Consider the following 56,405-nt stretch of genomic DNA (forward strand, 5'->3'; position numbering starts at 1 on the left):
TTTGGGAGCAGAGGGTCGAGAGTTCGAATCTCTCTTCACCGACCAAATTACATTGTTGGGGTGTAGCCAAGTTGGTTTAAGGCAATAGACTTTGATTCTATGAACGGGGGTTCAAGTCCCTCCACCTCAGCCAGAACAAAAAAAGTGTAGAGGTAGCTCAGTTGGTAGAGCATCGGATTCCAAACCCGCTGGTCGGGGGTTCAACTCCCTCCCTCTATGCCACACTCGGTGAATAGCGCAGCCTGGTAGCGCATCTGCTTTGGGAGCAGAGGGTCGAGAGTTCGAATCTCTCTTCACCGACCAAATTACATTGTTGGGGTGTAGCCAAGTTGGTTCAAGGCAATAGACTTTGATTCTATGATCGGGGGTTCGAGTCCCTCCACCTCAGCCATATTCCTTTCTGATTCTAAGAGGTTTTTATGTCATATAATAATTATTGTCTAATCATGAAATGCTTAGATATCATTGAGACAGAACTAAACAATATTGCTGAACATGTTGGGCATCCAACATTCGATGAATTCATCAAAGGAAAGTCCTATGAATGAAGATAAAATGGTAAGTGACATTGAAAGGATGCTGTTTTTAGTAAAAACACTAGACACACTAATAAGAAGAAAACTAGGATAATTGTTATTCCCCAGATATACATATCTGGGGTTATTTATTTAGCTATTGCAATAGGAATATATCTTCAATTTGCTTCCAATCTTCAATAACTGGATAAGTAGATTTTTCCCCAGCTTTTCGATTACTAAAAAGATAAGACTCAATCCCTAAATCTACAGCCTCTTGAACATATTTTTCGTTACTATCTATCAATCCAGCAATTTTATTGCCTGGAATATCCATCAATAGTTCCAATACATCTTTTTTAGTTTCAGATCTACCAACAAAATGATAACCACTAAAAATATCACCAAAAAGTTCTTCTAGATTTTTTTCTCTTAACTGCATTTCATGCTCTGAACGTCCACAAGACATAACAAGCGAAATGTCATATCTGTAAGATAGCTCAATCAGAACTCGTTTAACACCTTGTGAATGCAGTTCTAATGACCCAATATACTCAGAATCACAGTATTCAGAATATAGTGATAACGCATCTTCAAGAGAATTCGAACCGAATAAATCAACGATCCTTAGTGGATTAGATGTTTCTCTGGATTCCAAGTGTTTTGTACAGATTCCTTTATCGTCAAGAAACTTTTTTATGCCGCTTATAGGATTCAGAATTATTCCCTCGGCATCAAGTATCAAGATATCTTTCTTTTTCTTCATTTTATTTCTCATGTTTATTTGGTTTTGCAATAAAATAGCAATAAAAAAGCGCCATTGCAATTGTGGCGCTTTCAAGTATGGGGATTGATAAACTAAAGCTATTTTTTGGTTATTAACTTAACCCCTGAGACAAAAAATAGTGCTAAAAATGTAATGCCAACAAGGTTAGCTGACTCTGGTGTTTTAATCGCTGTTTGTAACAAGTTGGTTCCTAGAACCAAGATTGTAGTTAGCAATAGAAGCATTGCGCCTATTACATCACTGAACTTTTTAAATTTTAACATACTAGTTTCTCCCCAAACTCTATATTAAGAATCTTATATTATTCGATACATAAAATCAATAATAGTTCAATGAAAATATAGTTATTTTTTAGAGGTTTATCCAATTAACTGCCTTTTGACCGTTATCCAAAAGGAATTGATTGCACTTATAAAAACATTTTGACCCAAGAAAAGGGACAAAGTCTACCCCTTGCTTATTTGATCCAAGCGGACTTGGATGAGATGTCTTTATTACGCAATGATGAGTACCCTCAGCCAACTTGGTTATCTTATGCGCATCCCTGCCCCATGATAAAAATACAAGAGGTTTTTCTCTTTTAATCAGCGCTTGAATTACATTATTTGTAAATGCATTCCAGCCCATCTTCTTATGAGAATTTGAGCTACCCTTTCTAACCGTTAAGGTTACATTAAGCAACAGCACATCATCTGTCCAATTAGACAAGTCGCCAGAATCACTAGATTGAAATTCAGGGTAGCAATTTTTCAGTTCCTTATAGATATTATTCAAACTTCTTGGTGGCTTGACCCCATTAGGTACTGAAAATGACATCCCCATTGCTTGAGGAATCCACTCTCCATCCACAAATTCATGATTTATATATGGATCTTGACCAATTATTACACACCTGACATTTTCAAGAGACGTTCTTTTGAACGCATTAAAGACCATTCCCTCAGGGGGATAAACAACAAACTCAGTTTTTTCTTTTTCTAATTTATCACTAATGGAAGACAAAAGATCAAAATTTGACTTAATCAAATCATCCCATCCATTTAGTAATTTTAACTCATCTATAATTGTCATATAACACTCACTAACATATATAAACAAAACATTTATTGTGCTTTCTATCACAAAAACCTTTACATACACGTTGTTTTATTTAAGAATATTATTTAAGAACATTACTAAAAGAAAAACAACAAATAATAAAAAACGAGGCCAGTATGTTAAGAATAAAAAAATCAGTTCTTACGATTTCTGTGGTCGCTAGTTTATCAGCTTTTAGCATGAATTCACATGCTGAAGAGGCAAACACAGCTCCAGTAACAGCAAATCTAAGGATTCCAATCGCTAACTTAGTTAAGTCTAATGCACTTCCATCAGAATTTACACCTTGGAAGGAATTCACTCCACATCGTGATCACACACCTTGGGAACCATCTACTCCAAGCATTATGGCTTCCACACAAGGTCATCGCGGAGTAATCTTTAAAGATTCAGATGCCGATGTTAATGTCCCTGATTATTCTCAAAGCAGAACATTTACGGTAGATGAGTTCCGTATGGAACAAAAGAAAATCGAAGATGGTCGTGGTGAGGTTGCAAATGATGGTGATCCAATTCGACATGAAAGAACCATCAATAAACAAGAAAGCCGTGTAGTCACTGTTGACAATACAGCTTGGGAAGATACAAGCGAAGTATCATGCACTGAGTGGAACTCTGTTGGTTCAGCAAGTAGATACCTTACTCCGTACACTCAAGATGCCGAAGGTCAAGAGAGAACATGTTCTGTTGAACAAAAGCGCTCAATTACACTTAACGATCCAGACGGTACAGTTTCATACGATCAGATGAGAACATACCGTTATATTGAGACATCGACACAGCGTGGTTTGATGGATAACAGAAGCTGTAAAACTCTTCTGGATTTCTATAATGCAAACAAGTCTGAAATCGCATCTGCACAACCAGGCTGGAATCCAAACGGATGGAAACGTTTAGATGTTACCCCTAGTAATGCATACGTTACTTACTGCAACAACGGTTGGACAATGGTAGCAGCACAGCGCGAGAATAGCCCTGTTGCATGGACTGGTGGTAACTACCAATACGATCTAGAATCTATCTACAATAGAGGTGTTGGTTTTGCGATCCCGAACGAAGTATTACCTATCCACACTCGTTGGGGCGTTGGTCAGAATGGAAGTGTAACTGTCGGTTTCGATAGTGGCAGATACAGTACAGGAAACATGCACGCTACCTTATATTCAGGTGGTAGAGCTTACATTGTTCATCGTTCTACAGGGAATCACTTTAGATGGCATAACCCGCGCTCAGATTTAATGTCTGAAGGTCAGTACAACAACACACTGACAGTAGAAGACTTTACTGGTCGTTACGGTAGTTACTACAGATGGGCTTTCTCTCCTTGGCACTCAGCAGCTTGTTCGAGAGGATACGCTCTGAATGGCGCGAAGTATGGCTATGTCACAGGTCAAGCTTGGACTGTATTCGTTTACTAACGAATGTAAAACAAAAAAAGGATGAGTTTAAAAACTCATCCTTTTTTACGTCTCGCGTATTACAGACGGGATTCAAAAGCAGTTTGAACTTCATTCTTGAAATTGTCAGAAGGGGAGAAAGTAACAACACGTCTTTCAGAGATCATTACCTCATCACCTGTTTTTGGATTGCGACCTGGACGGCTTCTTTTATGATTAATATTGAAGTTACCAAAATTAGATAGCTTTAAAGGCTCACCGCTAGCAATTGTTTCTTTAATTTCATTAAAGAAAGTTTCTACAAGTGCAGTCGCATCTTTAGTCGTGAAGTTATGCTGATCAACTAAACGTTGAACTATATCTTTCTTGGTAAGGTTTTTTTCTAAAGTTGTATCGGTCATGATCTTTTCCTTATTTATTTAAAATTAAATATTTGTTCTTTAAGGTAATATTTTAATTTATCTCAATCATAATTTTATGAATCAAAGAGCTAACAGTCAACGAATTTTTGATTTAAATTGCTTTAAATCAATAAAATATTCAATAGCTTCTATCTTATATCCCTTGATTTTGGTCTCAATGATAGAATTTGATTAATAAAGGAGATAAAAAATGAATTACATGACTTATAACCCTGTTGATTTTATCAATGGTGAAGGCACTAGATGCTCTATCTTCGTTTCAGGCTGCGAACATCATTGTCACAAATGCTTCAACGCAAAAAGCTTTCCATTCGATGCTGGCAGTGAATTTAATAGCGAAATAGAGAAGACTATTATCAATGACCTAACAGACACAAGAATAAAGAGAAATGGATTAAGCATACTTGGTGGAGAACCTCTCCATCCCAAAAATCTAAATTCAGTATTAAAGCTTGTTAAGCGTGTTAGAAGTGAGTCACCACAATCAGATATATGGTTATGGACTGGATATCGACTTGAAGAGTTAGAAAAAGAACAACTTGAAGTTGTTAATTACTTAGATGTATTGATAGATGGTAGGTTTGACCACAAATTAGCCGATCCATCCCTTAAATGGAGAGGAAGCAGTAATCAACGCGTAATTTATCTTAAATAAAAAAAGCCATGCTGAGCATGGCTTTTTAATAGCTATTCTAGACTTCAGAGAGCATAAAATGTGTTTCTACAGTCAACACATGTGACAACAAGTCAATTTGTTCCATACTCAACAAATCTTTTACCAAAGGTTCACGTTCAGTTGATTGCTCATCCTCAAAACCAGCAATCATAGCAACCATTGTAAGCGATTCAAGCTCTCTGACTCCTTCTGCTAATAAATCAAAGAAATCAAAAGGTACAAAGAAATCTTCATAGCCTGGCTTTGAAACAGATAGAACATTCACTTCAATACCATAGAAATTATGAGAAAAAATCGTAAACACTATATCATTAAGGGTGATGACGATATTCTCATTTGAAGTATCAAAATTAAGATGATCAAGATCCTCACCTTTAATCTTATCAATCATGTTTAACACTAGTTGATAATTTTCATCAACCATTTCCAAGTAGCCAACATCTAAAATATCTTTAGACATGAGTTTACCTACAAGTTCTGGAAGGTGTCTTCTACTATCAAACATTTCATTTTTTTCAGATATTTCAATAGCTATTTTTGCTAATGAAGACTTATTAGGCAACAACGTAAAAATTTCATTTTTATCACCAGGTCTTGTTAAAACGAGACCATTTTCGAGCACCCTGTTCGCTACATTAATCTTGAAATCATCCGTTAGACCGCTTTCACCTTTCATATGCTTATTGAAATTGAAACAGCCCGATTCTCCATCAAGTAAATGAATCATAGTCAAAGCAGGGACTGAAAGAAGCATTGTTGGCAAATTATTAATGTTATTCATAATTTATACCCTACTTTTGTGCTTGATGATGAAATCATTTACTAATGGAGCTTGAGTGTATCCATATAAACCTTCAACAACGACCTCAAGATGCACTTCACTTGGAAAACTAAATCTATCTAGCAGTAAACTCTTCACAGAAGATCTGACATCACGACCTAAATTCTTTGAGTCAATTACTACATTAACCAACTCTAAAAGAGAGATCGAAGATTGTTCGTTTGTTGCCAAAATTGTGTCTCTTGCTTTCTGTAAAACATCTTCACTTAATTGAGGATTCAACAAATATTTATCTTCCTCAATGCATGGAGTGAACATCATTTTGCTGCGTTTTAGTTCATCAACAAAGTCAGGATTCCGAGTAGAACTTCTATTTTTTGATTTAGTTTTAGCCTTTTCAATCAAATCAAGAAGCAATTCAGCAGAAGCGAAAAAGTCATTAATTACGATTTCTTGTTTGAACGCTCCAAAGACATTCGCATTAAAATCATAAAGCATGATCTCTTTAGTGTGACTTTCTAAATCCAATTTCAACTTGAATGAGCCAAAATCCTGATGACCTTTCCCTAAATATTTTGGAGCAATATGACCATCAGCATCAATAAACCCATTTTCTTCTAAAGCTAGCATAATCAGTTGAAGTAGTTGACGGTCTTCATCAAGATAAGTTGAGTTTAGATGGTACGCTGAGATAGCTTTAAAATAAGCCAAGGTAGATGGATTTCTAATCTCAATTTTAATGTTTGATTTTACATCACCAGAGTTAAGATCTGTTACATAGTAACCATAATCACCATGCACAGCGACAGCATAATCTTTACTCTGATCATCATTGAACACTACAAGAGCAACGGCAGACCAACACATGACTTCTGAAACATCAAATGACGAACTTTGAGAGAGGGTTTCAAATAGTTTTTTCACTTCTTCTCTTGTGTGAATTCGAATAATTGTATTCGCATTTTCCGTGTAAATGTTTGACATGTAACCACCTAAACCATGAAGAAAATTTTATTAACAAGAGCAACTAACTGATCATATGGATACTCATAAGTGTTTCCAGTATCCTTCAGCTTCTTGTTGATCATATCTTTAACATCTTCGAAATTAGAAAAATTAGATTTCGAGAACTTAGCCTTAAGTTCAAACACAATATCTTCAATTTCTCTTTCAGTAAGAGGTTCATGCTTTGTGGATGTACAAACAGATTTTACTGGTCGATTTGATGTCAAGCATGTTTGCTCGTCAGCAAACACTGGAATCGATAACCCATATGCCAAGCCAGAGAAAACTCTGGTTACGTATTCAGTATTCAGTTGGTATTTAAAATAATCAATCTCAAGCTTCTCTACAACAAATTGAGGTGACTCTTCAACAATAATTAAGGACAACTGACCAAGATGGTCGTTTAGACTCATAACTTCAAATGGCTCGATTCTAAAGCCTTCAGGTGCCTTCTCTCCCATACTGTTTACGATATGAGTTAACTGATCTTGGTCAAGATTTAAATATCCTGGATTCTTACCATAGATTTCAGTCAGCATCGTGTACAGGGCATTCTCATTCCGAGGAACTATCTTCAAGAGCTTTTTGTCATGCTCATAGACTAAAAAAACTGTTCCATCAAAACAGTCTCCTAGATAAACATTTCCATTTTTATTCATAATATTAATTCTTTAATAGTGATTAGTTTTTACGCAACTGCCTGATCGCGTATATGTTTTGTTTTAGTTTAGTTGATAAGAATACATTAGAAGAACTAGAAAGTAAATAAAATTGATTATTGAAAATACAAAGTATTTTCTTACTAATCATAGTTATAAATATATACTTAATAGTAATTATATATAAATAATATTAATTGATCACAAACCAATTCGTGTCAACTTTTTTTTAAAAAAGATCATCAGAAAAAAGTCTTGATCTTCCAGAATGACGATCTATAATCCGATCCGCCTGATTGATACTGATGTGTTTGATTTTTGAACGTTATCTTGAGATAACCGCGACAAGCGCGGAAAATCAATTCACTGTTTTGTTTACGTTTTTTTGTTGATAATTAATTAAAATAGAATGAATTTCATTGTGAAAGCTGCTGATAGCAAGCTTTTTGTGTTTTTGTCATACGCCCTAAGCCCGATAGCCATAACTAGCACTTACGTGCTTTTTGTTTTGCTTGGAGCAGGTGTATGGGCTATTCCACCAGCGATAATCTGCATAGGTTTAGCGATCTTTGCTAACTACTGGATCGTTTCGAATGGCTTTGAATGGGAGAGAAAGTCAGCAATCGCATGGCGTTTTCTTCCTCTGACTCCTATTAAAGAATCAGAAATCAGAGAAAACATCAAAAGAGAATCGAGAGAATTTTCCGATGAGTGGGCTTTTGAAATTGGCAGTGATGAATGCGATAAAATCATAAATGATCTCAAAAAAAGAATAGAATTTTTGATGAATACCTTTGGCTTGTTGAATGAAATCTCACTTCTTATTGAGCTAAACAAAGCGCATGAGATCGCTTATTCGTCATATTTAAAGAAGATCCAAATGGAAGACGATAAAGAATACGTCGAGTTTATTAGAAAATGGGGATGGCAAGACTAAACCAAATTAGAAACAAAGGGGGTTTCCCCCCTTTTGTTATGCTGCTAATTGTTTTTTAGTTGCTTTCTTTACGTACTTAAAAAGAGAAGCGAAAAGAATTAGCGGCGTAATTGCCAAACCAGCAGCTTCAATGATAGAGAAGTTTACTAGAAGGCTTTTCGGTAGCATTGATGTAATGCCTAGAGAGAACATGAACGCTCCCAAACCCAACATTGACCATTTATCTTTGTAACCGATGAATTTTACAACATCGTCAGCGACAATGATTAAAGATACAAAACCTAAACTTTTCAGGTATACAACATTTGTTGTGTAAGTAGGGTTTAGAGATAAGACAACCGAATATACAATAAGAAATACTGTTAAAACGGTTGCGCAATAGATGATGGTCGAAGACATGACCGCCATTGCTAATCGTGTGTTCATCATAAAAGTTTCCTCTTTAGTTATGTCTTTCCCCAAAGACGAAACAATTATGCATCTATGCGATTCAATTGTCAATAAAATAACAAAAGATATTGTCTATTTTTTATAATATATAAAAAAGAGGCTATTGCCTCTTTTTTGTTCACTCAAATCTTAAGCAGTTTTCAAAAAACTCAGATGATGTCATCTTAGCTCTATAGTGAGGGATATTAGTCTGACTCAATACATCAAAAGCATCACTAGGCTCAACATAAATGATCTTAGCATTGTAGGCTTTATGACAACCCCTTATTGGTTCTTCCATATACGGGAATTGAAGTGATGTTCCAATCACAAATACGTGACTGACAGGCTCTCTCAAGAAATCTTCTAGTTGATAGATCTTTTCCATATCAAGCATACCATTGAACGGTACGATGTTTGGTCTCAAATCCGACTTGCAAAATGAACAAGCTGGAGCATTCCTTTTCGTCTTAACATTCAAGTCTATGTCACTTATTGGAATGTAGCCATGTTTGATTCCTCGAACATTAATGCAGTTTTTGCAATACACAACAGATAAGTTTCCGTGAATGTCAATGACATTTTCCGACCCTGCTTTCTGGTGGAGGTTGTCTACTTGCTGAGTGAATACACACGAGTCTTTGACTAGCTTTTGAATCTGCGCAATCTGTGTGTGAGCTATGTTAGGCTTGTAGCTTTCGTAACCCTTAAGTAGAGGCGAGATTACATCCCAAATCACTCCTGGTCTTTTATCCATGTTGAAGGCTGACAATAAATGCTCAATCTTTCCCTTCTGGTTTGTATAAAGACCTCCCTCACCTCTATAGGTAGGTAATCCACTTGCTACACTTATTCCCGCACCTGTAATGAACAAAACTCTATCTGAGTTTGAAATCTCAATCTCATTGTCATTTAGGCTTATTACTGCTTTTTTCATAAATTATCCTATTGCTTATTTATGCTATCTATACACCATCTGAACCTCACAATCAATACTTGACCCTGCCTCAACTTTATGTATAATTGTGATAGTTATCTAGGGGTGTTTTATGTCATTCGAAATCTACAAAACTAAGTATCAATACTGCATTTCATCAAAAAACCTACTTCATATCACAAAGCAGAATTTTGGGTATGTTCCTGGTTATGACGAATTTATGCGAAGTGAAGCTGAAACACTAATTCAGACAAATGACATTCTTGGTTATAAAACAGACGCAGAAGAGAATTACTGGATCAACAATGGTTGCCCTACAATCTTTGTTGAGGATAAAGATCTAATCAATGACCTGTTTATCGCCAAGTACAAGACTGGTTTGAACGCAATGCTAGCGGCTCCCTTCCCCATTTTCTCTTTTTCGTTTCCGAGTAAGACTGTAATTAATGGAGTTGAGTTGCCACCTTGCTTAGTATGCTTATCAGGTGAAGCTGACATTTACGAAAACATGACTACTCCTTATGACGCAAAATACTTAGGGGCTGAGTTTACTCCAAAGCCTTTAACTAATAGGACATTCCTATCCATTAGTTATAGGACAAAGGATGGGTATTTAATGAATAAGTCTGTGATTATTGAAGAGGTCATGGACATCATTAATGACATGAATGAAATGGGTGATGCTAAGTGCTTCCTATACGATCAATCTTTGAATGAGCTTGAATCAAAGATGATTCTAACCCTTACAAAGATTGTTGCAGGATTGCTCATCTATCATTCAGCAACGGAAGGTAAAGGGCTTAGAAAGGGATTCCCATCAAAAACGATTAAACTTCCAAAACAGACAACCAGAGTAAACTATATTGGTATGTCACTATCAAACTGCAATGAATACACTCCAAAGCAAAAAGGAAGCAGTAATTCGGGTGGATATAAAATCCTATCTAGAGAATCTTTCTTTAGAAACTTGCAGGCTGATCGCTATTATCAAGGAAAATTCCAAAATGAGCCTAAAGGAAGTCGCTGGGTTTACGTTAGTGGAATTAACCGCGATGTAGATGAGTACACTCAAGGAAAAGCATAGGCTCACCACTTCTTTTAAGATTGGACATTCAATGCTAAAATTATATTTAAAAATAAATATAAGGTGCATTAAATGTCCAAATTTACTTATGTAACATCATGTGTTGGGGCTGATGGTGACGATATCAATGAAATGAAAGATTCCCCACTATCAATCGAAATTGATAAATCCGATTTCTTCAGAACTATTGGCTCAGGTATAAAAGACCAAATCGTTGATATATTTGAATTGAATAACATTCAAGAATTTATAGATGACTGGTACACCAGTTCCTACACTTCTTGTTATCAAGGAATTCCTTGCTTGTTCGTACAGCATAGCGGTATTGAACATGTTTTCGTTGACTCCAATCGAGTTCGAGAACTTAGACACGGTGAAGAGATTGAAGAGCGCCGTGATGCAATTTCCGATATAGAGGACTTGTTAGATGAGTATCAACCTTGGCAGGATGCACAAGGAAAAACCGAATGGTTTAAAGCTCTCTCAAGCTTTGTAAAAGAGAATAAGGCTCAGTTCGATGCGCACAACATCTTGCTCAGTTCCATTTACACCAGCGGATACCCATACAGCGAAGTTATAGCTGAAATCGATAAAAAACTACTTATAGAACCCAGATCCAAGGAAAGAGAGTCTGGACTAAATCTTTAATAAAAAGCCCATCATGATGGGCTTTTTTCTTATGATGGACATAAGGCTTGTTCTCTTCTTAAAATTTTCTTCTGTTCTAGAGCTGCCCTTGCATCTTTAATTAAAGACGAATCGACATCCCAATCGAATACTCGCAATACTATAGCTTCCTTACACATGTATTCCCACGCTGGATCCTCTGAAGCTTCACCAGACCAGTACTTCAGTGCTGCTTCCTTAACAACATCACTTTCAACACAGAAGCCTGAATCCATTAACTCAGTCACCTTTGTGCTCCAATACATATCGTGTTTCGTAACATCTCCTTTCGGCACGACCAAAAAAGTGTATTCCTCACCGCCACCTGCGTATTCAAGATCTTCAAGCTCTTTCACTAAAAACACACTATCTTTATGTGCAGTGAACTTATTAGGTCTATGGTATTCCAACCCCCTATAAAATCCAGCAGCTCCCCACTTTCCTTCATAATCTACACAATTTCTTAGTTTTGTTCCTGGTGGAAGGTAATCATCTGAACCATGATAAAATATTTTAGACATATAAATTAATACGAATATAAGATTTGTTATTTATTAAATAATATCACCATTAAGGATAGATATCTTTCCAAAAAAAGAAAAAGGAAGATCTTTTTTGATCAAGCTCCGCATTGCATTGTATAATATGAGAAAAACGGCTGTTAAAAATATATTTAATAAAATATTCAGCTAAAACAAATAATTAATAAATAAATGAATGAGTGAATTTATGATAAAAGAAGAATACAAACAATGCTGTGATGATGGTCTTGAATCAGAATTATTATTCAAAATGGTGGCAGAGAAAAGAGGCTTTACTGTTGTAAAATCCCCAGATCATCAAGACATGAATGATCATATTGACTGGTTTATAGAAAAAAATGGAAAACGATATTCTGTAGATGTAAAAGGATTAAAAAGAGCAAGTAGAAAAGATAAAGAAAAAGATGAAGATGTGATTTGGGTTGAGTTTAGAAATGTTGAAGGAAAACCTGGCTCTTTATTTGGTAAACAGGACTTCTTTGCATATGAGCAGAATGACAGCTTTATTTTAGTTAGAAGAAAGGATTTATTAGATTTATCATTTGACTGCCTAAATTCTTTCACTAAAATAGTGCATAAATCAGATTATGCGCTTTACAACCTGTATACCAGATATGGAAAAAAGGATTTGGTAACACGATTGAAAAAAAACAATCTTTTAGAAATAGAACATAAGGTATGGCCTAAAAATTATGAACTCAATTGATTCTCAAAAATTGATTTACGATTTAAATTCAAGCTTTTGCACAAATGAATCAGAAATTCTTGAATGGTACGATGGACCACTTTTCGTAAAAAGCAAGATTGAAGGCAAGGATTTCTATTACCACATTTTAAATATTTCTAAGGGATACTTTGCAGCATTTCATCTAAAGCCAGGCATTGATGCTATTGAGGGTGAAACTTTAGACCCTGCTTTATCAAATGTATTTCTGAATGAGTTATTTCACGGCAATAATGCTTATGAGCATCTATATCTTTACGATTCTGTCTCTGGTAAAAATCAAGCTTTAGATTCAACGAACATAAAAGAATTCATTACCCCTTGGAAAGAACGGGTGTATGAAAGAGCTATTTATCAGTTCTTAGTTAAAGGTGTTTCTGAGTTTTACGCTTCAATAGACAACAAGTCGGATTCACTGCCTCATTCAACCAAAATTGATATTGACACTAGCTATGATGAAGTACTTGTTGAATTTGTAAATGTCGCTCGGCTTTACGGCTGTAGTGATACTTTACCTAAAACACAACAAGTATGCTTAATGGTAAAGTCAGGTGAACAATTTAATGGCTGTTTCAACTATCGAATCACACAACAAAAGTCTGTAAGATTTGACTTCTCGATTGATAATGAAGTTATTAAACTGAACCTACATCTTGTTCCAGCGGAAGATGATGATTAATAATATGTTAATTGAATAATGCCTCGCCATCTAGTTATGGTTGATAAAAATTGTGGGTGCAGGGCTTGTGTTCTGCACTCATTTTTCTTCTAAATAACAGATAAATAGGAAAGAGAGCAAAGATGGAAAATCATAGAAATGTTGTTGGTTTAACAATATAAGCTTCTTATAAAGTCCAATATTGAGCACATTACCCCCCAAACCGCGTCATAAGTGCCTATCCAGGCACCTTATACCACCTGCCATTATCGCTTTTGTCCTTTCACGCAAGAAAGGGCGGGGTCATGCCTAATGCTCGTGGGAAGAATGCCATGTGCCTTCAAAAGTAATCAAGGGCAAAGATTTTTTTGAAATTTCAGCAATGAACTGATTTACAGAGATAAAAATATATATTTCTACGTTTATCATAGCGAATGGCAAGCATGTATTGCTAATTTAAAACGAAGAATGGGCGCTACACCTGACGGTATAGCACCCACAACTTTTATCAGCCCACCATCTAGTAGTGGTGGTTTTGCTAGGAAATAGCTTTGAAAACCCTTGCTGTATAGATAGCATCACTGATAGCCCTATGCTCCTTTAGCTCGGACTCTAGACCTAAGTTCTGCACAGCTCTTTTAAGTCCCATCGTATCTCGACCATGAATTTTTGCGTAGATTGATTGGAGATCTAAAAAGCTATGGTTCAGTTCGGGCTGACTAATTCTTCTTAACTCTCTATTAAACGCTTTTTGCTCGATACCACCCCAGTGGACAAAAATACATTTTTGTTGCTCATCGAGAAAGCTTTTCAGGTTTTCAAGATAGAAATTTTCGAAGTTTGGCATACCCTGGAGCATTTCAGTGCTAATGCCTGTTTTTTCTTCGCAGTATCTACCCATTTTCATCTCTGGGAATGGTAGAATCAAAGAATCTAATTCAAACGCCGCTTCTAGGTTATCCGACCTTACCGCAACAAGACCAAAATCAACAATAGATTCTGTAAACTTGTCTGATCCGCCTAGCCTATATTGGTTGTACTCAAAATCGAGAAATAATAGCCACTCAAAGTTTTCTCTTACTAGGTTAAGATGGTTTTTGGCATCTTCTGCACTTCTATGAGGCTGGGATTCGGAGTTAGCGGGAAGCCCTTGAATAAGCTCACCTAAAAAACGCTCTAGATTAAGCACATCATTGCCAACAAATTCGGTCATTGTCGGAAGCTTGTGGTAAAAATCATCTAATGTGATTTTACTTGAGAAATAGTCAGGATTGGTCTGACTAAGTAAATTACATGCAGATGAAATGCTTTTTTTTAGGCTTTTAACTTGAGATTTTCGATGCAAACCCTTTTCAGTTGACTTGTATTGATCGAGGTTGCTAAGCCATTCCAGCAATTTACTTACGTCATTCATTTCAAATACCTTAATTTTATCCAGAATTTTCTCTTTTACACCATTCTAAGAATTCTTGAGCTGATTGTATGTCTGAAGGAATTTCTACAGTCCCATGCTTTAGCATCAGAGCATAATCCAAAGAAATAGCATCTCTTTGCTCTTCACTAAAGTGCTGAATTTGATTATTCAATATAGCGTCCTCAGTTAACAAGTTCGTCTTTGATGTAAGGCAACAAGAGTTCTAGAATTGTTATACATCATTACAACCCTTAAGTAAATAATAGCCAGATCGAAAACTATTCTTGAATCCATCTTTTTAGTTTCAGGAGACATTAAGGGCAATGCATGTATCGTTTCAAGAGATGAATCTGAAAGATACTCATAAAGAGGGATAACAACTTCATCTCGGTATGTTCTGTATGAGCACAACTTTATTGATGCTGATATGCGATTTATAAATCTGAGTAAATCAGAAGACTTTACACCTGACTTAGACAATGACTCAGTAACTTTATACAAGTCTTTATATTTTGATTTTTTATTTATTAAATTAACGAGTCGCAGGGCATCTTTACCTATGGTTAGATTATACAAAACTCGCTCCTTACTTAAGCGTTTTCACTTTCTATTTCCGTTTCACCATCTACTTCCTTCCAGCCATTCTCCCACTGAAGGAAAGCGTCACTTGGATTGTCCACGTATGTGTTTCTAAAAGGGTTTGCATGGATACTCATGCCAGAAGCCCTACAGGTTTTACCATTTTCATACGGGGTTTGATTATTGAGATTGTTCATATTATACACCGTTGCAATTATTGTTATTTAAAGATATATTGCCATTTGTTCTTACTTCTATCAAATGTTTTGCATACATTTAGTTAAAAAAGTGATAAAAATGAAAGAATTTTATTATGAAATAAAATGTCAGAAGCAGGACTCATTAGGTAGTTGGGCTTTCCCTCCTATGTATTCAGGACTATTGATAGCTAAAGACAAAAAAGCAGCTCGAAAAGCCCTTGAAGATGAGTTCGACGTTGAATTACCTTGCCGTGTTCTCAAAAAAGATTTTGAAAAAAGCCCATATTTGCTCAAATTAAGAGAGCATGACGGAACTGATGAATATCTAAATCGTTTATTTGAAAACAGGAAATGCAAGGAGTGCAGCAATTCCTTTAGGCGAATTGACCTTTACAATGACCACAACGAGCAATACAAGGGGATAGAGTTTTGCTCTAGAGAGTGTCAGCAGAAATACGGAAAGAAACACATTGCGTTCAATGCTTCCTGTATCGATAAGACACATGGAAATGCGCCTGTCATCTATAAGATCACTAATACGGCTGAAAATAAGCACTATATAGGCAAAACCTTGCAGGTTTTCACGTTACGCTGGTATCAGCATTTTTTTCAGGGTGGTGATTGCAAATTTCATAAAGCAATCAGAAACACCAAACTAACAGATTGGGAGTTTAGTGTTTTAGAGATTATTGGAGAATCACCAGAAGGTATGCCTATAGAGGAATACGTTCTCTCTAGAGAAACCCATTGGATGAAAAAGTACGATTCAATCGATAACGGCTACAATAGTCAAGTTTCTAGCATTACTGTACACGGGCATCTGGAAGAAGGTTGAGGTAAACGATGTTCACTATATATATTAGAAAAGACCTTGGAATGACTAGAGGTAAGATGTTATCCCAAGTCTCACATGCAGCTATGAAATACACGCTGTCGCTATTTGAGCAAAATGGTGGAGTTTTAACTACTAGTTTGAGTACTATCGAAAAACTAAACCATGTATTGACCCACATAGACAAAGTTCTGAATATCCAATTTGTAAAAAGTGAAGAAGAACTTATCAATGTAAGCAATGCTAGTTCGAATCACTCAGTAAGTATTCTTGATAATGGACTGACGCAATTTAATGGCGTTAAAACACTAACTTGTGCTTTGGTTAATACCGACCTTAGTCTTCCAACTATCAGAACCCCTGAATATGGTAAGAAAGAGAGTGATCATAAACAAGTACTCGTGTTTTATAGTAATGAGAGACTAAACAAGACAATCCAGATCAGATCAGCCATTAAAATGGCAATAGCAACTATCCTTGCTCATCTCTCTCATTGCAGTATTGAACTTGATTCAGAGAAAAATAGAGATCTACAAATCTGGCTCGATGATTGCTTTAAGAAGGTTACATTAAAAACTAAAAGTATTGATGTATTGATGAATCTAAAAGAGCAGTCAGAATCAAGAGGTTTATTATGCGTAGAGGATGTTGACGCATACTCAACAATTTCACTCGCGATAGGACCAGGTAGCAACAGAATGTATCATGAGTTAACTGACAAGTTAACACTGTATTAATTGAAATTGCAGCCTATAGGCTGCTCTTCATAATTATCTACTAATAATGGTACTTTTCATACCAGATATACTTAAGCCAATCTAGACAGATTGGCTTTGATTTTACTTTTTAAGTTGTTGAATAGCTTTTTTAAAACTGCCGTATTCAGTTTGACCTGAAAAAATTGAATGGTCAAACCTACTCAATATGGCATCCATTTTTATTTTTAGAAAATTCTCGTGTGATATAAAGAAACTACCATTTTCAAGGGCATGGATGAAACTCACTCTTGATGAATATTCAGGAATTACTAAATCTAAAAGCCAGCTTATATAAATTGAGCTTCGTATTTCTTTGTACAGTTTTGCATCTTTTGAAATCAGGATATATGCCTTTCTAATTATGTCGAATGCATTTCTATCATAATCAATGTAGTAGACAAACTGATCTTTAAATTCGAATGCATCCAGCGTTATAAAATCAATACCAAGATCTTCTGGGATTTCGTTTATGAATTCATTTAGATTATTTAGAAGAGCCTTCTTCTCATCATTATCTACACCCGACTCGAACGAAACATCAATTTCCTCAATAACTTGCAAGCAATCTTTCAAAGCTGAAATTATATTTACTGATAGGGATATTTTAAACTTTGAAGGAAGTTTATTTATGTGATCGATTACTAATTTATCTTTCGTTCTTTTCGAGATTTGGTATTTTGATATATTATTTAAACTTGAGTATTCAGAAGTTATTTGCTCAATTTCTAAAGTTAGTTCTTTTTGTACATTAGTTTTCTTATCAGTAATTACCTTTTCGAACTCAATTCCATTCACATCTTTAAGATTTGCGAAAAATCTTGATTTAACTATCTCTTTCTTCTTTGAGTCAATGACAACAAACGTTATCGAATCCATTAATGGGTTGTTCTGTCTAATGTAAATTCTATCTATTTTCAAAATTGTGTTTTTAGGAAGGGATATTGAGTTCGAAACATTTACTGCTTCAGATCCAAGGTAGGACTTAAGGAAGTTTTCATTTCTTCTTTCATTGATAACATTAAATGTAGTTTGGGATGCTAGCTTGATAGCATCCCCGATAGTTGGTATATAAAAAATCATCTTTAATCTCCATTTTTAGAAATTATATCAATGATTATCTAATTTATATACTAGCAATATCTCAATGAATTAAATATTTTTTGAGCGTTGATCTCTCCAACACCTTTTAGCTTTTTCAAATCCAATAAAGACATTTTACTAAGTTCTACAATAGATATTCCTTCTCTTAAAAGGTGTGTAGCAGTCGTATGAGATATTCCTGGTATGTTCAAAAGCATCTTATAAAGATGATAGTTACTTGATTCACGCGATTCAATATTGCAACGTGAAGGCACTACTTTGTAGTAGAGTTCTTGTTCAAGAAACCCCTGAGCTAACTTTGCAACCAAATACGCCGTATGATGCTTATTATAAGCCTGCAAGATGTGTTGATTATGGATCGCCGTTATGTAGTTAACCACACCATCTGTTTGCTTCGTTTCAGGGAAGGCATTATAAAGGCTTCTTTTCCCTTCTTGTTCCGATTCAATTATCCAGACAATTTTTGTCTCTTTATCACCGCGAGCGAACCTGAAATCAGATAACCTTTCAACTTGATCGTGAAAGTGCTTGGATACGGTGCTATTGTAAAGATCAGTAACTGTCTTCCTCTCTATAACCATTAATCTTTCATTTAGGTGTGAACCTATATGGATGTCACCAATACTAAGAACTGTTTGCTCGATTTGATTTATGGAAATTCTTTCGACCAGATCTCTTAACTCTTTAGGCTCTCTTGTGTCTATAAGCAAGTATGAATTCATTTTAGTGCTCTTTTTAAATGGAGCACTTTCGATATTCCACTTATAGGTTTGACTGCCTAGTTCAAAAGGCTCTCTGGTATCAATTAGAGTACTTATAATGCTTGAGATATCTCTACCTTTAGATTTTAGCTTTTCGTGAGATGTCTGCTTCTTAATCACTTGCAGACCCCTACTTTCAAGCTCATTCGCTAAGGCTTCAAGATCTCTATACTTTGAAAGTTTGATTGGATTGCTTTCATATGAAGTATCTGTAATGCCTTTAAGATACACATAATCACCATCAAGGACTATCTTGAACTTAACTCCGTCTTTATCAACTTCAATCTCGCCTCGTTCCAACTTAATCACACCTAAACAGATAAATGTCGAAATTATAGTTTAACAAATTGAATTTAAAAATGAAAAATAAAAAGCCGAATCGCGAGATTCGGCTTAGCAGCTAAACTGAAAATGGATACTCAATTGGGTCGTAATGCTCGTAACCTTCAACTACAAAGTCATCCACTGTTACCCATGTTTCTAGATCCTTCAGTGTTTTAATATCAGGATTAATGATTAACTTAGGTTGCTCCAAAGGTTCTCTTTTTAACTGCACATCTTTCATCAGATCAAATTGATTTTCGTAAATATGACAGTTAACTAGCTTATGGAACCCCTTACCTGGTTTGTGACCCGTAATTTGAGCCATGATAGCCAGAAACACATAGACCTGCTGCATGTTTGCTACCAGTCCCAGAGGCACATCTACCGACCTTGACGTACTGTTCAGGAACAACTCTCCATCCAATAATGAGAATTGATGCGAATGCATACAAGGTCTCAAACACCCCATATGGAATTCACCTGGGTTGTAATAGGTGATGATCTCGCCTCTATCGTCAATTCCATTTGTTAGGTTATCAATAACTTTTTTTAGCTGATCGATTCTTTTGCCATCAGGAGATTTCCAGCCACGAGATTGCACTCCATAGATTCTTCCGCAATCGTCGGTGCCTTTTCTATGAGGGTTCTTTAGCCAAGCCTCATTTTCATTAGCGTTTGCATCCCAAGAGCGTGTTCCCAACTTTCTAAAGTCAGCAGCATTACTGTATCCACGAATATAACCAAGCAGTTCCGCTATAGCTAATTTTATCGGACTTTTTCTTGTTGTTACTAATGGGTATTTTCCTTCATCAACATCATAAGTGAAGTCAGCGTTAATAACCGTTAGGCATCTTTCTCCTGTTCGATCATTTACTACCCATTTTCCTTGGTCAACAATTCGTTGACATAAATCCAAGTATTGTTTCATGAATCTTTCTCATATTGTAATTTATTTATTGATTTAATAAGTTCATTTTTAAGTTCTTTTCTACGAATACCGCCAACATGCAAAAATTCGCTTTTATCCTTATCAACTAGCAAAAGAGCAATGGCTTCAGGCTGTACCACAAGTGATTCCGATTCTATCAAATCAGCAATCTCTCTTAGCCACCAGCATATTTGGCTTTTGCCTCGGATGTTTTGAGGTTTTGTAGGGAATTTTAGAACAGACATATGATCTCAAATCCAAGTATTTATTTCAATAATAAAAAGGCGACATCTCTGTCGCCTTCAGCATTTTCAATCTTGCTTTGCTAGAAACCTGCATCGGCTTCAATACGCTCATTAGCTTCCTTGGCATCAAAACCAATTGTACCAGTAAGAAGAGCTACGATACTTGTAATGGAGAGCAGACCCACACCAACAAGTAAACTAACTAAGCCGTTTTTAGCATGTCCTTGGTTTGGCTGCTTATTGTCCTTGTAGAACAAGAACAAACCAACACCAACTAGAACTAGACCTACCAAGTAGAAAAAGCTCATAATCATGCTTTTAATTGCTTGAATGTTACCTTCGATGTTTTTTGCTGCTTCACCAGCATCTTTTACACTCGCGAACGCTACGTCTGGAGCTAGCAGTGAAAAACCTGCCAATAAGCCCAAGCCAAGGTACATTCCATGCTTTCTTGTTAATTTCATGATATTTTCCTTTTTTATTATTTATTAATTTCTTTTGTTATTGATATGTATAGTCTTACTATACTTTGGACATTATATTTAATGATCTTTATTCGATCAACCATTATGTTAATTATTAAAATTTAATGTGATTAATAATTACCCTGATGATAAATAAAGGCATTTCAAATGATTCCACACTAACAACTGGTTTTGTCAAAGAAAATTTTGATTGTTTCTACAGCACTCCCAACTTAATGACCAGATATTTTTAATAATATATTTAAATATACCTCTTGTCCTTCAGTGTAACATTGTGTATTATAGTAAACATTCAGGCGAGCTATCAGCTCGCCTTATCTAATTACAATAATTGTCATAATCATTTAGGTGTGTATATGGTTTGCGTAGAACAAAAAGGCAATAAAATAATCGACATTCAGCAAACTTTAGCAAAAGACTACACTAGAGAGACAAGTATTGAGCTTTTATTCCCAAAGAATTTTGAGATTGATGATGATAGTCGATTTGTAAATGGTTTCGATAGCTTTATTACTCAAAGCCGTAGATTCCATAAGGGTAACAGCATCAGTACTATGCTGCTTTACGTGAAACAGCTAGAAAAGAAAGATCTACCATTTGAAAAATTCAGTATTTCCATTAGCTTGTTCGCGTTTCTATTTAATGGTCAGCTAAAGAGCAGTTCGATTAATGAAACTGAAGAGGATTCATTAGAGAATTTCGACAATAGTATCGATTCTCTTAAAACTTTATTGAACTCATTTAGGGATTTCCCTATTGAGGATGAAACTAAGTTTGAAAAATTTAGAAGCGTAGATTTTGTTCTATCTTTCAAGTTTGAACAATTTCTACTAAAAAACCTACTTACATTGCAGTCAATTAAAGATTCACAGGATCTTCGTGCAAAAGTTAACAATCTATGTCTTGAAGAGCAAAAACATCGAAAGGACAAGATGTATCACGAGAAAGTGGGTTCTATGGATCTTAAAACTGAAGATGTTGATAAGATCACTCGTCTCACAAATAAAATGGAAATGCAGGAGAGGATTACTGAACTACCTCTTAAGCTAAACACGACCACGACCAATGTAGGTACAAAGGAAAAGTATTTAGCTATTGCGCTATCCACTGGCATTATTATGATCCTGTTCGGATTTATAATGCTCCAGTTACGACTTATGGGGTTTGATACTGGCTTACAATTTGTTTTAGGTTTTGCATTTCTTTATGTTATCCGCGATGTATTTAAAGAAAGCATCAAATCACGGATTTATAAAAAAATCATGGAGCATAAACCAAGACAAAAGGCGATTCTTCATTATCCTGGTCAAACCAAGCCCATTGGCTATAGCCAGACATGGTGGTCTGAAGGTTTGTATCGCTCAGATAAAAAGCAGCGAGGTGATAATTCGATAACAATTAAAGAGCGCACAACTTTAAAGGATTTCGATTATCATGGGTTTAAGAAAATAAAAACAGACTTACAAATTGATTTGGCTGAAATCATGAAAACCATTCCAAGTGATGGCAGGGAGATTTATTTGTACACAGCCAATGATAAACCAAGTAAAACAAGAGTTCCGCGCAGAATCAGAGTTGAACTCAAGATTAACGAAAAGAAAACATATAAAGGTCATGAAGAGACGGTTACATCAAGATTCCGAATTTTGATTGATAGAAATAAGATTATTCGTATAGAACCTATAAACTATTAAGCCAAAGCCTAGCAATCGCTAGGCTTTCTTTTTTAAGTTAAAAAGGTTTGACTTAATCAGTTTTGAACATATAATTTACACAAATTAACAAATAAAAATGGAACTGTAATGAAAGAACTACTTAAAACTATATTCACAAAAGACAACGCTAAATCATTTATCCATCGTTTCAACGACAATCTGGATAAGGTTATTGCTTTTCGCGATTCCGTAGGAAAGAAGGCTTTAGTAGGTTTTCTTGTTGTTGCTTCGGGGATTGCTCTTAATCACTATGATATTTTGGGTGGTTTGGCGATTTTTGTTTCAGTTATTGCTGGGATCTATACCTTTTTCACTTTCGGTGTGTACATGGCATTCCATATTCTTGAGTTCTATGTAACAAGCAAAATCAACGCTGCTGTAGGTTCGGTTGTTAGAGTTGGGATAGTTGCTGATGAGCTTACTGACTATACCGTTGAAAAGTTCAGAGAGCAAAGAACACAAAACAACGCAAAATCAGAAGCATAAAAAAGCCCTTAGGCTTTTGCTAAATGCTGAAGAAATTGAAAAAAAGAATGGTAGCGTTATCAAAAGTGCGTTTTGATTGATACTTCTAGTTATGCCACTTTTAGCTTTCTCTGTAATGTCTAGTGTCACGCTTTGTGGGGGTTTCCCATCTGAGATGTGCAACTGCTAACCCAAAAACAAAAAGAGGACTAAACAAGTCCTCTTCTTCTGAGCACCATGAAACCGCAATGCCGTGCGATCAGGGGCTATTTTCAATTATCATAACTCTTCTCTGTACATCTTCATTTCTTCTTCCGTTAATCCGAAAGCATCAATGAGGGTGTTAGCAAAGTTACCTTTTGGCAACCATTTACTAGGCTTGTATCTTTGCTCAAGAAATCCCTTTACGTTACCTAGAGCTTCTTCATAGCTGTCAGTAGACGGGTCGTGAGATGTTTTCTTAGGGTCTTTCCCGCGAATAACTGCATACAAAATGTACATTTCGAACATATGAGAGCTTTCTCTTTCACTTTCCTTAGCATTTACAAAGGCTTTAAATTTTGACACGATTTCAAAAAATCTGTTTTTTTCTTGTGTTTTCATAGTGTTATTCTCTTCAATATTTTTAGTAGTTTCAGTAATCATTTTATTATTCCTTAATTAAATTCTTTAGATTTGATAGCAGTTATATAAATCAGTTCTTTTTCTTCTTTCGTGAGACCAAAAGCCTCATCAAGAACGTAAGGTATTCTTCCCTCGAATGAATATTGAGATCGGTACTCTTTTCCATTCAAATAGTCATAAATATGTTTTTCGGCGGTTTTGTACTTCAAAGAGCTGACGTTGTGAGTAGTCTTTGCAACCGACCTGCCTCGAATCAGTGCGTTAAGAACGTATAACTCCATGCTAGATTCGCACTTATGACTCTTTGCTTTCTTTGCTATAGTTTTAAAGCTATCAACAATTTCTAGATATCTTTCTTTTGTAAATTTAGTTTTTAGTTCGGCTTTAAATACATTTGGGTTGATGTTTCTCATAATATTTCTCTCAATTATTTTATTAGCTTTAGTTTTCCAAGGACGCGTTTAACCTGGCGTTTGGTACATGGACCTACGCCGAGAGCTGTGACTATTGGACTTCCATCGAAGAATGGAAGATGCACATGTTGAGAATCAACAACTAATGCGCAAGGTACACCTAGCTTCTGGATTTCGTGATGGATTTTGTGGATATGTATTTCGTCGTTAGCCCAAAGACATACTTTTGAACCACCAAATTCAGGGTTCTCGTAATCGTCTACAAGTGAGTTGCAGATTTCTTTGTTTCTAACACTATAATGAAAGGCGTGACCAATTTGAGAGCAAAGCTTTCCAGCATTCATCTCTAGGTCTTGTCTTGCTATTGCGTAGACATAAAGGTGCTCTTGATGAGCGGTTTTTGGAGCGTCCTCAGAGTTAGACTGAGTGCTTTTTTGAAGAGTTTCTGAACTTAGTTCAGTGCGGTCTGTCCGTGCGCAAGAGCTATCTGAATGGCATTGTCATGATTGTTTACCTACATATATAAAATTAAAAGGTGGTCTACAGAAGAATCGAGCTTCTTGAGAGCTTCGGTGATGCGAACCTCTCACTCCGAGATAGACCATTGGTGGCTTGCAGGGGTGTCGAACCCCTCTTCTAGATGGCTAGCGCACCCTCCAGAAATTCCCACGATCCAAGCCTTGGTGACTCGCAGGGGTGTCGAACCCCTCTTCTAGATGGCTAGCGCACCCTCCAGAAATTCCCACGATCCAAGTCAGTTGCCGCAGCGTTAGAAACCAAAATAAAGTTCTCGCATTTCACCTCAAAGAATAAGATTGGCTTTCCTTCGCTGCGAAAACAATATTATGAAATATAAAAAAGACTGTCAATGGGTATTTCGAATATTTTTATACATCATAATAATTATTTGTCTTTTATTATACCTTGATTTGGTGTAAGGTAATGATTCAATTAATCAAATAAAAGATTTCCAAAATGACACTTGAGCTTAACAAGACCATGATTATTATTGATGGTAATTCATTTTATCATCGTGCTTTCCACGCAGTCCCTGCTTTGAGCAACAAAGAAGGCTTCCCAACAAATGCCATTACTGGCTTCTGTAACATGGTGAACCGAGCAATTAATTCAATTTCTCCAGACAAAACGATTGTTGCATTCGATCATAGCGGAAAAACTTTCCGACACGATATGTATTCTGAGTACAAAGCGAATCGTGATAAGACCGACCCTGTCTTAAAGCAACAGGTTCAACCAATTAAAGATATTGTTGAGGCTTGGGGTCTACCTATTTTGTCCATCCCTGGTTATGAGGCCGATGACACTATCACAACTATGGCGGTTAAAGCATCGAAACTAGGTTACATGGTTTACATTCTGACATCTGATAAAGATATGTACCAAGGGATCAATGAACGAATCAACATCATTGATACGCAGCAGACCGAAAGAAGCACAAAGCTACTCGATGCCGCAATTGACAGAGAAGGTACATTTAAGAAGTTCGGTGTATACCCTGAGCAGATTATCGACTTCTTAGCGCTTCAAGGAGATAAATCAGATAACATCCCAGGCATTGATGGTTGCGGAGATAAGACCGCAGCAAAATGGATCGCAAAATACGGTAGTCTTGAAGGTGTTTTGGCTAATGCAGGAGAAATTGGTGGCAAGTCAGAAGAAAAAATCGAAGCCGCTAAGTCACACCTATCACTAAGCAAAGCCCTAGTTACTATTAACAGTAATGTCGATTTAGGAAAAGACGTAGAAGAATTTGTTGGTTGTCGTGACGAAGTCCGACTTTATGAGCTAACAACAAAGTACGGTCTTATGAATCTAAAGAAAGCCCTTGGACTTAAAAACCCAAATGCTGAAAGCATTGTTACTCAGTACACTACTGATGAAACGAAAATCCGCGAAATGCTGTTCAATAAGTCTAATTCGTCAATGCTAAATAAGCCTATCCAGATCGACTTCTTCAAGTGTGAAGAAGGTGTGCAAGATTTATTTAGTACACAAGGTAACAAGCACTTAGTATTTAAAATTAATGATGAGTATTTAGTGGTTGATGTTGATCAGTACACAAATGAATTAGCCACATTAGCGAAAACGCTAATTGACAGCCATGACTTTGTGATTGTCAGCCGAAACGCTAAAGATGTACTAAAAACATTGGGGAGTTGTTATGACTCAATTGATGTGTTCCGATTAAAAGCACATGATGTCAATGTGTTACATTATGTCGCTGTCGGTGGTCAATCCAAGAAGCCATCTATAGAGTTTTTGAATAGCACATACTCTCATTTCAATCTCAATCCATTAAGAGAGAAGTACAAACTAAATACTACTAAAGCTGATTGGAACAAAGTACCATTCGAAGATGCAGCTTTGATTGTACTTGAGGAAATGCAGGTTAGCGCGAAAGTGTACGAAGAGTTGACCGAGCACTTAATGACTAAAGAGTATACTGTTGACTCTAAGATCACACCTATTTTGGCATATATGGAGTTCATTGGGGCTAAAGTTAACCTAACGAACCTTAGAGCAATTGGTTCTGAGCTTAAGAGTCGCTTAACTACGTTAGAAGAGAAAATTTATAAAGAAGCTGGTAAGGAATTCAATATCAATTCACCAAAACAGGTGCAGGCTGTTCTATTTGAAGATTTAGAAATTCCATCAAAGAAAAAATCTACTGCTGAATCTGTACTTACTGATTTAATCGATAAGCATCCTATTATCCCAATGATACTTGAGCATCGTAGTGTATCTAAATTGTTGTCAACGTATGTTACAGGTATTGAGAAACGAGCTACCGAGAAAGGTAGAGTTCATACAACATATAATCAGGATGTTACATTAACTGGTCGATTGTCTTCTGAAGATCCAAACCTTCAGAATATCCCTATCAGATCAGAAGATGGGAAGCGCATTCGCTCAAGCTTTGACGCGAATACGGGGAATAAAATTCTGTCTATCGACTTTTCTCAAATTGAATTGCGCATTCTTGCTCATCGAGCAAATGAATCTTTGTTTATCGATGTGTTCAATGAAGGTGGTGATATTCATGAAGCTACAGCGAAACAAATTGTTGAAACTGATGAAGTGGATGAATCGCAGAGACGAAGAGCAAAAACAGTCAATTTCGGTTTGATCTATGATATTTCAGCTAAAGGGTTAGCTAAACAACTTGGTATCGAGAAAAAAGCTGCTGAACAGTTTATGGCTAAGTATTTCGAAAAATACGTATCTATCAAACCATACTTTGAAGGTGAACTAGATTTTGCTAAAAGTAATGGATATGTAGAAACACTTGGTGGTCGAAAGATCAATGCAGGAGACTTAAACTCTCCAAACTCAATGGTTCGTTCACATGCCGAGAAATCAATCAAAAACGCAGGTATCCAAGCAACAGCATCGGAAGTAATTAAAGCGGCGATGATTGAAGTCTTCGACTATATCCTGAATGAAAGAAATGACATTAAACTCCTGATGCAAGTCCATGACGAACTAGTTTTTGAAGTTTCAGAAGCTAGACTCGAAGAAACTAAAGAAACACTGAAAAAGCTGATGGAAGAAGCATACAGTAAGGTTTACGAGATCACCCTAAAGGTTCCGCTGGTGGCAGATGCCAACTCTGGTGAAAACTGGAACGAAGCGCACTAAAATCTAAACGATAACTCACCAATTCTAACCCGATTGGTGAGTTTTTTTGTAAATGGTCACATGGTATAATTAATTAAATAATCTTCTTCTGGATAATAATAATGAACAGAGTTAACGCGTTACATGTGATAGTAGACGGGGTTTCAGCAAACTCATGTGTTATAAATGACATATATGCTGGCAATAACACTCCTATATCACCTTTGGGAATATTTGATTTTCACACTCAAGAAATTGATGAATTTTCTTTTCAGGACTATGAAAGTAAAATTTATGAAAAGGAAGTTCATAGAATAAATGCAATTGACCTAGATTCTATTGAAACTTCATTTTTAAATTCTGTATATTACAAAACTGATATGGCAATCAGTGAAAAAAATATACTGGCTGGCTACAAATCTGGATTTATTGACATCATAAAAGATACGATACATCTAGAGTCAGATGGATGGTATAACAAAGATAATCAAAAGATTTGTGACGCAAATGTAAGCGCTCATGAATTAAAAGAAATTTTATCTTGGTCAATACAGATCCTGCCTCATTTGGATACAGATACAATAAAAGAAATGGACAATAATGGCGTTGTTACATTCGACGGAAAGCCTATTGCATTCAAAACAGACTCAAATTGGACATTTGTCGAAAATGGGCGACAATTGTCTGGCGATGCTATGAGAGTTTTACATCACTCAGATTGCTCTTTCACATACTCAGAAGCCACTGATAACTTGGATCTATATCATGCTGTCACAATGAGTGAAGACGAGTATAACAAAAGTGGTACAAAATTTTTCGGTTATGTAAGTAGAGGTAACTCAAAGCAGGGTGATGGACTATATTTAACTGGGAGTCTAAATGAAGCCGTTCGTGTATATGGCAATCCAGAATCCTTTGAACGTAAAAGTCATGCATACGCAAATAAAGAAGAGCATTTAGTACACCAAACTCAACGAGGGGTTTTACATAAATTCTCTGTCTCAAATGCAAATATATATGATGCGTCATTTGATAATAACTACCCTACTTTGCTAATGGACTCAAAACCATCACCCATTTTACTGAGAACTATTGCAAACAAATTTGAAATTGAAGATAAAATCAAAGACATTGTTTTAGCTAAGACTAACTCAATGATCATTAATTCATCCAATCAATTTGATGTTTATCTAGCCATATATGAATTTGCAAATTCATTAGGTAGCTATTCTGGTAATCCAGATTCAAGAAACGTTGTTAAACAAGTATTTTCCGCGATGGGCTATGATGGAATTAAAGTTACCCCACCAAATGAAAAGAAACTAAACACAATAAATGAAATAGCATCTTTATATAAAGATTATTGTAGTGGTAGAACAAAAGAAATATTTTATGACGGGTTAAAAATTAAGCCTTTTGTTGCTAAGCACATTGCAAGCTACGCGGTAAAAGTTAAAGACGCACAAATACCAAAAATGGAAAATTTTCATGTTATTGTGTTTTCACCCGATGATTTGTTATGCAAGATAAAAGAAAGCATCACTCTACCTAAGCACAAGAAGTACTTTGTAGAAAGAGGTGAAGGAACGGAAGTTATTGATGATTTTTACGACTTGGAAAAAGGAAGTCTTGATAAATTATCCTTTAAACAGATCAAATCAATAACACATCAACGCGACAATGGTAATTTCGATAAGCCAGGAACTGAATTGACAATGTAATTAAAAGCCCTAGATGGGCTTTTTTAAGGTGCAAAATGATAACCATTAAGAAATACGGAAAAGCATTCACAAGCAAAGATGTTGAAAACTTAACGAAACATTTTAATGCTCTATTTAACAATAATATTGATATTGGAATTTCTTTCCATGAAAAGGATGACAAGCCATATCATGCCATGACTCATATATACAATGATGATAATAGATTTAAGAGAGACTTTATAAACAGTGAATATTCTAGTGAATCTATTATAGATGCTATTCAAATTTCTATCGAATCCCATTTGAAATATAGCTCTTGCAAACACAGAGATCTGAAACCGCACATAACAAAAGAAGGTGTCCTCGTTACAAATGGTGTAATGGAGTGCTCAGAATGCGGAATGCTTACTCTTCCTTCAGTAGAAGATAGAAATTCAGAGAGAAGAACAATACTTCTGTCCGCATTTGGAAGAGCTAAGGAGAGATACTATACGACATCATTTAACTGGAGTGGTATTTCTATACAGGGAGGTGATAACGGAGTTGTTATTTCAGCCTCTAAAGGTAAATCTTATGCTACTTCATTTTTCGAAGCGTTCCCCACCATACACAATGTTAAGACATTCATTAGAGGCGAAGGCTCTACCTTGGTTGAAGCTGAACAGGATGCATACGAAAAGTTAAATAAAAAAATGAAATGCAAAGAGCATGATTGGGTAAGAAATGATGGTCGAGTTGAAAGAAAAGATGGATATGCGACTTGTACAAAGTGCGCCTTATCTGGTCATGCTCTTGAACCTACTACCCAATGTACTATATGTAAATCACCAGCAAAATTAACGAATCTCGATAAGTTTTATTGTGATGCTCATTACAACGAGCTTTCTTTTGACGAACTATATGAAAATGATGTTAAGTTCAATACAGAAAGGTATGAAGATCCCGATTCGATAATATCCATAGAAACAGAAGACGAACTTAAAAGTGAAAACTTCGAGAGCTATTTGAGCAATAAATTTTACGTGCTGCTGAGAGATCAGTCCTTACAATCAGGAACCATGCTTTCTAAAGAAGAGTCATTTTATCTCACAAGAACCTTTATTCAGATCGTCAAAAAACACATATACGAAATAAAAGGTTATGCAAACTTTAAAGAAATACCTGATATTAGTAGTCGAGAATTCAAAAACAACATGAAATTCTTAGAGAAAAATATGGTTGAATATTTCAATAAAAAATCAAAAAACGATGAAACGGCATTTGCAACTTTGTTCCTTGGTTGGGTAAAATTTGCTGGAATCAAGAATTGAGGAATATAAAGTGATAACGATAGAAAATGGGCTAACATCAGATTACCCTATAACCAAACACGCCTTGTCAGTAATTCAGGAACAAGTTAACAAAAACCATAAAACAACTGAACGAATTAAGGTTGTCATTAATAATGATGACTTAAAGCTGGTTGAAGCGAGCATTCGATATGTCTCAGAGAATGATGATAAAATTCCAGATTTTTGGGTTTCTAGTGAAAAGAATTTAATCTTGAGTCAAGCTGTTGAAGATGTTTTGTTTAAATACAAAAAATTTAGAAACTGTGATCACGAAAAGTTTGTACCTGCGATTTCGCAGGAAGGACGAATCTTTTCTGATGGTACTTGCACATGCTCAAATTGTGGCATTACAACTACAGCGGGCTTTGGTGAGAAAATTGGCACTACCAATACATTTAAAGTTAACCTAGCATCAAGAAAGTACGAAACCAGGTATGATTGGGGAAAAACACACCTTCAAGCTGGCGAAAGCGGTATTGTTATATCAAGAGGAAAAGGTTCTTATATGACAGCGTTTTTTGAGGCATTCCCGAAGGTTAGCGGATTTGGAACTTTCATTCGTGGAGAAGGTAAAGATATCGATGAAGCTGAGAAGAATGCATGGCAAAAATTTCAGAAGCAACTAGCATGTGTGGAACATCACTGGAATAGAAAAGTGCATGGAAGCGTAAGAACAGACGGTTATGCTCAGTGTGAATGTTGTGGTTTACGAGCCACTGCTCTAGAACCAACAACCAAGTGCAGCAAATGTGAAAAAAATACAGCTAGAGAGTTTGGTGATGGGTTTTTATGTGATGATCACTTCTACGAGTTAACTTTCCAAGATTTCTTAAATGAAGAAAATCGGATAACTTTAGAATGGGATGATGAACTGAAGACAGAGAAGGAAAATCAGAACCAGAAGTTTGAAAATTTTGTTCGTGCTCATTTTATGGTCTCGCTTAAGGATGCCTTTATTGCAAACAATTACAGAGATGATAAAATAGATGATAAATTAATGAGATTTTCGATTCACTATTACAGCCAGTTCAAGAGACATGTGTTTGGAACAAGACCGTTTGAATACCTTCAAACAGTACCAGATACTGATAATCCCGATTTGATATCTAATTTGAAAATAATGCAAGACAATGTAAGTGACATTGTCAAACAAGTTATGGATAAAGAGGAAAAGATCAGCTTCGAGCGACTTATCAATGGTCTGACTCCAATGCCTGGTTACATAAAACCTAAAGATAACGCTTGATGTTGTTTTTTATTTGTTTTATTATTTTGTCAATCCATTAAGTTTAGAGAAAATATGTATTATCTAAAAGACATCTTCTAGTAATAGTTACTCACTAGGAGATATAAGATGGCAAATCGTCAACACACTGAGTTTTTTTGTAACCGCCCAGAAGCAAGAAAGAAATCGTATTTTGTTTATGAAGAACGAGTTACTAGTTTTTATGAATATGATGAAGATTTAGCTACTGGAGATATCGAAATTGACAAAGTTCATTTTCGAAATCACAGCTACACTAACCACTTGGGCTTTAATCGCTCATATGGAAGAAAGCGTTCAGCTAAAGGCGTAATGCAAGATTTAAGAACCAGACTGGGTCATGCGTTAGACTACCCTGAGTACAACTTCAAGCGTAAGAGAGTTTGTAAGTCATACTGGGATATTGCCGATGGAAACAGCTATGCATACAAGCTCAAAAATAACTGGAAAGGCAACAGTAAAAGAAAACACCAGTGGATTGCGAAATAAAAAAAACCGAGCCTGGCTCGGTTTTTTATTTATTCATTAAACTAAGTATCTCAGTGCATTTGTGTGAATTGACACTTCTTCACCATAGATCTCTTGAAGAGCAACATCTTTAACAGACAATCCATTTGTAGCTAGCAATGAATCAAATCGCGATTTAAGTTGTCTATCTTCAATGATCATTTTTACAAGCTCCGATACATTATTGAAGAAAGTGCATTTATCTTCCTTAACAAGTTCAAACTTGTAATCCTCTATTCTGACTGGAATAAAGTTTCCATGTGAAGACATACCCGAATAAGGATCTTGTATAGCTTGTGCTTTTAAGAAAAATGTCTCAACACCCACCTGAACTGCAAACACAAACTTTGTTTCTTTTCTAACCTTAAACTTTTCCATTTCTTTACCATATTTATCTGAAGTATAAACTAAAAGTATTTTCCATAATTTGGGGTTTTATTTCAATATTTTTTGCTATAATACCGATGATTAGCTAAGAAATTTATCGACAACTTTTAGTAAAAACGCAATCCAGCCAAATCCTAAAATGGCTGAAATTAGAACATAAAATGCAAGTAATTTCCTTACATACAAAGTTTTAAAATTCATTAGTATGTATGATGTAAGAATTGCATTCAAAATGATTGCTGAGAATGACACACCTATTGGTATGCTTTGAAGTAAAACTGTCACTTTAATAACCAATATCATTATTTAAACTAAGATTAACAAAATGAATGAACCGCATAAAGTAATTGCTAAACAATACTTACAGAAAATCAAAGCATTCAAAACCTACGAGTGCAATCCAGAAGACCCTATGAGTAATAGTCACCTGTCATGGATGCTTCATGTAATTAGTTGTGAAATTTATGACCCTGCACAAGAATCAGAAACCAAAATGAATCGTTGGCTTGGGTATGTACAAGGGGTAATGGTTGCGAAAGGAATGATCCAGGTCAATGAAGAAAGAGACAGAACTAGAGCTATTTTTAACGGCAAATAAAAACTAAGAAAAATCTCATAAATAAACTTAATGGCTCTTAAAACCAATTTCGTCCAGATGTCTTTGTAGAAAGAAAAACTCTGAAAAATGCTCAAACAGCCCTACATCTAAAGAGTTTATCTCAGATTTTTTCGTTCTTATTTTTAAGATGTCATAAAAACTGAACAGCGAGCCTGAATCAATCATATTGAAATCGGAAATATACATGTTTTTTATAAATTCTATTGCTTTAACCTCAGCACTAGGAAGCCCGTCAAGTTCCGCTGCAAGTATTTTTCTAAGTTTCACACTTGTTTCTACATAAAGATTGAATTCACATTCATAATCTTCATCGTTTATGAATTTTTCAGTATCTGGCTTTAGTTCAACAAAACCATTTTCAAAATTAAAGACTCTTTCAAAAGTGGCTTCTTTAATGTTCTCTATAAATCTAAGATTTTGGTCAATAATCTCAAATTCTATTAATGTATTGTTTGGAGTTCCAGTAGCGTACAAAACCTTACATTCCATATGAAAAATAAATAGATTGCATAACTCTACAGAAAGCTTTCCGTAGCGCTCAAGAAGCTTTGCCAAAGAATACCAATTCGCATGATTTCTGTTCATTTTTCATTCCAATTCATAATTGATTTGGGTAACATACTATCAATATTAATTAATTGAGTAAATAAAAATGGAAAGTCTAGTAGATAACTCTAAAAAGAAAGTTCCATGCTTCATAGATGAATTTAGCTATTCAAAATCAGAGCAATCTGCATACTATAGAATGCGAATGCTGCTAACACTTACTAGCAACGGCTGGAATGTTGGAGAGGCATTCAATGACCGCTATATGACCATCGTTGGTGGAAATTGCGCTTATTTAACGATGGAAAAAGACGGACAAACTCACACTAGTTATTCTGAGAGAGAGTCATCCATCTTTGATTCTGTTGAAAATATCTCATATTCGTCAAGAGAAGCTGAAAATATTCCTGCTCTTCACAGTTGCTTAGCAAGATTAAGAGAAAGAGAATCAGAATACGAGAAGCATAAAGAAACACATTGATATTGGAGAAACATAGTTTCTCCTTTTATCTGACAAACCGAGGCTCATTTGACAGTGTTATGTCAAACTCTGAGGTAATAAAGATTTGGTCTTCGCTAAATACTATGTAGCTATCTATACCTGAATCTTCTATCTGATTTTTATAAATGATGCCATCAACGCCCATATCGAGGAATATTCTCTTTAGCTGAGAGTACTTTTCCTCTAGATTCGTCTGTGACATGATTTTATCAACCTGAGATGAATCTAATTTTGCCTCTCTAGCAATATCTAAAGGAGACCAAACACCAAGATCACTCATCCTAATGGGGTTCCGTAAAATCAAGTTTGCACGTTTAACAGCGGATTCTTTCACAAACTTGGCAGCACAAGATGCAACAAAGCGATCTTCTGTGGAAAGTATTTCTGCTCCATTAGCTAAAACATTGAATTGAGGCTTTTTGCCAACATTAACAAGCATGGCTTTATACTTGTCAGTTATTGGAAGATTGATGTAGCTATCAATCTCATGCTTAAGTTCTTCATCTGACAATGAATTAATGATGTCTACTATTCCAGGCTTTGGGTGTTGTAGCCTTGGTATAATTATAGCTTTAGCCTTAACCCTTAGATCTGTAGAATTTTCGTCGCCTACTCTTATCCCAAATGGACTTTCAGAAGAAAACTCTTCTCTTTCAATTGATACATCCATTCTTGGAATGCTTTTTAGCCGCTTCAACGCGGCTGACTTTGTTCCAAAATGAAAACCAATATCAGATGAGTGCTCAAAGCTAGTGAAGAATTCATTAGTTCCGTGGTACACATTTCTAATATTCACTAACTTACAATTTTCCTTCCATTTTTCAATGTAGTCATTGGCTATATTAGATAGGTTACAATATATTATAGGGTTATCAGTATTACCACCTGCTAGAAGATCATATCCCATGTCTTTAGCAAGCTCCTTTACTTCCTCTGATACCGCATTTTTTATGAATAAAACTTTTGGCGCTGTCACTTTATATCTCCAGTTTTGCATGTATGCATTATACCACACCTGATTAAGTCACGGTAAAGCATTTACCTTAATTCTTAATAGTGTATTATGTGATAAAGAAAAACATCAAAAGGAAATTAAAATGAAATCTGTATATATACATAGTAAGTTGTCAGAAGATAACGACTCTAAGCTATTAAATAGGCTCTTTTCATCAAACAACAAAAACAAGCTAGAGAAGATAGATAGTGCAGAAAATTCTATTTATGTCTATAGCAAAACTCCAGAATCAAAATACAGGGCTATTTCGTATGCGGTATCAAAGTCGTATTCAAAGCAACTAGATGCGCACTTTATTCTAGATTTTGACACAGATACTGACTTATTGTTTTCAGTTGCACTAGCAGCGTCAAGAAACTGTTCTAACCCTAAGAATGTATATGTGTTTGATCATGCAATAAGCGCCCCATCTAAATCCCATAAAGTAAACATATCACCTTATGTATCATTTACTTCATTATTGCGTTCCGATAAATACTCAAAATCGACCAATCAATGGCTAGACTCATTCAATTCTCTACAAAGTGAGTTCCCTTGGCATCTATCTGAGAATGAAGAAATTACGGATGTCGAGAAAATTGAGATATTCAAAAATTATTTAGTTCTCAAAAGTGAAAATTTATCATCTTCATACTTTAATGAAAGCAATGAATCATGGGGTGATACTTTAAATGAATCTAAATCAATATATTTAATACGAATGCCTTCATCACTAGAGAATCATGAAAGAAGAGATTTAATTAATCCAATGATTATTAACTTGATTGAAAGATTATCTAGAGTTAATGATTTGAAGATTGGATTAACTATTTATGGTTTTGAGAGAGTTAGAAACCTACATTTAGAAAAGTCAATAATTGATCTTCAGATTCAATCAAAAACATTTATTGAGTGTGATGTTGTATTAAGTGATGAGGAATATAATCCAAGATTTTGTGATAGATTGATGGCAATCAGCCCAGAAATACTTCTCGATAAAGTTGATGAGGTTCGTTTTATTAAAAATCTTAACGTACCATATTTATTCACACATAATTCTATTGTAAAGCTCGATAAAAACGACAATGACACGGAAGATTCAATGTATGATAAGAGCAAGATTAAAGAGTCAAAACTTCCTATATATGACCCTAGTAATGCATATCTCAAGCTATTGACACCTATAGATCAGAATGAAGTAATTGAACTATAAATTGAAGCCTTTAACCTGATGGTTAAAGGCTTTTTTATTAACAATGTAATTCCACTAGCTCATTCCATTCTGGATCATCATCAAACCAACCATTACCATCAAGTCCCAGCCCTGCCATATCTAGTTCATACAATATCTTACATGAAGAAATTTTGATTGTTTCCTCATCATCCAAGGATATCAGTTCGGATAAGTCTGTAGGGTTATCTGCCCATCCGTTTCCATAAACAGATAAACCTTCATCTTCCAAAAGGTCATAAATTTTTTCGCTTATGACCTCTTTAGGCAGGTTATCTTCCGAGCTTTTTTTGATTAAATTTTCAACTTTACTTCTTAGACTCATCTTTATTAATCCTTGCGGTTACATCTTTGTATTTAACACAATATTTAACACCTGTTACTTTTTCGATCCATTGACCAACTTCTTCAGTACAGACTGGCGTATAAGCTGTTCTTCTATCCGCCTCTTTAAGTGGTTTAGAACCCTCATTAAGTTCCACACTCCAAACAATAGCTTGATTTATTCCTATTAACTCTTCATTTGAATTATATACAGCGCCTCCAGACATACCAGCCCAAACGGGTGCATTTGTTAATCCAACTGTACAGTTATTTACAGTCAAGTATTGTAAGAACTCTCCCTCGCTTTTAGCGGGGATAGCCAAAAAGCTTCCATACCCTTTGTGTGTAACTTTCTCTTCTTCATTCACTAGTTTGAATTTTACTGGAGTGTCAATTTCGCCTTTATCCTTAATTAGAGCAATATCGCACAACGGGTGTTCATAAACATCATCAAACATTATAAAAAATGCGTTATGTTTTGCTGTCAGAAGCCAGTTTTCATCAATTCTTACTGCACTACCTTGCATTGCTAATACACCTGGCACACCCAAAAACTTAAGATCAACATTATCCATTTCTGTAGTTGGTGTAACTAAGCCATTACCTGCACAGCCTGTAAGCATAAGACTTGAAATGAGAGGTATAGTATTTATTACATTTCTTATTCTTTTATTAATTTTCATAATCAGACTTTTTATTGTTTATTTTTAATCCGATTATATTCGTAAAATCTCATATTAAAAGCTTTTTCTTGTTATTTTTTAATCGCTTAAATATTGTCTGGATAATATCCTTTCATGCTTTTAACTGAACCCTTTATTTTCAACAAGTTATTTGGTAAGTTAGAATTCTAAATAAAAAAATGAGCTAAACAATGCGACGAAAACGTAAAAAGAACTATCCTCTTTCAGGTGGTTATTATATTAATAAAGAAAATGATTCTCAGTTTAAGGTCAGAACCGTACTCTTCCACAAGCTATATGGTGTGTTTATCGACAACAACAAGATCCTCATAGAAGAAACACTAACTGACGGAACCATCGACCATGTTGGTGAATTTACAACTTCAGATTTTCTCAATCAGCTAACACCTTCAATCCCAATTGAGTCTTCCTTCAATAATCCTCAAATTACAATGGCAGTACACCTTGCTATTCATGGAATCCTTAGCGGTAAAGACTCACCTGAACGCATTGAGGGTTGGGTATGAAAAAGCCGCTCTAAGAGCGGCTCAAATCCAATAGCTTACGCTTTTTCATTGTAGAGTTTTCTTGATATTCCATCGGGAAACTGAGAAAGGAAAATAGATTCTTCTTCAGCAACTTTACATAACCCAAGCTCATGCTGAGTACTGAGGAACTCATCAGGATCGTACTTTAAAACGTGTGTTAACGGTGTATAGTGGTATGACTTTTCACCCTTAATGATGCCAACAGCATGAGTTCTTTCAATATTCATATCCTGAACATCCACCACCGCAACCTGAGGAAGAAATTGTCTGTTGTGAGCGTGGTCATTGAACTCAATTTTGAATTCATGCCCTTTATTGATGCTCTGTACGTGGTAAACAACAATGTCCTTTCGTGTAAACATTAAGTCTGAAAGGCTTAGATACGAACTTTCTAGATGTACGAGTGTTCCATACGCATAACGTAAATCTGGATTATTCAACCTAATCGTTATCGAACGGTTTTTCTCATCAATATTTGAGACCAAAAAAAGGTTAGGAATATCATAATTATCTGCATACTTAATGATTTCTTCTGAGGCTTCTTTTAGACGATCAATGGATTCGTCAACAGCGGGATACCAGGATATCATTTCGATATACTTCAGGATTTCACCTTTAGCACTGTTATCAATTTCCCCAAGTAGCGTTCTCTTGATCGAGTCCCTAATGTTGCGCCATTCTGAATTGGATTCCGCACAAAAACAGTCCATGAAAATTGGGGCTTCATGCTTTTTAGCATCAGTACTCAAATCGTTGAACGATCCAAATTTCAAGCCAACAGCAATACGATCTTGCAGCTCATTTAACTTTAGGGTTAACAATGGTTCATATTGATGAAATTTGATTGCTTTTCTAAGTAGTTGAATACCACGTTTCAATGCAGGGATTTGAGAAGTTGAGTAGGATTTACGCATTTCAATACCTTTTAGCTATGCGCGGCATTTTGATTTATACAGTTGCTAAGGAAACCGAAAGCCGCTAAATAAAAGATATAAAACGACCATTTAATGAACTTTGTATTCGCTATCATTTACTGACACCTTAACGCTAGACTTGTTCTAAAGCCTGTGATCATAATATAATGTAACAATCAAAAGTCAACACAAAGAAAGAATAAAATGAATGAAATCAAGAGGATTATTGATGAATTTGGGAATAACCAATCAATTTCATTAAGAAAATTAGAGTTAATCTTATACTTATATGATTGGTATTCATGCTTAAAAAACGGGGTTAAGCGCACCGATATTGAGTGGGAATATGAGCATGGAAGTATTAAATCAAACCTAAAAGATGTATTACTTCGAAGTTGTTTAGGCGCTCAATTCACTATTAGGATTTACTCCGAATTGAGTAAGCTTGGTACAGTCTCATATGTAGAAATTGGCACTAGCGAAAACACTGCTGAATTTGACAACGTTCTTTATTATTTGTCGCAAAAATTAAAACACGCACTATTCAATGATATTGTTCATCTTGTAGAAAGTTCATACCCACTAAACTCCCCAACAATATATAAGAAGTTAAATCTACCCTTGTTGGCATCAGAGTTTAGAGAGGCTATCAAGCCTGCATAGAGCAGGCTTGTTATATCAAAAATGTGAAACTTAGTGTTCTTCTCCGCATGGGCAAGAATACCATTCCTCTTTATCAGGAGTCATATCAGCATCAACTTCCATCTTGTCTGAAAGGAACATTGCGGCTTCAATCATAATGTCTGCTACTGAAGGTTTATGTTCAACTGCATAATCACCATGAGCTGCTACTGCGGCTTTATAAGATGGCAAGTGTGTCCAGAGATCGTATCCAGCATTCTCCTGACGTTCAATGTCTTTTGCCAAATCAGAAAATAATTTCTTAGCTTCCTGACCAGATTCGGCAAGTCTTTTAACAGTATCTACATTTTTCATTATGTAATCCTTAGCAACTTTTAAGTTCAGGAGGGAGATTCGCTATGACAGCTTGTTCTCTTCCATGTACGGTGCTCAGATCAAACTTCGGTCTTTTTGAAAGCTCCGCAATTTGATCCTGTTGAATACAGTACAGCTCTGCAAGCTCTTTTACAATATCCTCAAGATTTTCTGATTTCAATTGACAATTCAATGAGTTGTCTTCAGCTCTTGAGATCGTTATTTTGTCTGTGTTTAAAACTATGCTCTGTAATTTTGCGATTGTAATTGAAGACATTTATTACCCCTTAATTATTTATGCTTTCTACGTTTTTTAGTTCCTGGTCTTGTTTTGAACGATTTACCATCAAAACCTTTTGCATCTCTCAAGTGCTCATCTGCAATTTGAATAATTTCTTCCTGAGTTGAACCTAGAACTCCACAGCAAAACATCTCAATCTCTTGGTAAGCCTGCTGAGGGTAAAATTGCTTTTGGAATTGTAGTAATCTCAGGTTTGTATTGGTTTCAATATTCAATGAGCATGACTGAAAATTATAGTTAATTCGATGTACTTTTAGGTATGGCGTATTGTAGTTTACAAGCAATTGGCGATAAAAATCACTATCATTTGTAGGTTTAAAAGCATTGAAAATTCGCTCAATGATGTCAAACCAATATGCTTCACCATAATCTGTATTCTTGAAAGCGCCTAGATTGCTCATATTGGTGATAAATCGCTTTGCCGACACAGAATCGTAAAAGGTTAGATAAGGCATTTCTCGCTCTGATTTAACGCCATTTAGCGACATGTATTCAATGACCTTTTCTAATCCAGTTCTAGCAGTATTGAATTGATGGAATGCTTCACTACAGAATGTGATTAAAGGGTAATTCTTTCCACAAAAAATCAAAACTCCAACATCAATAAATGGATCTGAGTATCTAGTACCCCAAGCATTACGTCTTGAGATGTCGCGGAAAATTTTCCTAAGTTCCTTTGCTTCAAGTTGCAGTAACTTGTCGATAACCTCAATCGCTGAATCTTCCTGTAGCAGGTGCGTTTTCTTATTACGTGCAAAGACGTAGTTATCATCTGACTGACCAAAAGCTGTACAAGAATCGTAATAATCACTATCTTTAGAAATAATTTTCATTTTTACATTCCTTATTTATTGTTCTTATTATACATAGCTAACACTAGTCGTCAATTTGTTTTACAAATAAAAACCCTCTTGTTTTAAGAGGGTTTGATGTTTAATTCTCTATCTTAAAAGGAACTTTTAGAGACTTTGCAGTTTGAGCAACATGAGAAAGCGGAGTTCCATTTCTCACTATGATTGCAGAAGCGTTCATGCAATCCATCATATATGAGATAGGTATAAAATCATCTTTAATCACTGCCTTTGCCTGATCATTTTCTGAAAGCATTAAGAACTCATCAACAGAATATGTTTCACCAGAAAATGAACCTTCTACTACGACTATCATTTCATTCATATTATTAGTTTCAGTGGTATCTTCAATGAAGATTTTTTCATCCAGTTGTGAAATTGTACTACCAGCTACTCGACTAATATCTGTAAACTCTGAGCAAAGTTCATTTCTCAGCCTAATCAAAGCAATAGATACGATTAAGTGCAATACATCTTTATATGTTGTGGAACTCAAGTTACTATTTTCTGTACTTACTTGTACAGGCTTATCAGCGAGATCATATCCTGGCAATTCACCAAACTTAGAAACCGCACTGGTAACGCAATTCAGTATGATACTGTCGCGAACTGTTTCAAAGAGTATACTGCTACCACTAAAGTACAAAGTTATGATTGGATCAATAATCTGTTTAATCAAATTAACCTTAGCATTTATAGTGATCGAGTTAGACAGGTCAATTTCAGACAATTCTTTAGTGATCGCGACAAGACGGGTTTGTGTCGCAATATAGCTTAAACTTTGGTTAGGCTCGACAACCTTAAGCATGGACATGCTTCCCTTTGCCAAGACAATCCTACCTTCACTCAGGCTGCTCAATACAGATGCACCTAAAATAGAAGAACTCTCATTAAATACAACAGAGTATCGACCATTCAATGCATTACGCGTCTGTTCGTGAGAATAATCTACACATTGATGTCTAACTTGAAAAATCTCAATTTTTCCAAATCTGGTAATGCCAAACTCAACTATTACTGGAACACCTTCAATAGCTTCGATTTCTTTCAGTTTTTTGAGTAATCTAGCCTTTGTAATTTTTGAATCTGACCAATTCTTGCAGTTACCTTCCCTATCTATTTCATAGTAAGAGCTAGAAGTTCCCAGCGTAACCGAATCATTAGCGCCCAAGGATATGCCAACTAACCCTATGTTTGTACCAATTGACTGCATTACACCTTTCAGCGTTGTCTCCACATAAGGAACAAGCCAGAATTGGATATCATCTTGCTTTAGCAAGATGTTTGCATCCTTAATAGCGGCTTCATAGACTTTCATTGCGTCTTCTTTTCCGCTTATCAAGTAACTTTCAAATTTTCCAGAAACGTCCATTTCTTCTTTAGTTAAATGATTAGATCTCAACAGATATTTTTTGTTTTTTATATGTCGAAGTAAGTCCTCCTTGTTTTCAATTATCCAGCCAGCTTTACAGTTTGTAAGATGCTTTACTGTTAAAAGATATTTCTCACCTATACGAGCCTTATCTTCTTTAATTTTCTTACAGCTAAATGCAATGGCAAGAACACCACCTATTGAATAGAATGAAAGCACGTAATTAATCATACTACTTACACTTATGAAGCTATAAGCTAGCCAGTACGCGATCAGAGAAAATATCGCATATTTGCACTTATCTGTGGTCACATAAATGTACGTTGCTAACAGTGGTGCAGCAAATAACACACCAAAAATCTCTAAATCTATCAACTTAGGATTCAAGTGGAAAAAGTTGACAAGAATGTATGAAATTACAATAAAACCAACACTTGATGTTTTAGAAACATTTCCGTTTTTAGAGACCGATAAAGCACCAAAAATCAGGCTGACAACTATCAACGCATAAATATTAATCTCTCTGTCTTTATCTAAAAACTCATAGTTTATAGCTGATAGTAGCTTAGTTAACGGTTGAAGAATATTGTCATCGTAACTAGCTATATGCTCACCATTTATAACTGACCTCTCAAATGCTCCAAAGTACATAGAGTAATGGTAAGTGAATCCCTTGAATTTAAATCCATTGTCAGCAAGATTCTTAGCTAAAAGTTTTCCTAATAATGAACTGAACAGATCATGCGAGGCTATTACCAATTTATCATTTTTGTATCTTTTCAATGGTTCAAGGTTAACTAGCAAAGAACCATTTAAACTGAAAATGTTTAGTTTCGATGCGTTGATAGAATTGTCTCTACCCATTGTGTCAACGCATTGCTCAGTAAAACAAATGTAAGTAAAATAATCAAAATTGCTATAGCTTCTAGCATGAATCTCTATGGGTGAATAATATCTATTTTCATTTATATGTGATTTCGTTACAACAGGGTCATCACTTCTTAATGAAATCTCACGGATTAATTCAGAATTGCTTGTAACATAAAAATCCTTAACCCCTGTTTGCTCTGAAAGAATATTCAGTAAACCATTCTTATAATTGTAAAAACTCTCAGAACTTGAAAAGTTATCATTTTTATTTATTAGAACAATCGTTTTTTTGTTTCGATTAATCCTGGTAGATATTGAAGACCAGTATTTATCTCCATACGCGTAAGCTAGATCTACATCTAAATAAATCATATCTTCTTTATATATCTGAGAAATAGAAGAAATGAATCGAGAGGCTACAACAATATTAAAATCATCGAGAAGCTTTGCTCTTCTCGCATTAAATTTCTCAATAATCGGAAAATCATAATCTTCAAAGTCATATTCTCTGAAATTTTTGGCGCAAGTTTTTTGCTCACAATTAAATGTTGCCAACTCAGGCTTAACTAACATAACTTTGGTATTTGCATTCTTAGCCACCTTCTCACCGAAATCGAGTAAGGTTTGATAGGAGTGCGATCTTAATAATACATAGTCAAACTTATTAGCATTAATGTAATCAATAGCTTTGTCGTACTCAGCGTAACCATATGTATTATTGTTATTTAAGTAAATATTTCGGACATCTTGAATTTTTATTAAGCTTACTCGCTTACCAGAGTTGATGACTTCAGGAACCATTGCAATAGGTAAGAATCTGTCGGAGTTGATTTGAACACTTTCACTTGATTCGAAATATTTTTGCTTTAAGCTGAATTTTTCTACTCTATGATCGACTACGTTTTCAAAGATGAAATACGTAAGTAGCACCAACATTCCAACCATTGCAAAAAGCATGTGTTTCTTATTTCTTATACCCACCCCACCAGAAACAATAGCAAGAAGTATTGGAACTAAATAGCCAATGCTGTTGATCGCCATAATCGGAAATGCGGAAGCGTTAAAGCTTACTGCCAATAGAGAGCTTCCTGCAATGACCTTGCGTAAGATTGTATTCATAAGTTGATAATTTATTTATTGATATTTAAATAGGAATTCAACGAAATATAACACAAAAATTCATAAAAAAAGAGGGCATAAAGCCCTCAATCTCAATATTATCTTTTTTCTGCTTACTTTTTCTTTCTGCGACTGTAAGCGGTTGCTCCTAAAGCAATCAGAACACCTAGACCAAAACTGCCACCAGATTTATCTCCTGAATCACCATTACCGTCTGTAGCATTGTCGTCATCATCACCGACAAAGTCTGGGTCTTCTCCTGAGTTACCACCCACTTCACCCTTGTCAGTGTATGAAGGCATATTCTCATCAGCAAGAGGATCATAGCTAAACACGGTCATTTGAGCTAATTGGTTAACTACATATTCTTCACCAATCTCAGCAGTGATTGTGTTTTTAATCCAGTCTACATAGTCAGCAATATTAGTAAATTCAGAGTAGTTATTGTTGTCACAGTTATCCTTACCGATAGAGGCAATGCCAGCTAGTCGCAGACCTTTGTTGTTATCCCCTGCATTACTTGGGTTTTTCCAAATTAGTGGAGCGCCAAGATCTCCGTAACACATGCCTTGTGTGTATTCAGGATGTGGAGTAGTACCACAATGTGTCAAGCGAGTATTGTAACCATCACACTTATCATTTGGCACACCAGATAGGTAATCACGCTTTAAAGCGCCATCTAGCGAGCCTTGATAACCAGTTGTTACAAACAACGGTAAACGTTCCTGGTTCTCTACCCAGAAATCTGATTTTTGCTGCGTTAAAACATTTTCATCTTCGTCAGCGGTCATTAATTGAATTACACCGTTCATTGGGAAGCTGCTTTCATTGAACTTGACCAGTGCAATATCGTTTGCATCAGCAGGGTTTCCAGTAGCGCTTGAGTGTACGAAGAACTTATCGATATTTAGTGTTGCTAGACCCTCACCATCATAATCTGGGAATGATACTTGAACACTTTCGATGTCATTCTTATCAAGACCCTTTGACACATCAAAGAAACACTGAGCAGATGTTACAGCCCACTGAGTGTCAATGATTGCACCGCCACATACTTTTGCTTCTTCAACGCCATTCATTGTAGTGATTACCTTAACTTGCCAAGGGTAATTACTTTCAAGAACTTCAACACCGCCAGTAGTGACTTGTTCTGTTCCATTAGTGGTGCTTGCTAAAGCAAGAGGGCTTGATACAGCAGTCATTGCAAGAATAGCAGATAGTAACTTTTTACTTTTCATAAAAACTCCGTTACGGCGTTAAAGCCTTGATAAACTCATTAAAATCAGAATGTTAATCACTTTGTATGTTTCGAATTATACACTTACAGGATTGAGCGTCAATAATATTTGCTGAAATAAAATCAATTTCAAAAGTTAATTTGATTTGAATCAATTTCTTGTTTGGTTGCTAACTTTATATTTTATTTTATTAACTATTTTATAGCGGCATGTTACAATATTATAAAAATAATATTGGAAACGGCAATGAACGTCATAAATCGCTTACAAACTGATTTTTCAGGTTTTTTTGATGAAATAAGTGAGTCACACATTAGACTAAGAAGTGGCCTAGAAATAAAACTTACTGATTCGGTACGGAAGTCCTTTGAGGATATTTTTAATTCAAATTCTAAAATGGAAAAGGTCAAAACCATTCTGAATATGGAGAAAGTCACTTATCCCGATGGAAATCCATTCGTAAACGGTGAAGACAGACTCTTAGTTCCATTGAGCAGTAAATCTAAACTAAAAGAGATAACAACACACTCTCCAGAATCCGTAATAGGCTATATAGCCACAGATGATTGGAGCAACAACGATTTAGAATGCGCCTATGTGTATGACAACAACCTGGATACCCTAGTCCATCAACGCAGATTTGATATGCTGGGGGGAGTACAAACTGTTGACGCATACCTTAACACCCCAACGACAGTGGGTAAAATAGCATTTACCAATGATTTAGTCTCAATGGAAGACAAGCTTAATAGCTTTAACTCGTCACTTCCTGACCCAATACCTAACTTCAAGTTTGGAGATGTTCTTGTAATGCCTCTAAGGGATGGGTACAGAGCTGAGGTAACAAAACAATCTAAATTCTACAATGACCAGGAAACCGTTGAATACATAATCAATGTCATTACACCAAAAGAGGAAATATTCAGTTCTATCATAATCGAAGAAGATCCAAGTTTTCTAATAGGATTAAGAGATGGACATGAACCTGTTGAAAATATGCTTCCTGAGCACACGAGTAAAGTAACTGGCTTGAAAACAAAACCCATACGATTTCATGAGTTTACATCTGAAAAACTCCAAGATTCAATCATGAGTATGATGACTAGACAGGAGCCAATTTCCTTTTTATCTAAAGACGGTAGTTTTGAGGTAATCATCGGGAACTCTATGCCACCGCTTGGGGTTAACTACTACCCATTAAGTGTTGATATTATGATCCGAGATATTGGTAATCATAGATTCAATAAAGTATCCAGTGGACACGTAAATTATGAGAACCTTATGATATTGTTAAGAGATGGTAAATCAGCATTAAATGATACTCTTACGGAATATGATGAAGAGTACGTCGATAAAACTGAGTCATACGGTTTTCAGAAAGGAACAGATGGAGAGATATTGATCGGTTTGACTTTAGAGAGTGGAAACATCATTCAGATAGAGAAGAGAAATCCCGATCCACGGCTGTCTCAGGGGATTGATTTTTAATCAGTTTAAGCAGGCTTTGCCTGCTTTATTTTTTTATTGATATTTAAAACATCTAATGTATCATGGTAAAAAATAAATAATTAAATAATTAAAAACTTTTTATGAATGATATAATAAAAAGATTGCGATCTGAGTTCGGCATATATCGACAATCTCCTGTGGGAAAAAGGATAGGTTACAATTTTTGGTTTCATGTCTCTTATGCAGACTGCTTTGGTGTTGAAATTGAGAAATTCTTAAATTCACCCAAAATTGATTTCATGCCGACAATAATCAAAATTAACAATAAAACAAATGCAATATCATTAATTCAATGCGATGAATTTGACAGTCAAGATTGCCCTGTAATTGGCAAGGTTTTAACCTTCAAACAAGACGGATCTTGTAAGCTAACTAAGCAAAGCGAAAATCCTTTTATCTACCATCATAAATGGCTTTTTGTAGCCGATGAGTACAATGGCTTTGACATAAATAAATCAAAATTGTACTCATATATATGGAAGTCCCTATTAGGTGTTGATCCGTCAGTATCCAGCATAATAGGCAGATATGACTGTTGGTGTGAAATCTTAAAAAAACACAAAATAGAAAATTTAACAAAACTCTGGCTTGACTGTGACCAAAAAGTATCATCAAAAAAAACATCTATGAATTCGAGAAATAAACCGAAAATATTTGGACTTGGGTGTGATTTGGGATTGTTTAGAGATAACACTGTCAACTTGGATATAGGGGGCGGTAAGTTTGAGACAGGTACAACGTTTCTATCTAAGATTGGAGTAACAAACTTAATTATCGATCCGTTTAACCGCCCTGTAATTGATAACGCAAATGCCATTATTCAATCCAAAAAACACGGTGTTGACACAGTTACAATTAGCAACGTGCTTAATGTAATAATTGAAGATACTGTGAAGCTAAAACTTATAGAACAAGCATTCGACGCTTTAAATGATGACGGAACGCTTTTGGTTACATGCTATGAAGGAAATCGCAGTGGTGTTGGTTGCTTTTCTTCTAAAGATAGCTGGCAGGAAAACAAAAAAACTGCTGAATACTTGCCTCTCATAAGTAAGATTTTTCCGAAATCTCACATTAAAAAGGGGCTAATCATAGCTAAAAAGTGAGCCTCAATTGAGGCTCATTTATCATCATAAATCATAGTCGAATAGAAGATTATAGTCGTGCGTATATATTACGGATTTTAGAATACATATTTCTTTTTCATTGACGCAGTCAAGTTGTAAAAGTGACTCGTAAATACTCATAAGAACATCACTGGTCTCAAGAGCTGTTAATTCAATCAGACCATTTTTATCTGTGCTTCGATAGACTTCAAAATCATCAGACGAATATTTGTCAGCAATGATTAGTGGAATGTAGAGTTTAATGTTATCGAGCAGCGTTTTCATGAAATTGCTTCTATTCGTCGCAATCTCTATTGTTTCTAGACTATAAAATAACTCATTCAAAGACTCATGAGAACAATGTGAAATGGATTTAGAAATAATTGATTTAGCTTGCTTTATTAAGTATTTAGAACGTGTTGATTGAATTGCTAATTCAGAGATTCGCTCATAAGATTCTTTTAATGCGATTAAGATTTTATCTTCTGAGTCAATGAGTGCATACTTAATATTGCGGGAAAGTTTTGATGCTAAGACGCTATATTGTTCTTCTTTGTGCATTAATAGATCAATGTTCTTCTGAGTATATCCGACTTTATCATTACTTATTTGAGCACCATAAACCTTTGAAATAGCATTAAGTTCCCTTATTACCTTAGCTTCCAACTCAGAAATTTTATATATAACATCTGTTTTAAAAAACTTACCCTCTGGTTTGTATGCTTTTATTGTTTCTATTAAGTTCAGTTCGGCTTGTTCTATTACCTGGCTCACTAAGCATTTCGAGTTCACATCAATTTTTGTAAGTCGAAAGTCTGACTCATGAAGATGGAATGATTTGGATAGCGCAATAAATTGACTAATTTTACTGTTCATAGTGTTTTTACCTTTATTTATTATTGTTATTTGCAACTTCGATAGTAACAATTACTGGTTTAAAGGTAAAACCAAAAACACGATATTGAATTTAACAACTCATAAATTAGCCAGTTAATAAAATAATTAATAAAAAGTGTTGTATTATTTTAAAAATACTTGTATATTTTATTTAATGTATATCGGAACGCGGTTACATTTCTTTGTTATTTCATTTCTTTTCCTAGAGTGGGTCTTGTTGCTTAGCAGCAAGACTTTACTCTTTCTAAATGACTAAATATTCAATTCCTTGCACAGTGATAAGAGACGTATTTATCTGAAATCTTTATCAGAATTGCCCAGTTTCCTTTACATGCATGATAAACAAAGAACGTTTGACCATTAAATTGTTTAGGCATATACTCGATGATTATCAACTCATATCAAACAAGGGTATATGATGATTTTGCATACATATGATCTCCTACGGAGTATACATGCTGTTAACGCAGCGTCTAAAGCAACTCTCAAGAACCCTTCCGAGATGACTGGTTTTCATAGAAAAGCAATCCAGCTAATGGATGAGCTAGGCATCGACTTCAATGACTTATACACATTGAAAAATCGAGGGATTGCTTTCGCATTACAGGAAGGGATACTTCAATACCTATATCATCACAATAGCAAGCCTGTATACGCTGGTGTAGAGGATGGGTTTAAGTTTTTCTTTCATACCCCAACGGAAATGACACCAGATCCAAAATTGGACTTTGATGAAAACCTACACTTGAATCTGATTGAAAATCAACAGAACAACACATTTACCCCTGTGTCTTTGATAACTGCTATCAAAAACCTACAAAGCCTGCCTTCTGGACGAAGCAATACGTCAATGGACGATTTCAAACCAAATCCAGTCCGATACGAAGGTCAAGGTAAGCATAATATTGAAGCCGTAAATAAAAAGGTCATCAAAGAATATAAGGTAAATGGATTTAGTTTTTCTCAATTACTTGAGGAAAATGAGCTTGAACCAAACAGTTTCTACTCGGGGGAAACGAAACCTGGTCTTTATGGTCAGCATAGAGCGGGTCAGATCAGGAACAGAAAGTATAACTATTGATAAATTGAGCCTGCTAAGCAGGCTCTTTTATTAGAACCAGATGTACTGATTCACTTTGTCGAATTCAACATTGAAAACAAAGCCTTCGGATGTTGAGACTTCTACAGCCAGAACAGGATCTATAATGTAATCCCCTATTACTATCCATTTTCTGTCTATAAGTCCCATTTCCGTTATAACTTTTCCGCTAACAATTTTCGTTACACTTAACAGTTCGAGACTTAGTGATTTCTTGAGATTATATCCAATTATCTCTGCTGCATTCTCTGCAACAATATCTTGTGCGTTTTTAATGATATTAATTGTTAATTCTTCTAGCTTCTTTTTCATGCTCTTTCCTAAAATAGAAAAGCGCCAGCGGTTAACTGGCGCTCTGATTTTAAATAATAAAATTAGTACAGAAATAGCTTATCAAGTTGATCAACTGTTAGGGCTTCGTTATAGAAACCTTCTAGTTGAGCTTCTTTGCCATTTTCATAGATATAATTAGGCGATTCACTATCTGCACCTGAACCAACCAATCTATAAACAGGGTAGTATTTAAACATTTCATCACGATTGAAGATCCCTACTTTGCGTTTTATGGCATATACAAATCCTGACAATTCATAGCTATTTGCTGTTTTAAGAGTTGATGGCTGATTACTCGGGAACACTGGATTACAGTCAATTTCGTTGTTGTGATACAATCCCGAATTATTAGTCAATTTTTCACAGCTACTAAACTCACGGAAAACATGATAGTTATATGAGTTTCGTGGAGCTTTATCATTCGATTTAGCTGTCTTAACTACTTTATGGTTTACTACCTTAGTAGTATTTACTCCACTATCTAATTGCTCATTCTCAATATAGCTTCTAACTTTTCCAAGATCTGTTTCTTTTACTTTTACGTCATATGGAAAGAAGTCCACCTCTTTACCATAGAACTTGCTCAACATCTGTTCAAAATTCATTCCGTGTTTCTTGTAAAAATAGAATCCAGAATCTTTTGTACTTTGTTGACTTGCATGATAGTAAATACCATTTACACCCTTTTTCTTATAAATAGGGAAATAGTAATGATGTTCTTCATTTGATACTTGCCCTCTCATGAAAACCATAACAAAGCCTGATTTTAGCATTGTAGGATCATTTGAGAGTGAGTCCGAACCTTCAATTTCTACATTACATGAACCACCAATTCGACCAAATTCTTTGCCAAATGATTTGTAGCAATCTTCGATTTCATTGAATAGATAGAAGTTAAATGTTTTACGATCACTGAAAGCAAATTTCGTTTTTGAGTCTGCAATAACAATATCTACTGGCTTAACAATCTGTGGAGATACAGAAGGCTTCTTAGTTTCAGCTTTTAACTCAGTTATTTCAGGCTTAATCTCTTCAGATTGAACTTTGCTATTCAGCTTTTCATCGTTCTCAGGTTTGTCAAAGAGGGTGTTGATAAATAACCCAAGAATCACTGCTAAAATGCTGGTTGCTGCAACAGAAGCGATTACCTTCCCCTTACCCTTAAAAATCAATCTTCCAAGGATATCGTGTGATTGTTTCTCCCCCTCTATTAATCTTAGAGGGATGAGTAAAACCCAAATAATAAATAATGCGAAATTCATTGTAGCTCCATTTATTTCATCATTAATAACTTAATACATTTCAAATTAGCTAAAACATTTTTTTGTTCTTCGCTTAATTCAAATTCAGAAATGACAATGTATTCAGTGTCAGGCTCCAGGGATTCCGTAATTGAATTGACATCATCAGGATTGGTTAGGACAAGAAGGTGTTGAGTACATTGAGATACCTTAACACCATGCTTCACACCAAGCTTATACAGTTTGTAAAGCTCATTGCAGCTATACCCTACACCCACCTGAACTTCTTCATGAGCGCCTGAAACTATTGCATTAGCAGCCTCAGCTTTCTCGTTCATATTAAAACGTTTCATGATTAACCTTTTTTTATTCTTTTTAATAAAATCTTTGATGAGCAGATGACCATCTTTACAATGAAAATTGATGAAAAGAGTGTGATAAAAGCTAGCCAGATGATGCATTTCAAAGGAAAAATCAGTTGCTTAGTGTTCATGACTATTTAAGCCCTTGCAAAAGCAAGGGCTATACCTTTATTTATTCTTTATCAGCAGATTCAGGCATTTCTTCAACTTCACCTTCTGAATTAGAAGATTTTTGTGCTTTCTGAAGTTGCGATGCTACTTTAGCTTGCAATCCCATTTCATTTGAAGCTTGGCTTGTACCCAATAGAACTAGGTTGCCATAACGTGCTGCTGTTGTAACAGAGTCGCGAGCATCCATCGCTTCCATTGACATCATCAGCATATTAATCTCTGATGCGTCAGTTGTTGACTCTTTGAACTTCTTCAGGTTATCTACACATACCTGAGCGTAAGATTCTCTCGATTTAACAGCAGCTTTGGTACGCTCTTCAAGCGCTCCAGCATCTGCGCGAGCATCAGCCATTTTAAGTTCGAATTTAGCATCTTTTTCAATTTTTGCCGCTTCTAGTGTGCGCTTAGCAGCTACGACACGGTTTGAAGCATCACGCACTTCAGGTGGTAGTTTAGGATCATCAATTTTAACATCTGTGATCTCATATCCGTACTGATTGTAGTTTTTGTTCAGTTTGTCGATTAGATTCTTGGTCATTGCACCTTTACTGCTGTAAATTTCTTTTGTTTCCAAGGAATCACATTCGGAACAAGTCATTTGACGCAAATCAGACTTGATCAAGGATTCAGGATCGTCAAGGTCATAGCAAGCCTCTTGCATTTTATTCTTCATCACGCGAACTGAAGCGTTAACCGTCATCCCAAGGACAACTTCATCTGCTGTTTTGACAGAACAATCTTCTTTGATTTGGAAAATGTCAAAAGACACATTGTCAGCAACACCATGAATTGGAGCTGGAAGTTTAAAATAAATGCCTGGCTCAGAGATTTCACGGACAATTCGACCACCAAAGAAGTTGATTAACACACCTTGCTTTGGTTTTACAATCACGATCATTGTGGATAGAAGTGCTAAGACAGCAACACCAATTGCGCCAAACATCAAAATATTAGATAGTGTATCCATTTTATTTCCTTTATTTAATTGATTAAATTTTGTATCCCAGTGTTATCACAAGGTTTTTCATTTGATTTGGTCGCATATTATAGGTCAGACTACATCATGTCAATATTTTTTATAAACATAAAAAAAGGAGGCTTAAGCCTCCTAAAGTAATAGTTACTCTTATACAAAGAGCTTGGTTTTGAATAACTCAATCTCACGATTTGCTGACTCATCGCTATCAGAGCCATGTACGGAGTTTTCACTTTTAGTTTGAGCGTACTTAGCTCTCAACGTACCAGATTCTGCTTCTAGTGGGTTCGTAGCACCCATAAGACCACGGTATTTTAAAACAGCGTTTTCAGCTTCAATCACATACCCTACAACTTCGCCACTAGTCATGAATTCAATAAGTTCACCAAAGAAAGGCTTTTCCTTATGTTCCGCATAGAACGTTTCCGCAGCATGTTTGGTCATAACACCACGCTTTAGTGCAACGAGCTTAAAGCCAGCATTTAAGATATCGGCTAGGATCGCAGAATCAAGATTTTCTTTTGTTGCATTTGGCTTAATCAAGCCGAAAGTTAAGGTACTTTTCATAGTTTTCACTTTTTATTACTTATTTAAATTACGTTTTGATGTTATATCTTTTGATCTAAAGGATCAATCCATTGAGTCGATATACGTAGGAATCAATGTTTAAGTGATTCATATTTAGGCAATCAAAGCGAATTCTGCACTTCTTTCTCTAAAATTTTACTTTGAATTTCGCCACCATCACCAAATAGAAGGTCATGTTGCTTATTCAATACACTTACGAAATCAAAGTTGCTTCCTTGTTCATAACCACAGATCTTTAGTCCATTTTCCTTAAGAACTCCAACCAGCGAAGGTGATACATTCTTTGGAACAATCGCAACAGAGAAATCGTTTAATCGAATAGGATTACTCATTTTTAACTCGAAGTAGGTATACGGAGCAACAATTAGACTATTTCTTAAATCATCGATTCTAGTTATAAGTTCATGCGGCAACTGGTCAACGAAAAAGCTTTCACTTAGTTCATCGTTAACTTCACACCGCGATTGAACAAGTGCTTCTGTAGCTGCATTATTGTAAATTGATGACACATTTCCATTAGGATCTTTGAATTTGTAGTAAGCAGCTAATTCTTCGATTATCGCACTCAGTTCATCTTTAAGGCTCATGAAATACTCAGTTACTTCTTCTTCAGATTTTAACTGGTCTATGTGATTCTCGATTTCTTCTAGAGAGTGTAATCGCTCTTTTACTGATGCAGCAATCTTAACTATCGAAGTAGAAAACAAACTATCACATGTAATCAATTTTCTATTCATTTCTTTTGACAGGTTGTCTAGAGTCGCTAACTCTCTTTCTACTCCGTAGATCTCATCATGCGAAATATCTTCTTTGTCGTAATCTACATCATGCTCAGATGTTTTAAAGAAAAAGGCTTTTCCAAAGCCAGGCTCAATTGTCTTTGATACCCAGTCTTCAAAAGTTCCGCGTGGCACATGATTTTTGAAGTATTCCTCAAGATCGCTTATGTATTTCGACTCGTCAATTGAAGGTGTTCTTCTAAGGTGTTCTTTTAAATCATTCCTTGCATTGTCAAAATAGCTTACATAGAGCTTTGGAATCCCGTCATCAAAGTATATGCTGTTTTCTATGAATGCGTTTAACTTCCTAAGTTCAATCCTGTTTTTTCTTGAGTTTCCATCGCTTCCACCTGTACTGCTTAGCATTTTCATTTTTAACTGCACGTCAGCCAGAAGGAGTTTTGATATTTCTTTATTAGCATCATCCTCAGGAAGATCTAAAACATTGTTATCAATGAGAGCTTCAATTGATTCATTAGATAAAAAAGGTATCTTTTTCTCCTTAGGAATCTCCTTAGGCTTACAGGGGTTGTGTATATTTTTCTCTTTCAAATAGAGTAATTTTACAGCAGGATTCTTAACCAACAAGTTTCTTGCTGAAATAGCTCCTTTTAATAACTCAGGATGTATAACTGTTTGGGTTTTATATTTCTCGCCAACATTAACCTGATTTGCTTGCAGGGCTGCATCTAACCGATCATTAAATTGATCCCAGAATGAGTGATTCAATTCAAAAGATACATCTGGAAATACTGAGCTGTACACATCAATAGATGAAGCGTAATTATTGTTGAAATCAATTTTTTTAGGGTCAAGAAGTAGTACGCAAGAGCCATACTTAAAGAACTCTTGGTCTGAAGGGATGAAGCCAAGTGAAGGATTTGGAAGCCCTCCGATTAGGTTTGCGAACTCTAAATCACTTTCTGTTAAAGCGTGTGCTAATGCTATTCTTTTTTTCATTAATAATGACCATTATATTTATTTCTTCTAAAATTATAACATAATGGTCATTGGCAATTAAATAATTAAAGTTCTATAGATAGGCTGGTGCAACCTTCCTCAAGTTGACTTAATACCAAGGTAAAGCAGTCGTTATCGTTCACGTTGAATTCATGCCTTTTTAAGGCTGCGTATCCAAGTAAAATAGACTTTGCATCTCTTACTGTGTTTTTCTCAAGTGCAACATCTACAGCCGCTCTAACTATCATGTTAGGGTTATCTTCGAACTCTTTTACATCTAAAGC

The 56,405-nt window shown here is 35.5% G+C and carries 64 protein-coding genes and 4 tRNA genes (1 of these 68 only partly in view); 28 read left to right on the top strand and 40 right to left on the bottom strand.

Annotation, left to right across the window (positions count from 1 at the left end):
• The first annotated feature begins 56 nt into the window (after positions 1-56).
• The 4 genes from R7P80_RS02920 to R7P80_RS02935 all read left to right on the top strand — a co-directional run bounded on the left by R7P80_RS02920 (position 57) and on the right by R7P80_RS02935 (position 391).
• Positions 57-133, top strand: a tRNA-Gln gene (locus R7P80_RS02920).
• A 13-nt stretch (positions 134-146) separates the two neighbouring features.
• Positions 147-222, top strand: a tRNA-Trp gene (locus R7P80_RS02925).
• 4 nt (positions 223-226) lie between these two features.
• Positions 227-303: transfer RNA gene (locus tag R7P80_RS02930), tRNA-Pro, on the top strand.
• An 11-nt stretch (positions 304-314) separates the two neighbouring features.
• Positions 315-391, top strand: a tRNA-Gln gene (locus R7P80_RS02935).
• 281 nt (positions 392-672) lie between these two features.
• Here R7P80_RS02935 and R7P80_RS02940 read toward each other — a convergent pair.
• From R7P80_RS02940 to R7P80_RS02950, 3 genes are all read right to left on the bottom strand, one after another.
• Positions 673-1,281: a hypothetical protein gene (locus R7P80_RS02940; RefSeq protein ID WP_318096661.1), complete on the bottom strand. Its 609-nt coding sequence runs from the start codon at positions 1,279-1,281 to the stop codon at positions 673-675.
• 98 nt (positions 1,282-1,379) lie between these two features.
• Positions 1,380-1,565: a hypothetical protein gene (locus R7P80_RS02945; protein ID WP_038129201.1), complete on the bottom strand. Its 186-nt coding sequence runs from the start codon at positions 1,563-1,565 to the stop codon at positions 1,380-1,382.
• An 88-nt stretch (positions 1,566-1,653) separates the two neighbouring features.
• Positions 1,654-2,373 (bottom strand): uracil-DNA glycosylase, encoded by a 720-nt coding sequence (locus R7P80_RS02950; RefSeq protein WP_318096662.1) that lies wholly within the window; start codon positions 2,371-2,373, stop codon positions 1,654-1,656.
• A 143-nt stretch (positions 2,374-2,516) separates the two neighbouring features.
• Between R7P80_RS02950 and R7P80_RS02955 the strand changes: the two genes are divergently transcribed.
• Positions 2,517-3,818 carry a hypothetical protein gene (locus tag R7P80_RS02955; RefSeq protein ID WP_318086698.1) on the top strand — a complete coding sequence of 434 codons (1,302 nt, stop codon included), beginning with the start codon at positions 2,517-2,519 and terminating at the stop codon, positions 3,816-3,818.
• 59 nt (positions 3,819-3,877) lie between these two features.
• Here R7P80_RS02955 and R7P80_RS02960 read toward each other — a convergent pair whose 3' ends face one another.
• On the bottom strand, positions 3,878-4,198 hold the full coding sequence (locus R7P80_RS02960; RefSeq protein ID WP_045595742.1) for an integration host factor subunit alpha: 321 nt from the start codon (positions 4,196-4,198) through the stop codon (positions 3,878-3,880).
• 211 nt (positions 4,199-4,409) lie between these two features.
• On the opposite strand from R7P80_RS02960, the gene nrdG reads away from it, so the two are divergent.
• Positions 4,410-4,874, top strand: coding sequence for an anaerobic ribonucleoside-triphosphate reductase-activating protein (gene nrdG / locus R7P80_RS02965; RefSeq protein WP_020331450.1), 465 nt, complete (start codon positions 4,410-4,412; stop codon positions 4,872-4,874).
• 37 nt (positions 4,875-4,911) lie between these two features.
• Here nrdG and R7P80_RS02970 read toward each other — a convergent pair whose 3' ends face one another.
• From R7P80_RS02970 to R7P80_RS02980, 3 genes are read right to left on the bottom strand one after another with little or no spacing between them, the layout of a single operon-like run.
• Positions 4,912-5,676 carry a hypothetical protein gene (locus R7P80_RS02970; protein ID WP_048516004.1) on the bottom strand — a complete coding sequence of 255 codons (765 nt, stop codon included), beginning with the start codon at positions 5,674-5,676 and terminating at the stop codon, positions 4,912-4,914.
• A gap of 3 nt (positions 5,677-5,679) precedes the next feature.
• The gene (locus R7P80_RS02975; RefSeq protein WP_048516005.1) at positions 5,680-6,660 is read right to left on the bottom strand and encodes a hypothetical protein; all 981 of its coding nucleotides are present in this window, start codon (positions 6,658-6,660) and stop codon (positions 5,680-5,682) included.
• Between the two features lie 8 nt (positions 6,661-6,668).
• Positions 6,669-7,340: a hypothetical protein gene (locus tag R7P80_RS02980; protein WP_318086701.1), complete on the bottom strand. Its 672-nt coding sequence runs from the start codon at positions 7,338-7,340 to the stop codon at positions 6,669-6,671.
• 421 nt (positions 7,341-7,761) lie between these two features.
• Here R7P80_RS02980 and R7P80_RS02985 point away from each other — a divergent pair, with 421 nt between their 5' ends.
• Positions 7,762-8,277, top strand: a complete 516-nt coding sequence (locus tag R7P80_RS02985; RefSeq protein WP_045595746.1) for a hypothetical protein — start codon at positions 7,762-7,764, stop codon at positions 8,275-8,277.
• 36 nt (positions 8,278-8,313) lie between these two features.
• Here the strand turns inward: R7P80_RS02985 and R7P80_RS02990 are convergent, their stop codons facing one another.
• Together R7P80_RS02990 and R7P80_RS02995 are read right to left on the bottom strand one after the other, a co-directional pair.
• A complete protein-coding gene (locus tag R7P80_RS02990; RefSeq protein ID WP_021486088.1) occupies positions 8,314-8,706 on the bottom strand; it encodes a hypothetical protein in 393 nt (130 codons plus the stop codon).
• A 139-nt stretch (positions 8,707-8,845) separates the two neighbouring features.
• Positions 8,846-9,643: an SIR2 family NAD-dependent protein deacylase gene (locus R7P80_RS02995; protein WP_085762455.1), complete on the bottom strand. Its 798-nt coding sequence runs from the start codon at positions 9,641-9,643 to the stop codon at positions 8,846-8,848.
• Positions 9,644-9,755: 112 nt separating this feature from the next.
• Between R7P80_RS02995 and R7P80_RS03000 the strand changes: the two genes are divergently transcribed.
• Together R7P80_RS03000 and R7P80_RS03005 are read left to right on the top strand one after the other, a co-directional pair.
• A complete protein-coding gene (locus R7P80_RS03000; RefSeq protein WP_045595748.1) occupies positions 9,756-10,727 on the top strand; it encodes a hypothetical protein in 972 nt (323 codons plus the stop codon).
• A 72-nt stretch (positions 10,728-10,799) separates the two neighbouring features.
• Entirely contained in the window at positions 10,800-11,375 is a 576-nt protein-coding gene (locus R7P80_RS03005) for a hypothetical protein (RefSeq protein WP_229623760.1), read from the top strand.
• A gap of 29 nt (positions 11,376-11,404) precedes the next feature.
• Here the strand turns inward: R7P80_RS03005 and R7P80_RS03010 are convergent, their stop codons facing one another.
• Positions 11,405-11,914, bottom strand: coding sequence for a hypothetical protein (locus R7P80_RS03010; RefSeq protein ID WP_229623759.1), 510 nt, complete (start codon positions 11,912-11,914; stop codon positions 11,405-11,407).
• 208 nt (positions 11,915-12,122) lie between these two features.
• On the opposite strand from R7P80_RS03010, the gene R7P80_RS03015 reads away from it, so the two are divergent.
• Entirely contained in the window at positions 12,123-12,641 is a 519-nt protein-coding gene (locus tag R7P80_RS03015; protein ID WP_021485731.1) for a hypothetical protein, read from the top strand.
• Positions 12,628-13,338 (top strand): hypothetical protein, encoded by a 711-nt coding sequence (locus R7P80_RS03020; RefSeq protein ID WP_229623758.1) that lies wholly within the window; start codon positions 12,628-12,630, stop codon positions 13,336-13,338. The genes R7P80_RS03015 and R7P80_RS03020 overlap by 14 nt, the downstream gene beginning before the upstream one ends.
• Before the next feature lie 517 nt (positions 13,339-13,855).
• Here R7P80_RS03020 and R7P80_RS03025 read toward each other — a convergent pair.
• The 3 genes from R7P80_RS03025 to R7P80_RS03035 all read right to left on the bottom strand — a co-directional run bounded on the left by R7P80_RS03025 (position 13,856) and on the right by R7P80_RS03035 (position 15,507).
• Positions 13,856-14,731, bottom strand: a complete 876-nt coding sequence (locus tag R7P80_RS03025) for a 3'-5' exonuclease (protein ID WP_229623757.1) — start codon at positions 14,729-14,731, stop codon at positions 13,856-13,858.
• A gap of 16 nt (positions 14,732-14,747) precedes the next feature.
• Entirely contained in the window at positions 14,748-14,903 is a 156-nt protein-coding gene (locus R7P80_RS03030; protein ID WP_021486397.1) for a hypothetical protein, read from the bottom strand.
• 418 nt (positions 14,904-15,321) lie between these two features.
• Entirely contained in the window at positions 15,322-15,507 is a 186-nt protein-coding gene (locus R7P80_RS03035; RefSeq protein WP_038129221.1) for a hypothetical protein, read from the bottom strand.
• A gap of 100 nt (positions 15,508-15,607) precedes the next feature.
• Here R7P80_RS03035 and R7P80_RS03040 point away from each other — a divergent pair, with 100 nt between their 5' ends.
• Both R7P80_RS03040 and R7P80_RS03045 read left to right on the top strand, forming a co-directional pair.
• Positions 15,608-16,345 (top strand): GIY-YIG nuclease family protein, encoded by a 738-nt coding sequence (locus R7P80_RS03040; protein WP_165851141.1) that lies wholly within the window; start codon positions 15,608-15,610, stop codon positions 16,343-16,345.
• 8 nt (positions 16,346-16,353) lie between these two features.
• The gene (locus R7P80_RS03045; protein WP_020331466.1) at positions 16,354-17,079 is read left to right on the top strand and encodes a peptidyl-tRNA hydrolase; all 726 of its coding nucleotides are present in this window, start codon (positions 16,354-16,356) and stop codon (positions 17,077-17,079) included.
• Positions 17,080-17,181: 102 nt separating this feature from the next.
• Here the strand turns inward: R7P80_RS03045 and R7P80_RS03050 are convergent, their stop codons facing one another.
• The 5 genes from R7P80_RS03050 to R7P80_RS03070 form a co-directional block, all read right to left on the bottom strand.
• On the bottom strand, positions 17,182-18,180 hold the full coding sequence (locus tag R7P80_RS03050) for a hypothetical protein (RefSeq protein WP_116920923.1): 999 nt from the start codon (positions 18,178-18,180) through the stop codon (positions 17,182-17,184).
• A 50-nt stretch (positions 18,181-18,230) separates the two neighbouring features.
• Positions 18,231-19,262 (bottom strand): ERCC4 domain-containing protein, encoded by a 1,032-nt coding sequence (locus R7P80_RS03055; protein ID WP_116920924.1) that lies wholly within the window; start codon positions 19,260-19,262, stop codon positions 18,231-18,233.
• Positions 19,263-19,362: 100 nt separating this feature from the next.
• Positions 19,363-20,214 carry a thymidylate synthase gene (locus tag R7P80_RS03060; protein ID WP_020331472.1) on the bottom strand — a complete coding sequence of 284 codons (852 nt, stop codon included), beginning with the start codon at positions 20,212-20,214 and terminating at the stop codon, positions 19,363-19,365.
• Positions 20,211-20,459 carry a hypothetical protein gene (locus R7P80_RS03065; protein WP_038129224.1) on the bottom strand — a complete coding sequence of 83 codons (249 nt, stop codon included), beginning with the start codon at positions 20,457-20,459 and terminating at the stop codon, positions 20,211-20,213. Before R7P80_RS03065 ends, R7P80_RS03060 begins: the two co-directional genes overlap by 4 nt.
• 80 nt (positions 20,460-20,539) lie before the next feature.
• Positions 20,540-20,923, bottom strand: a complete 384-nt coding sequence (locus tag R7P80_RS03070) for a DUF6750 family protein (RefSeq protein ID WP_044129018.1) — start codon at positions 20,921-20,923, stop codon at positions 20,540-20,542.
• Positions 20,924-21,300: 377 nt separating this feature from the next.
• On the opposite strand from R7P80_RS03070, the gene R7P80_RS03075 reads away from it, so the two are divergent.
• Together R7P80_RS03075 and R7P80_RS03080 are read left to right on the top strand one after the other, a co-directional pair.
• Positions 21,301-22,638 carry a hypothetical protein gene (locus tag R7P80_RS03075; protein ID WP_020331475.1) on the top strand — a complete coding sequence of 446 codons (1,338 nt, stop codon included), beginning with the start codon at positions 21,301-21,303 and terminating at the stop codon, positions 22,636-22,638.
• Between the two features lie 108 nt (positions 22,639-22,746).
• Positions 22,747-23,145: a hypothetical protein gene (locus R7P80_RS03080; RefSeq protein WP_020331476.1), complete on the top strand. Its 399-nt coding sequence runs from the start codon at positions 22,747-22,749 to the stop codon at positions 23,143-23,145.
• Between the two features lie 258 nt (positions 23,146-23,403).
• Here the strand turns inward: R7P80_RS03080 and R7P80_RS03085 are convergent, their stop codons facing one another.
• From R7P80_RS03085 to R7P80_RS03095, 3 genes are read right to left on the bottom strand one after another with little or no spacing between them, the layout of a single operon-like run.
• Positions 23,404-23,769 (bottom strand): hypothetical protein, encoded by a 366-nt coding sequence (locus tag R7P80_RS03085; protein WP_318096663.1) that lies wholly within the window; start codon positions 23,767-23,769, stop codon positions 23,404-23,406.
• Between the two features lie 11 nt (positions 23,770-23,780).
• Positions 23,781-24,161: a hypothetical protein gene (locus R7P80_RS03090; protein ID WP_318096664.1), complete on the bottom strand. Its 381-nt coding sequence runs from the start codon at positions 24,159-24,161 to the stop codon at positions 23,781-23,783.
• 14 nt (positions 24,162-24,175) lie between these two features.
• Positions 24,176-24,526 (bottom strand): aminoacyl-tRNA hydrolase, encoded by a 351-nt coding sequence (locus R7P80_RS03095; RefSeq protein ID WP_223371023.1) that lies wholly within the window; start codon positions 24,524-24,526, stop codon positions 24,176-24,178.
• Between the two features lie 610 nt (positions 24,527-25,136).
• Between R7P80_RS03095 and polA the strand changes: the two genes are divergently transcribed.
• From polA to R7P80_RS03120, 5 genes are all read left to right on the top strand, one after another.
• Positions 25,137-27,821 carry a DNA polymerase I gene (polA, locus tag R7P80_RS03100; RefSeq protein ID WP_229623753.1) on the top strand — a complete coding sequence of 895 codons (2,685 nt, stop codon included), beginning with the start codon at positions 25,137-25,139 and terminating at the stop codon, positions 27,819-27,821.
• A gap of 101 nt (positions 27,822-27,922) precedes the next feature.
• Positions 27,923-29,521: a hypothetical protein gene (locus R7P80_RS03105; protein ID WP_045595328.1), complete on the top strand. Its 1,599-nt coding sequence runs from the start codon at positions 27,923-27,925 to the stop codon at positions 29,519-29,521.
• 35 nt (positions 29,522-29,556) lie between these two features.
• Positions 29,557-30,813, top strand: coding sequence for a hypothetical protein (locus R7P80_RS03110; protein WP_229623752.1), 1,257 nt, complete (start codon positions 29,557-29,559; stop codon positions 30,811-30,813).
• Between the two features lie 10 nt (positions 30,814-30,823).
• On the top strand, positions 30,824-32,080 hold the full coding sequence (locus R7P80_RS03115; RefSeq protein WP_229623751.1) for a hypothetical protein: 1,257 nt from the start codon (positions 30,824-30,826) through the stop codon (positions 32,078-32,080).
• Between the two features lie 108 nt (positions 32,081-32,188).
• A complete protein-coding gene (locus tag R7P80_RS03120; RefSeq protein ID WP_116920929.1) occupies positions 32,189-32,587 on the top strand; it encodes a hypothetical protein in 399 nt (132 codons plus the stop codon).
• Positions 32,588-32,623: 36 nt separating this feature from the next.
• On the opposite strand, the gene R7P80_RS03125 is transcribed toward R7P80_RS03120, so the two are convergent.
• Positions 32,624-32,983 (bottom strand): hypothetical protein, encoded by a 360-nt coding sequence (locus tag R7P80_RS03125; protein WP_229623750.1) that lies wholly within the window; start codon positions 32,981-32,983, stop codon positions 32,624-32,626.
• 334 nt (positions 32,984-33,317) lie between these two features.
• Here R7P80_RS03125 and R7P80_RS03130 point away from each other — a divergent pair, with 334 nt between their 5' ends.
• The gene (locus R7P80_RS03130; protein WP_021485429.1) at positions 33,318-33,590 is read left to right on the top strand and encodes a hypothetical protein; all 273 of its coding nucleotides are present in this window, start codon (positions 33,318-33,320) and stop codon (positions 33,588-33,590) included.
• Positions 33,591-33,617: 27 nt separating this feature from the next.
• On the opposite strand, the gene R7P80_RS03135 is transcribed toward R7P80_RS03130, so the two are convergent.
• A complete protein-coding gene (locus R7P80_RS03135) occupies positions 33,618-34,196 on the bottom strand; it encodes a hypothetical protein (protein WP_116920931.1) in 579 nt (192 codons plus the stop codon).
• A 67-nt stretch (positions 34,197-34,263) separates the two neighbouring features.
• On the opposite strand from R7P80_RS03135, the gene R7P80_RS03140 reads away from it, so the two are divergent.
• On the top strand, positions 34,264-34,638 hold the full coding sequence (locus R7P80_RS03140) for a hypothetical protein (RefSeq protein WP_229623749.1): 375 nt from the start codon (positions 34,264-34,266) through the stop codon (positions 34,636-34,638).
• A 25-nt stretch (positions 34,639-34,663) separates the two neighbouring features.
• On the opposite strand, the gene R7P80_RS03145 is transcribed toward R7P80_RS03140, so the two are convergent.
• Positions 34,664-35,635: a hypothetical protein gene (locus R7P80_RS03145; RefSeq protein WP_133297290.1), complete on the bottom strand. Its 972-nt coding sequence runs from the start codon at positions 35,633-35,635 to the stop codon at positions 34,664-34,666.
• Between the two features lie 121 nt (positions 35,636-35,756).
• Between R7P80_RS03145 and R7P80_RS03150 the strand changes: the two genes are divergently transcribed.
• Positions 35,757-36,866, top strand: a complete 1,110-nt coding sequence (locus R7P80_RS03150) for a hypothetical protein (protein WP_116920934.1) — start codon at positions 35,757-35,759, stop codon at positions 36,864-36,866.
• 37 nt (positions 36,867-36,903) lie between these two features.
• Here R7P80_RS03150 and R7P80_RS03155 read toward each other — a convergent pair whose 3' ends face one another.
• Together R7P80_RS03155 and R7P80_RS03160 are read right to left on the bottom strand one after the other, a co-directional pair.
• Positions 36,904-37,209: a hypothetical protein gene (locus R7P80_RS03155; protein WP_229623748.1), complete on the bottom strand. Its 306-nt coding sequence runs from the start codon at positions 37,207-37,209 to the stop codon at positions 36,904-36,906.
• Positions 37,193-37,891 carry a serine protease gene (locus R7P80_RS03160; protein ID WP_229623747.1) on the bottom strand — a complete coding sequence of 233 codons (699 nt, stop codon included), beginning with the start codon at positions 37,889-37,891 and terminating at the stop codon, positions 37,193-37,195. Before R7P80_RS03160 ends, R7P80_RS03155 begins: the two co-directional genes overlap by 17 nt.
• Positions 37,892-38,082: 191 nt before the next feature.
• Between R7P80_RS03160 and R7P80_RS03165 the strand changes: the two genes are divergently transcribed.
• Positions 38,083-38,418: a hypothetical protein gene (locus R7P80_RS03165; protein ID WP_229623746.1), complete on the top strand. Its 336-nt coding sequence runs from the start codon at positions 38,083-38,085 to the stop codon at positions 38,416-38,418.
• Between the two features lie 35 nt (positions 38,419-38,453).
• On the opposite strand, the gene R7P80_RS03170 is transcribed toward R7P80_RS03165, so the two are convergent.
• Positions 38,454-39,353 carry a hypothetical protein gene (locus R7P80_RS03170; protein ID WP_229623745.1) on the bottom strand — a complete coding sequence of 300 codons (900 nt, stop codon included), beginning with the start codon at positions 39,351-39,353 and terminating at the stop codon, positions 38,454-38,456.
• Positions 39,354-39,557: 204 nt separating this feature from the next.
• Here R7P80_RS03170 and R7P80_RS03175 point away from each other — a divergent pair, with 204 nt between their 5' ends.
• Positions 39,558-40,016 (top strand): hypothetical protein, encoded by a 459-nt coding sequence (locus tag R7P80_RS03175; protein ID WP_229623744.1) that lies wholly within the window; start codon positions 39,558-39,560, stop codon positions 40,014-40,016.
• A gap of 30 nt (positions 40,017-40,046) precedes the next feature.
• Here R7P80_RS03175 and R7P80_RS03180 read toward each other — a convergent pair whose 3' ends face one another.
• The 5 genes from R7P80_RS03180 to R7P80_RS03200 all read right to left on the bottom strand — a co-directional run bounded on the left by R7P80_RS03180 (position 40,047) and on the right by R7P80_RS03200 (position 46,100).
• Complete coding sequence (locus tag R7P80_RS03180; RefSeq protein WP_229623743.1) at positions 40,047-40,349, bottom strand: hypothetical protein; 303 nt, start codon at positions 40,347-40,349, stop codon at positions 40,047-40,049.
• Between the two features lie 10 nt (positions 40,350-40,359).
• On the bottom strand, positions 40,360-40,626 hold the full coding sequence (locus tag R7P80_RS03185) for a hypothetical protein (protein ID WP_229623742.1): 267 nt from the start codon (positions 40,624-40,626) through the stop codon (positions 40,360-40,362).
• A gap of 14 nt (positions 40,627-40,640) precedes the next feature.
• Positions 40,641-41,483 carry a hypothetical protein gene (locus R7P80_RS03190; protein ID WP_229623741.1) on the bottom strand — a complete coding sequence of 281 codons (843 nt, stop codon included), beginning with the start codon at positions 41,481-41,483 and terminating at the stop codon, positions 40,641-40,643.
• Between the two features lie 100 nt (positions 41,484-41,583).
• Positions 41,584-44,862, bottom strand: a complete 3,279-nt coding sequence (locus tag R7P80_RS03195) for a hypothetical protein (RefSeq protein ID WP_229623740.1) — start codon at positions 44,860-44,862, stop codon at positions 41,584-41,586.
• A 113-nt stretch (positions 44,863-44,975) separates the two neighbouring features.
• Positions 44,976-46,100, bottom strand: a complete 1,125-nt coding sequence (locus tag R7P80_RS03200) for a trypsin-like serine protease (protein WP_318096665.1) — start codon at positions 46,098-46,100, stop codon at positions 44,976-44,978.
• Between the two features lie 246 nt (positions 46,101-46,346).
• On the opposite strand from R7P80_RS03200, the gene R7P80_RS03205 reads away from it, so the two are divergent.
• Together R7P80_RS03205 and R7P80_RS03210 are read left to right on the top strand one after the other, a co-directional pair.
• Positions 46,347-47,588: a hypothetical protein gene (locus R7P80_RS03205; protein WP_229623739.1), complete on the top strand. Its 1,242-nt coding sequence runs from the start codon at positions 46,347-46,349 to the stop codon at positions 47,586-47,588.
• Positions 47,589-47,689: 101 nt separating this feature from the next.
• Positions 47,690-48,715, top strand: a complete 1,026-nt coding sequence (locus R7P80_RS03210; RefSeq protein WP_116920939.1) for a hypothetical protein — start codon at positions 47,690-47,692, stop codon at positions 48,713-48,715.
• Positions 48,716-48,739: 24 nt separating this feature from the next.
• On the opposite strand, the gene R7P80_RS03215 is transcribed toward R7P80_RS03210, so the two are convergent.
• A complete protein-coding gene (locus R7P80_RS03215) occupies positions 48,740-49,591 on the bottom strand; it encodes a hypothetical protein (RefSeq protein ID WP_318096666.1) in 852 nt (283 codons plus the stop codon).
• A gap of 523 nt (positions 49,592-50,114) precedes the next feature.
• Here R7P80_RS03215 and R7P80_RS03220 point away from each other — a divergent pair.
• A complete protein-coding gene (locus R7P80_RS03220; protein WP_133297292.1) occupies positions 50,115-50,693 on the top strand; it encodes a hypothetical protein in 579 nt (192 codons plus the stop codon).
• A 30-nt stretch (positions 50,694-50,723) separates the two neighbouring features.
• Here R7P80_RS03220 and R7P80_RS03225 read toward each other — a convergent pair whose 3' ends face one another.
• The 7 genes from R7P80_RS03225 to R7P80_RS03255 all read right to left on the bottom strand — a co-directional run.
• Positions 50,724-51,023 (bottom strand): hypothetical protein, encoded by a 300-nt coding sequence (locus tag R7P80_RS03225; RefSeq protein WP_116920942.1) that lies wholly within the window; start codon positions 51,021-51,023, stop codon positions 50,724-50,726.
• 62 nt (positions 51,024-51,085) lie between these two features.
• A complete protein-coding gene (locus tag R7P80_RS03230) occupies positions 51,086-52,306 on the bottom strand; it encodes a hypothetical protein (protein WP_318096667.1) in 1,221 nt (406 codons plus the stop codon).
• An 11-nt stretch (positions 52,307-52,317) separates the two neighbouring features.
• A complete protein-coding gene (locus tag R7P80_RS03235; protein ID WP_045595353.1) occupies positions 52,318-52,638 on the bottom strand; it encodes a hypothetical protein in 321 nt (106 codons plus the stop codon).
• A 181-nt stretch (positions 52,639-52,819) separates the two neighbouring features.
• Positions 52,820-53,785, bottom strand: a complete 966-nt coding sequence (locus R7P80_RS03240) for an SPFH domain-containing protein (protein ID WP_045595354.1) — start codon at positions 53,783-53,785, stop codon at positions 52,820-52,822.
• A gap of 159 nt (positions 53,786-53,944) precedes the next feature.
• A complete protein-coding gene (gene ndk, locus R7P80_RS03245; protein WP_045595355.1) occupies positions 53,945-54,361 on the bottom strand; it encodes a nucleoside-diphosphate kinase in 417 nt (138 codons plus the stop codon).
• Positions 54,362-54,483: 122 nt separating this feature from the next.
• The gene (locus R7P80_RS03250) at positions 54,484-56,121 is read right to left on the bottom strand and encodes a hypothetical protein (RefSeq protein WP_318096668.1); all 1,638 of its coding nucleotides are present in this window, start codon (positions 56,119-56,121) and stop codon (positions 54,484-54,486) included.
• Between the two features lie 65 nt (positions 56,122-56,186).
• On the bottom strand, positions 56,187-56,405 hold the end of the coding sequence (locus tag R7P80_RS03255) for a hypothetical protein (protein WP_318096669.1). Its footprint extends 609 nt past the window's final position; 219 of the gene's 828 nt are visible here — the last part of the coding sequence; the start codon falls outside the window, past its right edge; it ends in the stop codon at positions 56,187-56,189.

The sequence above is a fragment of the Vibrio sp. 2092 genome, assembly GCF_033339635.1.
Taxonomy (GTDB): Bacteria; Pseudomonadota; Gammaproteobacteria; order Enterobacterales; family Vibrionaceae; genus Vibrio; species Vibrio alginolyticus.

Excerpts from the sequence above, each read along its gene's own strand:
- R7P80_RS03180 (WP_229623743.1), bottom strand. The coding sequence starts at position 40,349 with ATGAAAAATGTAGATACTGTTAAAAGACTTGCCGAATCTGGTCAGGAA.
- ndk (WP_045595355.1), bottom strand. The coding sequence starts at position 54,361 with ATGAAAAGTACCTTAACTTTCGGCTTGATTAAGCCAAATGCAACAAAA.
- R7P80_RS02955 (WP_318086698.1), top strand. The coding sequence starts at position 2,517 with ATGTTAAGAATAAAAAAATCAGTTCTTACGATTTCTGTGGTCGCTAGT.
- R7P80_RS03160 (WP_229623747.1), bottom strand. The coding sequence starts at position 37,891 with ATGAAAATTAATAAAAGAATAAGAAATGTAATAAATACTATACCTCTC.
- R7P80_RS03205 (WP_229623739.1), top strand. The coding sequence starts at position 46,347 with ATGAACGTCATAAATCGCTTACAAACTGATTTTTCAGGTTTTTTTGAT.
- R7P80_RS03185 (WP_229623742.1), bottom strand. The coding sequence starts at position 40,626 with ATGTCTTCAATTACAATCGCAAAATTACAGAGCATAGTTTTAAACACA.
- R7P80_RS03110 (WP_229623752.1), top strand. The coding sequence starts at position 29,557 with ATGATAACCATTAAGAAATACGGAAAAGCATTCACAAGCAAAGATGTT.
- R7P80_RS03035 (WP_038129221.1), bottom strand. The coding sequence starts at position 15,507 with ATGAACAATCTCAATAATCAAACCCCGTATGAAAATGGTAAAACCTGT.
- R7P80_RS02945 (WP_038129201.1), bottom strand. The coding sequence starts at position 1,565 with ATGTTAAAATTTAAAAAGTTCAGTGATGTAATAGGCGCAATGCTTCTA.
- R7P80_RS03150 (WP_116920934.1), top strand. The coding sequence starts at position 35,757 with ATGAAATCTGTATATATACATAGTAAGTTGTCAGAAGATAACGACTCT.
- R7P80_RS03175 (WP_229623744.1), top strand. The coding sequence starts at position 39,558 with ATGAATGAAATCAAGAGGATTATTGATGAATTTGGGAATAACCAATCA.
- R7P80_RS03250 (WP_318096668.1), bottom strand. The coding sequence starts at position 56,121 with ATGAAAAAAAGAATAGCATTAGCACACGCTTTAACAGAAAGTGATTTA.
- R7P80_RS03090 (WP_318096664.1), bottom strand. The coding sequence starts at position 24,161 with ATGAGAAACATCAACCCAAATGTATTTAAAGCCGAACTAAAAACTAAA.
- R7P80_RS03040 (WP_165851141.1), top strand. The coding sequence starts at position 15,608 with ATGAAAGAATTTTATTATGAAATAAAATGTCAGAAGCAGGACTCATTA.
- R7P80_RS03200 (WP_318096665.1), bottom strand. The coding sequence starts at position 46,100 with ATGAAAAGTAAAAAGTTACTATCTGCTATTCTTGCAATGACTGCTGTA.
- R7P80_RS03220 (WP_133297292.1), top strand. The coding sequence starts at position 50,115 with ATGACTGGTTTTCATAGAAAAGCAATCCAGCTAATGGATGAGCTAGGC.
- R7P80_RS03170 (WP_229623745.1), bottom strand. The coding sequence starts at position 39,353 with ATGCGTAAATCCTACTCAACTTCTCAAATCCCTGCATTGAAACGTGGT.
- R7P80_RS03105 (WP_045595328.1), top strand. The coding sequence starts at position 27,923 with ATGAACAGAGTTAACGCGTTACATGTGATAGTAGACGGGGTTTCAGCA.
- R7P80_RS03125 (WP_229623750.1), bottom strand. The coding sequence starts at position 32,983 with ATGGAAAAGTTTAAGGTTAGAAAAGAAACAAAGTTTGTGTTTGCAGTT.
- polA (WP_229623753.1), top strand. The coding sequence starts at position 25,137 with ATGACACTTGAGCTTAACAAGACCATGATTATTATTGATGGTAATTCA.
- R7P80_RS02970 (WP_048516004.1), bottom strand. The coding sequence starts at position 5,676 with ATGAATAACATTAATAATTTGCCAACAATGCTTCTTTCAGTCCCTGCT.
- R7P80_RS03120 (WP_116920929.1), top strand. The coding sequence starts at position 32,189 with ATGGCAAATCGTCAACACACTGAGTTTTTTTGTAACCGCCCAGAAGCA.
- R7P80_RS03235 (WP_045595353.1), bottom strand. The coding sequence starts at position 52,638 with ATGAAACGTTTTAATATGAACGAGAAAGCTGAGGCTGCTAATGCAATA.
- R7P80_RS03005 (WP_229623760.1), top strand. The coding sequence starts at position 10,800 with ATGTCCAAATTTACTTATGTAACATCATGTGTTGGGGCTGATGGTGAC.
- R7P80_RS02950 (WP_318096662.1), bottom strand. The coding sequence starts at position 2,373 with ATGACAATTATAGATGAGTTAAAATTACTAAATGGATGGGATGATTTG.
- R7P80_RS02990 (WP_021486088.1), bottom strand. The coding sequence starts at position 8,706 with ATGATGAACACACGATTAGCAATGGCGGTCATGTCTTCGACCATCATC.
- nrdG (WP_020331450.1), top strand. The coding sequence starts at position 4,410 with ATGAATTACATGACTTATAACCCTGTTGATTTTATCAATGGTGAAGGC.
- R7P80_RS03025 (WP_229623757.1), bottom strand. The coding sequence starts at position 14,731 with ATGAATGACGTAAGTAAATTGCTGGAATGGCTTAGCAACCTCGATCAA.
- R7P80_RS03015 (WP_021485731.1), top strand. The coding sequence starts at position 12,123 with ATGATAAAAGAAGAATACAAACAATGCTGTGATGATGGTCTTGAATCA.
- R7P80_RS03060 (WP_020331472.1), bottom strand. The coding sequence starts at position 20,214 with ATGAAACAATACTTGGATTTATGTCAACGAATTGTTGACCAAGGAAAA.
- R7P80_RS03085 (WP_318096663.1), bottom strand. The coding sequence starts at position 23,769 with ATGATTACTGAAACTACTAAAAATATTGAAGAGAATAACACTATGAAA.
- R7P80_RS03080 (WP_020331476.1), top strand. The coding sequence starts at position 22,747 with ATGAAAGAACTACTTAAAACTATATTCACAAAAGACAACGCTAAATCA.
- R7P80_RS03190 (WP_229623741.1), bottom strand. The coding sequence starts at position 41,483 with ATGAAAATTATTTCTAAAGATAGTGATTATTACGATTCTTGTACAGCT.
- R7P80_RS02995 (WP_085762455.1), bottom strand. The coding sequence starts at position 9,643 with ATGAAAAAAGCAGTAATAAGCCTAAATGACAATGAGATTGAGATTTCA.
- R7P80_RS03050 (WP_116920923.1), bottom strand. The coding sequence starts at position 18,180 with ATGATTTTTTATATACCAACTATCGGGGATGCTATCAAGCTAGCATCC.
- R7P80_RS03165 (WP_229623746.1), top strand. The coding sequence starts at position 38,083 with ATGCGACGAAAACGTAAAAAGAACTATCCTCTTTCAGGTGGTTATTAT.
- R7P80_RS03065 (WP_038129224.1), bottom strand. The coding sequence starts at position 20,459 with ATGTCTGTTCTAAAATTCCCTACAAAACCTCAAAACATCCGAGGCAAA.
- R7P80_RS03010 (WP_229623759.1), bottom strand. The coding sequence starts at position 11,914 with ATGTCTAAAATATTTTATCATGGTTCAGATGATTACCTTCCACCAGGA.
- R7P80_RS03020 (WP_229623758.1), top strand. The coding sequence starts at position 12,628 with ATGAACTCAATTGATTCTCAAAAATTGATTTACGATTTAAATTCAAGC.
- R7P80_RS02980 (WP_318086701.1), bottom strand. The coding sequence starts at position 7,340 with ATGAATAAAAATGGAAATGTTTATCTAGGAGACTGTTTTGATGGAACA.
- R7P80_RS03135 (WP_116920931.1), bottom strand. The coding sequence starts at position 34,196 with ATGAACAGAAATCATGCGAATTGGTATTCTTTGGCAAAGCTTCTTGAG.
- R7P80_RS03155 (WP_229623748.1), bottom strand. The coding sequence starts at position 37,209 with ATGAGTCTAAGAAGTAAAGTTGAAAATTTAATCAAAAAAAGCTCGGAA.
- R7P80_RS03070 (WP_044129018.1), bottom strand. The coding sequence starts at position 20,923 with ATGAAATTAACAAGAAAGCATGGAATGTACCTTGGCTTGGGCTTATTG.
- R7P80_RS03240 (WP_045595354.1), bottom strand. The coding sequence starts at position 53,785 with ATGGATACACTATCTAATATTTTGATGTTTGGCGCAATTGGTGTTGCT.
- R7P80_RS02975 (WP_048516005.1), bottom strand. The coding sequence starts at position 6,660 with ATGTCAAACATTTACACGGAAAATGCGAATACAATTATTCGAATTCAC.
- R7P80_RS03130 (WP_021485429.1), top strand. The coding sequence starts at position 33,318 with ATGAATGAACCGCATAAAGTAATTGCTAAACAATACTTACAGAAAATC.
- R7P80_RS02960 (WP_045595742.1), bottom strand. The coding sequence starts at position 4,198 with ATGACCGATACAACTTTAGAAAAAAACCTTACCAAGAAAGATATAGTT.
- R7P80_RS03195 (WP_229623740.1), bottom strand. The coding sequence starts at position 44,862 with ATGAATACAATCTTACGCAAGGTCATTGCAGGAAGCTCTCTATTGGCA.
- R7P80_RS03210 (WP_116920939.1), top strand. The coding sequence starts at position 47,690 with ATGAATGATATAATAAAAAGATTGCGATCTGAGTTCGGCATATATCGA.
- R7P80_RS03215 (WP_318096666.1), bottom strand. The coding sequence starts at position 49,591 with ATGAACAGTAAAATTAGTCAATTTATTGCGCTATCCAAATCATTCCAT.
- R7P80_RS03000 (WP_045595748.1), top strand. The coding sequence starts at position 9,756 with ATGTCATTCGAAATCTACAAAACTAAGTATCAATACTGCATTTCATCA.
- R7P80_RS03075 (WP_020331475.1), top strand. The coding sequence starts at position 21,301 with ATGGTTTGCGTAGAACAAAAAGGCAATAAAATAATCGACATTCAGCAA.
- R7P80_RS03045 (WP_020331466.1), top strand. The coding sequence starts at position 16,354 with ATGTTCACTATATATATTAGAAAAGACCTTGGAATGACTAGAGGTAAG.
- R7P80_RS03230 (WP_318096667.1), bottom strand. The coding sequence starts at position 52,306 with ATGAATTTCGCATTATTTATTATTTGGGTTTTACTCATCCCTCTAAGA.
- R7P80_RS03140 (WP_229623749.1), top strand. The coding sequence starts at position 34,264 with ATGGAAAGTCTAGTAGATAACTCTAAAAAGAAAGTTCCATGCTTCATA.
- R7P80_RS02940 (WP_318096661.1), bottom strand. The coding sequence starts at position 1,281 with ATGAAGAAAAAGAAAGATATCTTGATACTTGATGCCGAGGGAATAATT.
- R7P80_RS03225 (WP_116920942.1), bottom strand. The coding sequence starts at position 51,023 with ATGAAAAAGAAGCTAGAAGAATTAACAATTAATATCATTAAAAACGCA.